The sequence below is a fragment of the Pseudomonas plecoglossicida NBRC 103162 = DSM 15088 genome (assembly GCF_000730665.1).
In the GTDB taxonomy this organism is placed as follows: Bacteria; Pseudomonadota; Gammaproteobacteria; order Pseudomonadales; family Pseudomonadaceae; genus Aquipseudomonas; species Aquipseudomonas plecoglossicida.
Genome location: NZ_BBIV01000048.1, coordinates 1 through 45194, shown reverse-complemented (window position 1 = coordinate 45194; position 45194 = coordinate 1). Strand labels below are relative to the sequence as shown.

The 45194-nt window shown below is 63.0% G+C and carries 51 protein-coding genes, 4 tRNA genes and 1 pseudogene; 16 read left to right on the top strand and 40 right to left on the bottom strand.

What is annotated here, in order from left to right; translation table 11 throughout:
• Positions 1 to 12: 12 nt before the first annotated feature.
• The 19 genes from PPL01S_RS21175 to PPL01S_RS21085 all read right to left on the bottom strand — a co-directional run bounded on the left by PPL01S_RS21175 (position 13) and on the right by PPL01S_RS21085 (position 11878).
• Positions 13 to 474 (bottom strand): hypothetical protein, encoded by a 462-nt coding sequence (locus PPL01S_RS21175; RefSeq protein WP_028626105.1) that lies wholly within the window; start codon positions 472 to 474, stop codon positions 13 to 15.
• Positions 471 to 1073 carry a tail assembly protein gene (locus PPL01S_RS21170; protein ID WP_028626106.1) on the bottom strand — a complete coding sequence of 201 codons (603 nt, stop codon included), beginning with the start codon at positions 1071 to 1073 and terminating at the stop codon, positions 471 to 473. The genes PPL01S_RS21175 and PPL01S_RS21170 overlap by 4 nt, the downstream gene beginning before the upstream one ends.
• Positions 1074 to 1144: 71 nt before the next feature.
• On the bottom strand, positions 1145 to 2089 hold the full coding sequence (locus PPL01S_RS21165) for a hypothetical protein (protein WP_042156630.1): 945 nt from the start codon (positions 2087 to 2089) through the stop codon (positions 1145 to 1147).
• A 3-nt stretch (positions 2090 to 2092) separates the two neighbouring features.
• Complete coding sequence (locus PPL01S_RS21160) at positions 2093 to 2692, bottom strand: hypothetical protein (RefSeq protein ID WP_028626108.1); 600 nt, start codon at positions 2690 to 2692, stop codon at positions 2093 to 2095.
• Entirely contained in the window at positions 2689 to 2991 is a 303-nt protein-coding gene (locus PPL01S_RS21155) for a hypothetical protein (protein WP_028626109.1), read from the bottom strand. Before PPL01S_RS21155 ends, PPL01S_RS21160 begins: the two co-directional genes overlap by 4 nt.
• A gap of 336 nt (positions 2992 to 3327) precedes the next feature.
• Positions 3328 to 5127, bottom strand: a complete 1800-nt coding sequence (locus PPL01S_RS21150; RefSeq protein WP_028626110.1) for a DUF927 domain-containing protein — start codon at positions 5125 to 5127, stop codon at positions 3328 to 3330.
• A complete protein-coding gene (locus PPL01S_RS21145) occupies positions 5114 to 6004 on the bottom strand; it encodes a toprim domain-containing protein (RefSeq protein WP_028626111.1) in 891 nt (296 codons plus the stop codon). Before PPL01S_RS21145 ends, PPL01S_RS21150 begins: the two co-directional genes overlap by 14 nt.
• Positions 6001 to 6228, bottom strand: coding sequence for a hypothetical protein (locus PPL01S_RS21140; RefSeq protein WP_028626112.1), 228 nt, complete (start codon positions 6226 to 6228; stop codon positions 6001 to 6003). The genes PPL01S_RS21145 and PPL01S_RS21140 overlap by 4 nt, the downstream gene beginning before the upstream one ends.
• Complete coding sequence (locus PPL01S_RS21135; protein ID WP_028626113.1) at positions 6221 to 6499, bottom strand: hypothetical protein; 279 nt, start codon at positions 6497 to 6499, stop codon at positions 6221 to 6223. The genes PPL01S_RS21140 and PPL01S_RS21135 overlap by 8 nt, the downstream gene beginning before the upstream one ends.
• Positions 6500 to 6502: 3 nt before the next feature.
• A complete protein-coding gene (locus tag PPL01S_RS21130) occupies positions 6503 to 6847 on the bottom strand; it encodes a hypothetical protein (RefSeq protein WP_143503512.1) in 345 nt (114 codons plus the stop codon).
• Positions 6844 to 7059 carry a hypothetical protein gene (locus tag PPL01S_RS21125; protein ID WP_028626115.1) on the bottom strand — a complete coding sequence of 72 codons (216 nt, stop codon included), beginning with the start codon at positions 7057 to 7059 and terminating at the stop codon, positions 6844 to 6846. Before PPL01S_RS21125 ends, PPL01S_RS21130 begins: the two co-directional genes overlap by 4 nt.
• A complete protein-coding gene (locus PPL01S_RS21120; RefSeq protein ID WP_028626116.1) occupies positions 7056 to 7349 on the bottom strand; it encodes a hypothetical protein in 294 nt (97 codons plus the stop codon). Before PPL01S_RS21120 ends, PPL01S_RS21125 begins: the two co-directional genes overlap by 4 nt.
• 145 nt (positions 7350 to 7494) lie before the next feature.
• Positions 7495 to 8049: a hypothetical protein gene (locus PPL01S_RS25515; protein ID WP_174435909.1), complete on the bottom strand. Its 555-nt coding sequence runs from the start codon at positions 8047 to 8049 to the stop codon at positions 7495 to 7497.
• Positions 8046 to 8300 (bottom strand): hypothetical protein, encoded by a 255-nt coding sequence (locus PPL01S_RS21110; protein ID WP_248694087.1) that lies wholly within the window; start codon positions 8298 to 8300, stop codon positions 8046 to 8048. Before PPL01S_RS21110 ends, PPL01S_RS25515 begins: the two co-directional genes overlap by 4 nt.
• Before the next feature lie 98 nt (positions 8301 to 8398).
• A complete protein-coding gene (locus PPL01S_RS21105) occupies positions 8399 to 8665 on the bottom strand; it encodes a helix-turn-helix transcriptional regulator (RefSeq protein ID WP_028626119.1) in 267 nt (88 codons plus the stop codon).
• A gap of 84 nt (positions 8666 to 8749) precedes the next feature.
• Entirely contained in the window at positions 8750 to 9688 is a 939-nt protein-coding gene (locus PPL01S_RS21100) for a hypothetical protein (protein ID WP_028626120.1), read from the bottom strand.
• A 158-nt stretch (positions 9689 to 9846) separates the two neighbouring features.
• Positions 9847 to 11160, bottom strand: a complete 1314-nt coding sequence (locus PPL01S_RS21095; protein ID WP_028626121.1) for a tyrosine-type recombinase/integrase — start codon at positions 11158 to 11160, stop codon at positions 9847 to 9849.
• Positions 11161 to 11321: 161 nt separating this feature from the next.
• Positions 11322 to 11397, bottom strand: a tRNA-Thr gene (locus PPL01S_RS21090).
• Between the two features lie 70 nt (positions 11398 to 11467).
• Positions 11468 to 11878, bottom strand: a complete 411-nt coding sequence (locus PPL01S_RS21085; protein WP_016392894.1) for a pilin — start codon at positions 11876 to 11878, stop codon at positions 11468 to 11470.
• 216 nt (positions 11879 to 12094) lie between these two features.
• On the opposite strand from PPL01S_RS21085, the gene PPL01S_RS21080 reads away from it, so the two are divergent.
• Genes PPL01S_RS21080 through yacG form a run of 4 tightly spaced genes read left to right on the top strand, consistent with a single transcriptional unit; the run spans position 12095 to position 14992 of the window.
• Complete coding sequence (locus PPL01S_RS21080) at positions 12095 to 13303, top strand: type II secretion system F family protein (RefSeq protein ID WP_028626122.1); 1209 nt, start codon at positions 12095 to 12097, stop codon at positions 13301 to 13303.
• Between the two features lie 2 nt (positions 13304 to 13305).
• On the top strand, positions 13306 to 14172 hold the full coding sequence (locus PPL01S_RS21075; protein ID WP_016392896.1) for a prepilin peptidase: 867 nt from the start codon (positions 13306 to 13308) through the stop codon (positions 14170 to 14172).
• A complete protein-coding gene (gene coaE / locus PPL01S_RS21070) occupies positions 14172 to 14795 on the top strand; it encodes a dephospho-CoA kinase (RefSeq protein ID WP_016392897.1) in 624 nt (207 codons plus the stop codon). The genes PPL01S_RS21075 and coaE overlap by 1 nt, the downstream gene beginning before the upstream one ends.
• Positions 14792 to 14992 carry a DNA gyrase inhibitor YacG gene (yacG, locus tag PPL01S_RS21065; RefSeq protein ID WP_008091956.1) on the top strand — a complete coding sequence of 67 codons (201 nt, stop codon included), beginning with the start codon at positions 14792 to 14794 and terminating at the stop codon, positions 14990 to 14992. The genes coaE and yacG overlap by 4 nt, the downstream gene beginning before the upstream one ends.
• 71 nt (positions 14993 to 15063) lie before the next feature.
• On the opposite strand, the gene PPL01S_RS21060 is transcribed toward yacG, so the two are convergent.
• Positions 15064 to 15810, bottom strand: coding sequence for an energy-coupling factor ABC transporter permease (locus tag PPL01S_RS21060; protein ID WP_042156621.1), 747 nt, complete (start codon positions 15808 to 15810; stop codon positions 15064 to 15066).
• Between the two features lie 34 nt (positions 15811 to 15844).
• Between PPL01S_RS21060 and PPL01S_RS21055 the strand changes: the two genes are divergently transcribed.
• The 3 genes from PPL01S_RS21055 (at position 15845) to PPL01S_RS21045 (ending at position 18161) form a co-directional block, all read left to right on the top strand.
• Positions 15845 to 16474: a DUF1780 domain-containing protein gene (locus PPL01S_RS21055; protein ID WP_008091953.1), complete on the top strand. Its 630-nt coding sequence runs from the start codon at positions 15845 to 15847 to the stop codon at positions 16472 to 16474.
• A gap of 133 nt (positions 16475 to 16607) precedes the next feature.
• On the top strand, positions 16608 to 16781 hold the full coding sequence (locus PPL01S_RS21050) for a DUF3094 domain-containing protein (RefSeq protein ID WP_008091951.1): 174 nt from the start codon (positions 16608 to 16610) through the stop codon (positions 16779 to 16781).
• 84 nt (positions 16782 to 16865) lie between these two features.
• Positions 16866 to 18161 (top strand): NAD(P)/FAD-dependent oxidoreductase, encoded by a 1296-nt coding sequence (locus PPL01S_RS21045; RefSeq protein WP_028626123.1) that lies wholly within the window; start codon positions 16866 to 16868, stop codon positions 18159 to 18161.
• Positions 18162 to 18324: 163 nt separating this feature from the next.
• Here PPL01S_RS21045 and PPL01S_RS21040 read toward each other — a convergent pair.
• From PPL01S_RS21040 to rluD, 6 genes are all read right to left on the bottom strand, one after another.
• Positions 18325 to 18400, bottom strand: a tRNA-Lys gene (locus PPL01S_RS21040).
• 6 nt (positions 18401 to 18406) lie between these two features.
• Positions 18407 to 18483, bottom strand: a tRNA-Pro gene (locus PPL01S_RS21035).
• Between the two features lie 4 nt (positions 18484 to 18487).
• Positions 18488 to 18563: transfer RNA gene (locus PPL01S_RS21030), tRNA-Asn, on the bottom strand.
• A gap of 424 nt (positions 18564 to 18987) precedes the next feature.
• Positions 18988 to 21552 (bottom strand): ATP-dependent chaperone ClpB, encoded by a 2565-nt coding sequence (gene clpB / locus PPL01S_RS21025; protein ID WP_016392900.1) that lies wholly within the window; start codon positions 21550 to 21552, stop codon positions 18988 to 18990.
• A 236-nt stretch (positions 21553 to 21788) separates the two neighbouring features.
• Positions 21789 to 22529, bottom strand: a complete 741-nt coding sequence (gene pgeF, locus PPL01S_RS21020; RefSeq protein ID WP_016392901.1) for a peptidoglycan editing factor PgeF — start codon at positions 22527 to 22529, stop codon at positions 21789 to 21791.
• Positions 22526 to 23488 (bottom strand): 23S rRNA pseudouridine(1911/1915/1917) synthase RluD, encoded by a 963-nt coding sequence (rluD, locus tag PPL01S_RS21015; protein WP_016392902.1) that lies wholly within the window; start codon positions 23486 to 23488, stop codon positions 22526 to 22528. The genes pgeF and rluD overlap by 4 nt, the downstream gene beginning before the upstream one ends.
• Positions 23489 to 23635: 147 nt before the next feature.
• On the opposite strand from rluD, the gene PPL01S_RS21010 reads away from it, so the two are divergent.
• From PPL01S_RS21010 to PPL01S_RS20980, 7 genes and pseudogenes are all read left to right on the top strand, one after another.
• The gene (locus PPL01S_RS21010; RefSeq protein WP_016392903.1) at positions 23636 to 24655 is read left to right on the top strand and encodes an outer membrane protein assembly factor BamD; all 1020 of its coding nucleotides are present in this window, start codon (positions 23636 to 23638) and stop codon (positions 24653 to 24655) included.
• Between the two features lie 93 nt (positions 24656 to 24748).
• Positions 24749 to 24979 carry a PP0621 family protein gene (locus tag PPL01S_RS21005; protein WP_016392904.1) on the top strand — a complete coding sequence of 77 codons (231 nt, stop codon included), beginning with the start codon at positions 24749 to 24751 and terminating at the stop codon, positions 24977 to 24979.
• A gap of 224 nt (positions 24980 to 25203) precedes the next feature.
• On the top strand, positions 25204 to 25968 hold the full coding sequence (locus tag PPL01S_RS21000) for a FadR/GntR family transcriptional regulator (RefSeq protein ID WP_016392905.1): 765 nt from the start codon (positions 25204 to 25206) through the stop codon (positions 25966 to 25968).
• Between the two features lie 122 nt (positions 25969 to 26090).
• Positions 26091 to 26645, top strand: a pseudogene (locus PPL01S_RS20995) (ABC transporter ATP-binding protein); the annotation flags it as partial.
• The gene (locus PPL01S_RS20990) at positions 26645 to 27340 is read left to right on the top strand and encodes an ABC transporter ATP-binding protein (RefSeq protein ID WP_028626124.1); all 696 of its coding nucleotides are present in this window, start codon (positions 26645 to 26647) and stop codon (positions 27338 to 27340) included. The pseudogene PPL01S_RS20995 and the gene PPL01S_RS20990, both read left to right, overlap by 1 nt.
• Positions 27341 to 27355: 15 nt before the next feature.
• Positions 27356 to 28600, top strand: coding sequence for a Zn-dependent hydrolase (locus tag PPL01S_RS20985; protein ID WP_028626125.1), 1245 nt, complete (start codon positions 27356 to 27358; stop codon positions 28598 to 28600).
• A 1-nt stretch (position 28601) separates the two neighbouring features.
• A complete protein-coding gene (locus PPL01S_RS20980; protein ID WP_016392909.1) occupies positions 28602 to 30011 on the top strand; it encodes an amidase in 1410 nt (469 codons plus the stop codon).
• A 124-nt stretch (positions 30012 to 30135) separates the two neighbouring features.
• Here PPL01S_RS20980 and thiO read toward each other — a convergent pair whose 3' ends face one another.
• Genes thiO through PPL01S_RS20955 form a run of 5 tightly spaced genes read right to left on the bottom strand, consistent with a single transcriptional unit; the run spans position 30136 to position 32974 of the window.
• A complete protein-coding gene (gene thiO, locus PPL01S_RS20975; protein WP_016392910.1) occupies positions 30136 to 31233 on the bottom strand; it encodes a glycine oxidase ThiO in 1098 nt (365 codons plus the stop codon).
• Positions 31234 to 31286: 53 nt separating this feature from the next.
• Positions 31287 to 31676: a type IV pilin protein gene (locus tag PPL01S_RS20970; RefSeq protein WP_016392911.1), complete on the bottom strand. Its 390-nt coding sequence runs from the start codon at positions 31674 to 31676 to the stop codon at positions 31287 to 31289.
• A 1-nt stretch (position 31677) separates the two neighbouring features.
• Positions 31678 to 32151, bottom strand: coding sequence for a hypothetical protein (locus PPL01S_RS20965; RefSeq protein WP_016392912.1), 474 nt, complete (start codon positions 32149 to 32151; stop codon positions 31678 to 31680).
• Positions 32148 to 32795 carry a PilW family protein gene (locus PPL01S_RS20960; protein WP_016392913.1) on the bottom strand — a complete coding sequence of 216 codons (648 nt, stop codon included), beginning with the start codon at positions 32793 to 32795 and terminating at the stop codon, positions 32148 to 32150. The genes PPL01S_RS20965 and PPL01S_RS20960 overlap by 4 nt, the downstream gene beginning before the upstream one ends.
• Positions 32792 to 32974 carry a type IV pilus modification PilV family protein gene (locus tag PPL01S_RS20955; protein WP_016392914.1) on the bottom strand — a complete coding sequence of 61 codons (183 nt, stop codon included), beginning with the start codon at positions 32972 to 32974 and terminating at the stop codon, positions 32792 to 32794. Before PPL01S_RS20955 ends, PPL01S_RS20960 begins: the two co-directional genes overlap by 4 nt.
• A 108-nt stretch (positions 32975 to 33082) precedes the next feature.
• Here PPL01S_RS20955 and PPL01S_RS20950 point away from each other — a divergent pair, with 108 nt between their 5' ends.
• Complete coding sequence (locus PPL01S_RS20950) at positions 33083 to 33574, top strand: GspH/FimT family pseudopilin (protein WP_028626126.1); 492 nt, start codon at positions 33083 to 33085, stop codon at positions 33572 to 33574.
• Here PPL01S_RS20950 and ispH read toward each other — a convergent pair whose 3' ends face one another.
• From ispH to murJ, 6 genes are all read right to left on the bottom strand, one after another.
• Complete coding sequence (gene ispH, locus PPL01S_RS20945; RefSeq protein ID WP_016392916.1) at positions 33575 to 34522, bottom strand: 4-hydroxy-3-methylbut-2-enyl diphosphate reductase; 948 nt, start codon at positions 34520 to 34522, stop codon at positions 33575 to 33577. It lies immediately after the preceding gene.
• Positions 34523 to 34536: 14 nt separating this feature from the next.
• Positions 34537 to 34974, bottom strand: a complete 438-nt coding sequence (fkpB, locus tag PPL01S_RS20940; RefSeq protein WP_028626127.1) for an FKBP-type peptidyl-prolyl cis-trans isomerase — start codon at positions 34972 to 34974, stop codon at positions 34537 to 34539.
• The gene (lspA, locus tag PPL01S_RS20935) at positions 34967 to 35482 is read right to left on the bottom strand and encodes a signal peptidase II (protein ID WP_016392918.1); all 516 of its coding nucleotides are present in this window, start codon (positions 35480 to 35482) and stop codon (positions 34967 to 34969) included. The genes fkpB and lspA overlap by 8 nt, the downstream gene beginning before the upstream one ends.
• Positions 35475 to 38306, bottom strand: a complete 2832-nt coding sequence (gene ileS, locus PPL01S_RS20930) for an isoleucine--tRNA ligase (protein ID WP_028626128.1) — start codon at positions 38304 to 38306, stop codon at positions 35475 to 35477. The genes lspA and ileS overlap by 8 nt, the downstream gene beginning before the upstream one ends.
• Positions 38303 to 39253, bottom strand: coding sequence for a bifunctional riboflavin kinase/FAD synthetase (ribF, locus tag PPL01S_RS20925; RefSeq protein WP_016392920.1), 951 nt, complete (start codon positions 39251 to 39253; stop codon positions 38303 to 38305). Before ribF ends, ileS begins: the two co-directional genes overlap by 4 nt.
• Positions 39254 to 39371: 118 nt before the next feature.
• The gene (murJ, locus tag PPL01S_RS20920; protein ID WP_016392921.1) at positions 39372 to 40910 is read right to left on the bottom strand and encodes a murein biosynthesis integral membrane protein MurJ; all 1539 of its coding nucleotides are present in this window, start codon (positions 40908 to 40910) and stop codon (positions 39372 to 39374) included.
• Between the two features lie 250 nt (positions 40911 to 41160).
• On the opposite strand from murJ, the gene rpsT reads away from it, so the two are divergent.
• The gene (gene rpsT / locus PPL01S_RS20915) at positions 41161 to 41439 is read left to right on the top strand and encodes a 30S ribosomal protein S20 (protein WP_003247625.1); all 279 of its coding nucleotides are present in this window, start codon (positions 41161 to 41163) and stop codon (positions 41437 to 41439) included.
• Positions 41440 to 41538: 99 nt separating this feature from the next.
• Here the strand turns inward: rpsT and PPL01S_RS20910 are convergent, their stop codons facing one another.
• From PPL01S_RS20910 to PPL01S_RS20900, 3 genes are read right to left on the bottom strand one after another with little or no spacing between them, the layout of a single operon-like run.
• Positions 41539 to 43839: a PqiB family protein gene (locus PPL01S_RS20910; protein ID WP_016392922.1), complete on the bottom strand. Its 2301-nt coding sequence runs from the start codon at positions 43837 to 43839 to the stop codon at positions 41539 to 41541.
• On the bottom strand, positions 43832 to 44455 hold the full coding sequence (locus PPL01S_RS20905; RefSeq protein ID WP_016392923.1) for a paraquat-inducible protein A: 624 nt from the start codon (positions 44453 to 44455) through the stop codon (positions 43832 to 43834). Before PPL01S_RS20905 ends, PPL01S_RS20910 begins: the two co-directional genes overlap by 8 nt.
• On the bottom strand, positions 44442 to 45092 hold the full coding sequence (locus PPL01S_RS20900; protein ID WP_016392924.1) for a paraquat-inducible protein A: 651 nt from the start codon (positions 45090 to 45092) through the stop codon (positions 44442 to 44444). The genes PPL01S_RS20905 and PPL01S_RS20900 overlap by 14 nt, the downstream gene beginning before the upstream one ends.
• Between the last annotated feature and the right edge of the window lie 102 nt (positions 45093 to 45194).

The window sequence follows — 45194 nt, the reverse complement described above, 5'->3', positions numbered from 1 at the left end:
AGTAAAGCCCAATCAGTGGCGTCGTTCGCCTAGCACCTCTCCATTGGCCGCTATGGCGAACGCTTGCCGCCAGTATTCCACCAAGTCTCCTTTTGGTTTTGGAGTCATACCGGTCAGATAGGCCACGGCAGGATGATGGCCACCCATGGTTCCGAGCAGGTCGTCTGCACACACATTGAAATCATCGCAGAATTCCGCAAAGCCTTGATTCGCCGCGGCCACCTGGTCAAGGCAATCCGTGATCCCTCCAGCGTCATTCCCCGTAGCGGTACTTGCGAAGTTCAGGGCTAGCCCGCGCATTTCGCATTCGAACAGCTGGGCTACACGACACAGCATCCTTGTCGTATTGAGAAACTCCAGGCTCGCAACCTCCACATGCTCAGTGGGGCAGCTGTCTACCAATTGGCGGACCTGGGCGTAATCTTTCTGGGCGATGGCCTTGATTGTGAGACTGATCCTTTCTCGCACCTTCACACCTTATCCTCCGCAACAATTGAGGCGGAAATGATCGCTCCGCCCCAACGTCGATGGCCGATGCAGATTGGCACGGGGTTTCCACTCGCCACAGTATTCTTGGCGCCGCCGAACGCGTAACTAGGAAGGTTCTCCGGCGCCCCGCTCTGTGAGAGGCCACCAGCCTGCGGGCTAAGCATCTGAATTACGCCTCCAGCGGTATTTGCAATGCCGGCTCCCATAACTGCCGTTGCGGCTGCCCCCGCAGTCATGAACGAAGCTACGACGATCAACGCTACGCCTATCACTGTCTGAAGAAGACCTGCGCGCTTGCTCCCATGGACCACAGGCACGAACCGCAGCTCTCGAGCGCCTCCCATGCCAAGTTCCTCCTCCCCGATGTTTTTGCCATTTTTGAAAACCGCGAAACGTAGCCCTCTGCTTTCAGCATCGGCAACATCCTGAGCAAAGCCTGGATAGTTCACATCGATCGCTTTGACCGCCTCCCTAGGGTCGCCCCTGTCCAGCAGGAAGCTCTGTACCTTGAAGTATTTTTTACGAAGGAAGCCGCCGAGGCGTACCTTCGTCCGTGGGGTGTAATGTGCTGCTGTAGCTGCCATGGATTTACTCCTTGATGCGCCGTTGGCGCTTTGTGTGGGCTGGTGCCCGATGGTGTGATTGATCGGGCCGGTCACCCAATCAGGTTGCAAAGAATTGCATCTGACTCGGCCATGTCGTCGCGTTGGCTGGCGATCAAATAGCGGAATACGGCCAGGGCCTCGGCCTTGTCGCGGGGCCGGATCTGCGCCAGCAGGCCGAACACGAACCACTCCCGCGCCGTCGCCTCGGCCGGTCCGTCGCTGGCGTCTCGGTCCACGGCGTTGCGCAGCCGGTAAAGCTGGTCCCAGTAGCCCAGCTCGTATAAGCAGTCCGCCAGGGTGTGCGGTAGCAATTCGGGGCGGGCGTTGAACCGGTCGGCTACTTCCGCCTTGTCGAAGTCGAGCAGGGGGCCGCTTCGCTCCAAGCCTCTCAGCACCTCGATACAGAACGATTCCGCCTCGGTGTCGGCCAGCAGGGCATCACCAAAGCGAGCGGTGCCCTCCAGCCTCAGTCGATGCTGCTCGATGGCCCGAGTGGCCAGCGCATCCAGGTCAGCGAAGCCGAACGACGACATAGCAGCGAACAGATGGCCGGGGTTGGTGGCCACCAGGTGATCCCGGTACCGCTTTTCCAGCACATCGAGCGGTGTCCTGATCTTCTTGGCGCCTTCCAAGGCGCGGTCGATCAACACGGCCTGGCCGGTGCTGATGATCGAGCGCAACCAGAGCACCGCATCCACCTCCTTGTCGCCGGTGACCACTTCCTGCGGCGGCAGCTCGGGCACGCTCGGCAGGGTCTCGGTGCTGGCGCTGATCGGCGGCAGGGTGAACAGGACGCGGTGCTGCTCGTTGTCGCGGAACGCCCCGGATCGTGAAACCAGGGTCTTCACCGTTCCCAGCGGCAGGCCGGTGATCTCGGCCACCTCACGGAGCGAGTGACGGCGGCGCAGGTCCAGCACCAAACGACGCTGATCGTCTGAAACCCGCTTTTTCGCCTTCACGGATGAATCAGGCTGTTTCGCTTCTAGTTTGGTCATGGCTTACACCACGCTCAGCTTGGGTGGCAGCTTCGGCCGGAATGGCGCCCCAGGTGCGAAGGGGTCAGGCAACACACCACCCGGGCAATCCCTGATGAAGTCCGCCATGGCCGTGTGGCAAGCGTTGAACAGCGGCGCGTCATTCCACTCCTGCCCTCGGCGCTCTGCGCTGTCCTCCAGCGCATGGGTGAACACCAGGGATTCCAAGCTGGTGGAGCCATCCCGCCTGGCTTGTTCGCGCTCCACGTTGTTCACGCTCAGCAGGTCGCACATTCGGTCGAACCCCAGGGCGCTGGCCAGGCCGTCACGGTCGAACAACAGCGATTGACCGAAGCCCGAAAGCGCCACCAGCGCCTGGGCGCGCTCAACCGATCGGTGCGTCTGCGCCTGGTCCTCCAGATCGGAAATGGCCTGTCGGGTGAACGGCAAGAACGCTTTCAGCTTGCCCGCCTGACGGCGCATGGCACGTCGCTCGGCGTGGATCGAATCGAGGTTGCTGCTGATGTTGCGGCAGATGCGCCGGGTGGTGATGAGTTGCGTGCTGGCGCTGATACCCGGTTTTGAGGCGATATCGCACAGGCGCATGGTCGGTGTGAGCGTCATGGGTGGGCCTCCATAAGCGTGTTGTCGTAGGTAGCGCGCAGCTCGGTACCGACCAGGCAATGACGGCCGGCAGGCGCATAGCAGCCCCGGCAGGTCATCACATGGCTGATGTACTGGTCGCGGGCTTGGCGCCATTCAGGCGTGGCATTGGCGGCGTTGGCGTAGGGACCGGATGGCAATTGCACAGGCTCGACCAGTACCAGGCGCGGACGATCCGGGGCGCGTTTCGCCATGGATGGTTTGCCAGCGCCAGTCACGTTTGGCGGCATGTGATTGAGCAGGTCGGCAAGGAGGCTCATGGCGTCACCTCACCCGGATTTCCATAACGCCCAAATGTGTCTGTGAAAAAAAATCGGGGGAACGGGGGAACGCGGGGAAGACCCAGAGTTTCCGGGGCCTCCAGCGGGGGTACGTGTTCCCCGCCCGAAAAACTGGGGAACAGTGATAACCAGGCAGCAGGGAATGCACAGGCGCTTATATTCAAAAACATGCTTGTGTTCCCCCTGTTCCCCAACACTTCAATAAGGGGGAACGGCTACAAGCCGCGTATTTACTGGCTGTTCCCCCGTTCCCCCTGTTCCCCACGTTTTTAGATTCCTGTGGATTGGGGCATTGGCGCTTGGTGGTGATGGTGGTCATAGGCCACCGCCTTCACTGTCCATGGCTTCGGGGTCGATCACATACAGGCGGGCAGATCCCCCAGCAGGCAGGCGGTACTTCTTCGTCTTGCGGCTATCCCGGTCGGTATCGTGCTTGGCAAGAGCGCCAGCGCCTTCCAGCGCCTTTACGACACGCGCCAAACCATGCCCATGGGCGGCCTCGGTTAGTGCGGACTTGTTGAACAGGTACAGTCGCTTGGCGCCGACCACCTCCCAGTACCCAGCGCGGTTGAACACCTTGGTATCCGGCGTCTGGTCTTCCACGTCCGAAAACCGGCTGCTGCCGTGCTTGTCGATGAAATCGAGGATGCCGGCCAGGATCTGGCGGTCCTCGGCGTTGCCACCGCCCACGCGGCTCAGCCATTCGCCGTACAGCAACTGGCAGTCGGCCAGAGCGGTGCCCGGCGCCCAAGGCAGTAGGCCGTAGGCAATGGCCATCTCGCCCGCCAGCGCGATCACTGCGAAGCGATCGGCCACCCGCCCGGCTTGGGCGTTGTCCTCGGCGAACTGGGCACGGATACCGGCGAAGTCCTCGAGCAGGCCGGGGCGATCGTCGCTGGTCAACAGCTTCTCCACGAATGCCGGCCCGATGTGCCCGTGGTTCGCTCCCACGGCCACTGTGAGCTGGCGGTGGAAGTCGGCGCCCTCCAGGCCGTGCAACTCATCGAAGGCGCGGTGGGTGCGGGTACCGGCGTTCACGTCGACCATGCGCAGCTCTGCGCCAGCGTGGGCGGCGTTACCGCTGATGGCCGCGTGCTCGGACAGGGAGCGCTCTCCGCTGGAAAGCGCCAGCAGGCGCCAGCTCAGTTTCCCGCGGGCCTCCCGGTCGCGGGTCATGGTGCCTTTGCCCTGGCCGTTGGCCAGCGAGTAGGCCATTTCCTGTACGCGCTTGGGGTCGGCCCGCTTGATCTCGTCCAGGGGTAGCATGGTGTCGTTGCGGCTCGATGCCTCGATCTCCAAGCCGCCCTTGGTCATGTCCCACGATGCGGCGAAGATGCCCGGATCGCCCCACACAGACGAACCGATCAGTTGCGCCAGCGACTTGCCGCTGGAGCTGTCGCCCACCAGGTGAACACCGCCACCCAGCACGCCCACCAAACTCAGCAGCGATCCAGCGAGGGCGCAGCCGATGGCCAGGGTGAGCACCGGGTTGCCCTCGGACTTGGCCGCTACCTCGGCCTTCCAGCCGTCCAGGTTTCCCCGCACGCTGAACAGGTTCTGCCCTTTGGCGCTGGCCTGATAGCGCACCTTGTCGCTGCCGATGGTGCGCCCAGGCAGCACAAAGGCGCCCGACTCATGCCAGCCAGGGCGGCAGGTGGTGGCAAACACCTCTGCAGGGCGCTGGTCCAGCAGGTACTCCATGAACTGGCCGCGCTTCTTCAAGGCGATGATGACGCCCATGCCGAACAGCGTCCGCCTGGCGTCCTCGCCGCTCCCGCCGAACACCTCCATGGGAATGATCCATTCCTTGGGGCCGCTGTCGGTGAGCAGGCGCAGAAACCGGCCTTCGCTGCCGTCATCGCTGTTGGTGGTGCGAGCGGCGACGGTCACGGGCGTGGCGATCCACTCGTCAGTGATCGGGCGGTCGGCCTTGTCGTCGTCGCTCTCATCATCGCCGGCGCTGCGCTTGAAGCCGTGCCAGTACACGCCGGGCTTGAGCCTGCGGCCCTTCTCATTGGTTACCCAGTGCTCGTACACGCCCCAGCACGGGCGATCAGGCTCGACCTTGGGCGCTTCGGGGCGCAGGTTGATGACGTTGGTATCAGGCGGGCGCATGGCGGCACCTCCAGGCGGCGAGGTCGTTGAAGTCGGAAAGGGTCAGCGGTGCGTCGGCTGGCCACTCAGGGAAGGTCACCAGGCCGCCACATGCGGCTGCGGCGTCATGAGCGGCTGTGCGCCCCGGGTTGCCCTTGCCTGCGGCCTCAGTTTCGCGGTCGTCGTCGCCGGCGATGATGATTTCGGTGCCGGGGTGGTCGGCCCGTAGCGCCAGCGCCACCGGTTTCAAGTTCCCGGCATTCATCGCGCAGGCGACCGTGTAGCCGCTTTCGTGAAGCGTTGCGCCCGTCGCCCAGCCTTCGCAGATACACAGCGGCCTGCCCGGCGTAATGCGCCCCAGTGGCGAATAGGCGCCTTTGATCCGGCCGCCATACAGAAAGCGCTTGGCGCCGTCCGGGGCGATCCGTTGCAGGTTCACCAGCACACCACCGGCATACAGTGGGATCAGCAGGTCTTCACCACGCTGGCGCAAGCCGTGGGCACGAATGCCCTTGGCGACCAGGTAGGGGTGGGCCGGGTCAGCACGGCGAGCGTCACGCCACCAGCGTTGTGCCAGGGACGCCGCTTTGAGCTGGCGCCGCTGCCGTTCGGCATCCCGCTGGCGCCGGGCCTGCTCGATGCGCTGGCGCACCTGCTCGGCTTCGCGGGCGTCCACCGGCTCACGGCTACACCAGGTGCTGGTGCCGCCCGTCTTCCAGCTCCCGAACGCGCCCGAGGCAATGCCATCGGTAAACAGGCAGTACCAACCGTTGAGCGTGCCGGGCTTGTCGCCGGCGACGTGGAAGCGGTGGATATCGCCATCGTCTAGGGGCAGCCAGTCGAGCGGCCCATAGGCCAACTGGAGCACATCACGGAACAAGATCACAGGATCAGTCATGTGGCCCCCTGTGGTGGTGTGAAACGCTTGGCCAGCCGCTCGAGTTGATCGGTCAGACGCTCCAGCTCGGGACGGTGACGGCCTGCGTCACCCTCGGCAATGCGCAGTTCCAGGAAGCCCACTAGCGTTTCCACCAGCAGCGCATAGCTGGCGCTGTGGATGTGGGCGCCAGCAGTCGGCGGGCCACCGGTACCCTTGCGGCGAATCGGCATGACCTTACCCATGGCTCACCCCCTCGGCGCCAGCGAAGGCCCGGCAGACCTGGCCGTTGTTCACCGCGTGCCAGTTCAGCTCGTCCAGTGAGTCGACGAGACAAGCCGTCACCACGGCCTCAGCACTACGCAAAACTACGCGCCCGCATTCGGCGTCGGCCTGGCTCAGGAACGGCCCCAACAAGGCCCGATCGGCCTTCGGATGGCTCACGTAAAACAGCTCGGTGGCTTTCTTTGGGCAAGCCGATCCCGTCAGCGCTTGCGCACTGTTTTGATTTTGCATGGGTTACTCCCCGTCGAAGTCGATAGGCGCGAAGCGCTCGGTGCCGCTGCGCATTGCTCGCAGGCCTAGGGCGGCGGCCTTGGCCACGGCGTCTGCAAAGCCCAGCTCTAGATTGGTGGTACGACCGCCCATGTCGGTGATGGCGAACCTGATGGCCTCATACGCCGCGGTTTCATCATTGGCCGACAGTTCGGCAATCTCACTATCGAAAAAGGCGATGCCCTTTCCCCAGTCAGCCGCCACGCCAGGGTTATTGCGTGGCCAGTTGACCATCCGCCCACAATCGTCGCGGCTAGTGAAAGTGAGATCGTCCCGGCAAGTAATGGGCGCTTTGTTTACGGCACTCATAGCTCACCCCCTTGCTCAGCAATCACGCCGTCCAGCATTTCAGCCCAGGCCATAGCTGTGTGCTGCGCGATCACGGCGGTGACGCGGGCGACGATGAGGGGCGTGGTCGGTGCGGCGATCACCGCCAGGGCCATGCTCAGAAGCACCAGCACGCTTTGTACGTCGCGCAGATCGTCTTGGGTGTCGTCAGGCATACGGATGATGGACGTCATACGATCACCTCGTCATCCATGCCTGCGCGCTCGCCTACAACGCCATACGAGGCTCCCAGGTGGCGATGAGCCCAGCAGAAATTACGGCTGAAAATTCGGACCTGCTCTAGATGCCGTGCAATGTCGCACATCGGCCCTTCCGTATGGCTCGAACACATGGGGTAGAGCAGTTCGTAAAGCTTGTTGAATTCATCCCTGGCAAAGTTCATCGAGCACATGGCGCGGGCGTCGAGTACCGCGTCAGACAGTACCTCGCCTTCAAGGGTCGCAACGCTTGGGAAGTTGTTCATTGGACACCGCCTTGCACTTCTAGGGCGCGGGCATTCGCCATAGCGGCGTTGTAGCGCTTGAGGCGCGTGGCAAGGCTGGAGTCAGCGCGAAGTGCGGCCAGAGCCATGCGCCGGTGGGCATATGCGCGAAGGCTGAAGTTCTTCATCACTGGGCACCACCCTTCAGCCAGAAGCTGCGGTAGACCTCATAGCTCGCATCATTGAGGCCAGGGACGAAGCGAGTCGCCAAGGTCTTCGCCACCTCCCCTTCCAGGTTGGCGGTGATGCGGGAAAGCTCAGATGGAGTGGAGTAGCGCAGAAGTGTCTTCAACAGTTTCGAGCAGTATGCGTTCTGGTGCTCGCGGGATATTTCGGACGGATTGAGGGCGTGCATGGGTCGAGCTCCTTGGGTATTGGAGCTGCCACGAACCGTCGCCAAACGATTATGGGTGGCAGCTGTACGCAGGTTGGCGAACCGGTACCCAAGGAAACCGGCAGACACGAAGGTCTCCCACGCACAGCCGCCATAACACGAGGCTGCGGGCATAAAAAAAGCGCCTGCAATCGTAATGGGGGCGCTGTTGCGCCTTAGGTAGTTCGAGTCGCCAAACCCGACCACGGGATTTACCGTGGATTTGGGCGAACCATACCGAGCATCACGATTGCCTGCAACCAAAAATATCGACCGCTCATCGCGGTTCTTGAGCGCCAAGCCGATCATGCCGCCACCCGCTGGCGCTGGTTCAGGGGCGAGCACAGCATTTCCAAAACCTCGCTGCCGCGGCCGTGCTCACTGGCAGGGAGGGTGTACCTGGTCACGGTGCAAGGCTCGCCCCAATGGTTAGGTACGCGCTCAAGCTGGCGCTGAAATTTCAAGCCGTAGCCATTGGCCAGGCTGCTGATGGTGGAGTGCAAGCAGTGGTCGCCCAAGCGCTCGGCCTCGAAGCGTTGCAAGCTGCCGTCATTCAGCATGTAGGCCAGTACCCGGGCGATCTTGCTCGGCGCCTTGCTGGTGGTAACATTGCCTTGCGACGGGCTGGCCTGCTTACTTTGGGGCTGGCTTTTTTCATTTAAGCCACCTCGCGCAATGCGATGCGCTGGCGCACCCAGGCCTGGATCTCAGCCAGAACGAACCCCACAGGCGAGCCACGCGATTTGCTGTTGCTCAGCGATACGGGCCTGGGGAAAGTCGGGTCATCCTTGAGGCGCTTGTATACGGTGGCACGGGCCAGACCGGTGATGGCCTCGACCTCGGGAAAGCGGATGATAGTTATCGAGGCGTCAAACTGCTGGATAGACGCAGTGGAAAGCGGCGCATGAGCCGATGTGTTTTGCATGTCCTGTGTCCCGTGATAGTTGTAGATAACGGGATATAGGTTCGCAATCGATCGGCTCGCTGAGTACGACGAAACGCAGTTGTTTCAAGCGCCGTTCTGTCCCCTGAACGTCAGACTCTTGTCTGCCTTTAGTGTCGTCAGAACATACTCGAAATCGAGGCCTCTTTTGTCGGCAATGCGTTTGGCCGCCTCCTCTCGATAGGCGTCCATTTCGCTTTTTGCCAAGCGCTCGATGGTGCGCATCTCCAGTGGGCGACTCACGAAAGACAGGCCCATCAGATGGAATACTGTTTTTTTGTGAAACGACTGAAATACCCTTTGGTTGACTCGGAGCAGGTCAATCGCGAACAGCCGTGCGGGCAGGTCGATATCGTTTCTGCGGGTTGGTGTTGGGATTCCCTCATCATGCTCATAAAGGTCACGAAGGGCTGCTTTTGTTCGAATGCTGTAGCCCAGGCTACGTCGCAGATCATCTGGCAGCCATTCCGCGCTGAGGATCTCTTCGACCTCAAGAACTAGATCTTTCAAACGGCGGATAGCACTGGGACCCTCTATTACAGCTCGGTGCCCGATCCCGCTGACGTATCGATACGATGCTTCCGCAACCATGGACATGTAATTGAGATAATGACAGGGAATGCGGGCAATCCTCTGCGCAATGAGCCCCTGATGAGATGACTTGCCTACTCGAAAGCCAGCTACCCAGCGCTCCAGCTCTATCTGAATTCTCGGCTCCCAGTGATCATCATCTACTTTCCGGTAGGACAGCGATTTGATTGCCATGGCAAATGCGGGCTCAGACTCGAACCACTGTATCGTTCGTGAGCACTGGGCGGTTACAACGCTGGTGTATGTTTCGTCTAGCAATTGCGCGCACACAGAGGCCGTCTCAGTGAGATCACAGTCCAGCGCGGCTGGTACCTTGTCCAGCTCGAAAACTATTGCATCGGCCGCTTGCTTCACGAATACATCAGCCACCTTCGATAATTCGTAAAAGCTATCCGACGTAGGGATCTCAGCCATATGCCCTCCAGTAAATCTGTGCAGGGCAACCGGCTAGCGGCATCACGCGCCCCATAAAAGCTAAGCTAGGAAACAACCTTGCGCGCTCTAGCACTGGTTATCCAAACAGTAATAGCATTGAGTCTATATCTGTCTAAGTGGACAATGGAAGGCCCGCATCAGGCCCTCTTGATCGGCACCACATTGGCGTTCTGCTCAGTACGATGCGCGTAGTCGTATGGGGTGACGTGCTTCTCGCGATTCGCCTCGAGGTAGTCCGCCCACCACTGAACCATCAGCCGGCGCTCCTCGATGTACTCGGCCTTGTGGATGTACGCCGCCCGCACGCTGTTACGTTCCTGGTGGCTCATCTGCCGCTCTACCGCGTCCTTGCTCCAGAGCCCCGACTCGACGAGGGCTGAACAAGCCATAGCCCTGAAACCGTGCCCGCAAACCTCGGTTTTGGTGTCGTAGCCCATGCGCCGAAGTGCCTTGTTCACGGTGTTCTCGCTCATGGGCTTCCAATGGTTGCTGTCGCCGGCAAACACCAGGTCGAAGCGCCCGGTGAGCTGACGCACCTGCTCAAGCGTGGCCAGGGCCTGGCGACTCAGTGGCACCAGGTGGGGCGTGCTCATCTTGGAGCCGCGGTGCGAGTTCTTCACGCCCTCGATCTGTTGGCGCTCGCCGGGGATTTCCCACATGGAGCGGCCGGCGTCTATCTCTGGCCAGCGAGCAAACCGCAGCTCACTGGACCGGATGAATACCAGCAGCGTGAGCTGGGTGGCCAGCCGGGTCAGGGGCCTACCCGTGTCGCTCTCGATCCTTTGCATCAGCTCAGGCAGGCGGTCCAGCGCCAGCGCAGGCCGGTGGACTGTCTTGCGCGTGGCAGTGGCACCCTGTAGGTCCACCGCTGGGTTGGTTTCGATGTGCCCGTGCTGGACAGCCATACGCATGATCCCAGTCATGTACTGCCGTAGCCGGCCGGCAGTATCCAGGACTTCCCGCTTCTCCACAGCCTTGAGCGGTGCCAGCAGATCGCGGGTCTTTAGGCCGGCCACCGGGCGCTGGCCCAAGGCAGGGAGCAGGTAAGTTTCGATCCGCCGCCACACCGTCGCCGCATGACCTGGTGACCATTTCTTGGAACAGGCCTCATGCCAATCCTTGGCCAGTACGCCGAAGGTATTAGCCCTCGCATTCGCCGCTTCGACCTTCCCCTGCCTGGCGCTCTCGATCGGATCTTTACCATGCGCCAGCAACCCCAGCGCTTCGGCCCGGCGCTCACGGGCGGCTTTGAGCGTCAATGCGGGGTAGTTGCCGAAGGTGGCCAGCCCCTCCCTGCCATCCGGCCGCTTGAACTTCATGCGCCAGATCTTGCTGCCGTTCTTCTTGACCAGCAGAAACAGGCCCTGGCCGTCGAACAGGGTGTAGTCCTTGTCCCGCGGCTTAGCGGCTTCGCATTTGGGGTCTGAGAGGGGCGTAACGGTACGTGCCATAGGTATACGTTTTCTCGTCGAACCGGCGTATACCCTAACGTATACCTAAAATCGGTATATGCCTAGAGACAGAGCGAGACAGGTAGAAACAAGAAAGCCCGAACTTGGCGGGCTTTTCAGGGGGTTCCGTGTACAAGGAGAGACGTATCGGAACAGCTGGATGGTGCCGGAGACAGGAATCGAACCTGCGACCTTCGCGTTACGAGTGCGCTGCTCTACCGACTGAGCTACACCGGCGTGTAGCGCAACGTACCACTGCCGCAGCCGTTACGCAAACCCCTGTTTCCCCTGGCTAATTACCCTGCCTTCAAGCCCCCTTGCAGCCGTTCGGCGCCAAGTCTTCCTCGATGTTGGTGGCGCAGCTCCACCCCGTGGCCGAGCGGGTCAACGTCAAGGTCTTGCCCAGGACAACGGCCGGTGCGTCCGCCAGGGTACATTCGAGAGTGGCGCTGCCAGTGGCAGCAGTGCCGCGTGCGGTGATGGCGCAGTGGGAGGTGGCGGCCTGGCCGCCCAGGGCGGCGACGTCGACCACGTCCTTGCCTTCGTTCAGGCGCAGGTCCATGGCAGTCTTCAGTGCGGAGATTTCCAGCAAGCCGGCGGACGCCTTGGCGCGGGCCTGGTGGTTGGTATACATCGGGATGGCGATGGTCGCCAGAATGCCGATGATCGCCACGACGATCATCAGTTCGATCAGGGTGATACCGCGTTGCCCTTTCATGAACGTTTTTCCTTTTTGATTCGCTTACACATTGAGGTCAGGCTCGACCCCAGCTGGCAGCGGCGCAGTAGGCCTGATCAGACACCTTTTGTCACCCCTGCCCGCTTGGGCGTCGTCGTCGCTGAACTACTCTAGTGAGCATCAGGGAAGTGCGCCCCTCCAAGGACTCGGCAAGCTGTTTCCAGGCTTGTCGCCCGGGCAGAAAAGGACCTTTGCATGAAGCATTCGACGCAGCACTACGCCTGGCATGGCACCGATGCCAGTGGCGCAACCGTCAGTGGCCAGATGAGCGGGCGCAGCCCGGCGTATGTGCGCGCCGGTCTGCAGCGCCAGGGCATTCGCGTGGCGGGCTTGCGGCCGGTCGGTGGGCTGACCTGGCGCTGGCCGAAGGCGCGGGAGAAACGCGCCCCGGCAGGCTTCAGTCGGCAGTTGGCGACCTTGCTCAAGGCGGGTGTGCCATTGCTGCAGGCATTCGAGGTCATGGGCCGCAGCGGTTGCGATGGCGGGCAAGCGGCGTTGCTGCACTGCCTGCAAAAGGATGTAGGCGCGGGGCTGGGGCTGGCGGATGCACTGCAGCGTCATCCGGGGTGGTTCGACGGCTTGTACTGCAACCTGGTGCGGGTGGGTGAGCAGTCCGGCACGCTGGACCGGCAGCTGGAACAGCTGGCGGGCATGCTGGAGCAGCGTCAGGCGCTGTACAGGAAGGTGCGCAAGGCGATGCTCTATCCCTTGCTGCTGTTGCTCACGGGCGTGGGGGTATCGGCGATCTTGTTGCTGGAAGTGATTCCGCGTTTCCAGAGCTTGTTCGCCGGCTTCGATACGGCGCTGCCAGCGTTTACCCAATGGGTCATCGACTTGTCCACAGGGCTGGGGCGCTGGGCGCCGCTGTTGGTGGTCACTGCCGTGGCGCTGTGCCTGGGCGTGCGCACGCTGTACCGCCAGCATGCGCCCGCGCGGCTGTGGATATCTCGACAGGTGCTTCGTCTGCCGGTGTTCGGCAGGTTGCTCGGGCACGCCGCGCTGGCACGTTTCGCGCGCAGCCTGGCGACGGCGTACGGCGCTGGCGTGCCGCTGCTGGATGCGCTCGGTACCGTGGCCGGAGCCTGTGGGGGCGACCTGCAGCAACAGGCCGTGCTGCGGCTGCGCCAGGACATGGCCAATGGGCAGGCGCTGCACCAGGCGATGACGGCCGAGCCGATGTTTCCACCCTTGCTGATACAGCTCACGGCCATCGGCGAGTCCAGCGGCACGCTGGACCAGATGCTGGACAAAGCCGCCAGCCATTACGAGGAACAGGTCAGCCAGGCGCTGGACCAGTTGACCAGCCTGCTCGAGCCGGCCATCGTGGCGATCCTGGGCGTGCTGGTGGGCGGCCTGGTGGTGGCGATGTACTTGCCGATCTTCCAGTTGGGTAGTTTGATTTGAACATGACCTTATCGACTTTCCTGGCTGAGCAGCCAACCTGTTTCCTCACCCTGGCAACCTTGCTCGGCCTGCTGGTGGGCAGCTTCATCAACGTGCTGGTATATCGCCTGCCGATCATGCTGGAACGTCAGTGGCAGCGTGAGGCCCAGGAGGTGCTGGGGCTGGCTCCCAATGAACACGAGCGCTTCGACCTGTGCTTGCCCGCTTCCCACTGCCCGCACTGTGGGCACCGCATTCGCGCGTGGGAAAACATCCCGGTGTTGAGTTACCTGCTGCTGCGCGGTCGTTGCGCGGCGTGCAAAGGCGCAATCAGCCCGCGTTATCCGCTGGTGGAAGCCGCCTGCGCAGTGTTGTCGCTGGTAGTGGCCTGGCATTTCGGTGCCACGCTCGAGGCCTTGCTGGCGCTGCCCTTGACCTGGTGCCTGCTGGCCCTGAGCCTGATCGATGCCGATCACGGCCTGTTGCCAGATGTGCTGGTGCTGCCGACGCTGTGGCTGGGGCTGATGGTCAATGCCTTCGGCGTCTTCGTGCCGCTGACTGACGCCCTGTGGGGCGCGGTGGCTGGCTACCTCTGCCTGTGGACGGTCTTCTGGCTGTTCAAGCTGGTCACCGGCAAGGAAGGCATGGGCTATGGCGACTTCAAGCTGCTGGCGCTGATCGGTGCCTGGGCGGGCTGGCAGATACTGCCCTTGACCCTGCTGCTGTCGTCGCTGCTGGGCGCGGTGATTGGACTGTGCCTGCTGCGTTGGCGCCGCCGCCCGGTGAGCCTGGCGATACCCTTTGGGCCCTATCTGGCCATTGCGGGGTGGATTGCCGTGCTCTGGGGTGATGAAATATACGCTTCCTACCTTCAATTGCTTGGATTCTGATGACCACTGCGGCCTTCACCCCCTGGATTCTCGGCCTTACCGGCGGCATTGGCAGCGGCAAGAGTGCTGCCGCTGAACGCTTCGTCGAGCTGGGCGTGCACCTGGTCGATGCCGACCAGGCTGCGCGCTGGGTCGTCGAACCTGGCCGTCCGGCCCTGGCCAGCATCGTCGAACGCTTCGGCCCCGGCGTGCTGCTGGAAGATGGCCAGCTTGACCGTGCGGCCCTGCGCCAACTGATCTTCGCCGACCCGGCCCAGCGCAAATGGCTGGAACAGCTGCTGCATCCGTTGATCGGCCAGGAGATCTTCAGCTACCTGGCCAAGGCCGAATCGCCTTACGCGGTGTATGTGTCGCCGCTGCTGATCGAGTCTGGCCAGCATTCGAAGACCCAGCGCGTGCTGGTGATCGATGCGCCGCAGGCGCTGCAGGTGTCGCGCACCTTGCAGCGCGACAACACCAGTGCCGAGCAGGTGCAGGCGATTCTCAAGGCCCAGCTGGCCCGCGAGGAACGCCTGCGCCATGCCGATGATGTGGTGGTCAACGACAGCGACCTGGCCGCGTTGCATGGGCAGATCGACCGGTTGCACCACTTTTACCTGACTTTACGAGGAGGCCAGCCATGAGCAAGCCATTGACCGTCGATTGCCCGACCTGTGGCGCACCTGTGGAGTGGAACGAGAAGAACGCGTTCCGGCCGTTCTGTTCCGATCGTTGCAAGTTGATCGATCTGGGGGCCTGGGCGGCCGAGGAGCACAAGATTCCGGGGGCGGAAGAGTCCGAGGATGAGCTGTATTCGGGGGATCTGGAGCCTAGGCATTGAGTTGAGTGGCTCAGGGGCCTGCTTTGCAGGCCTTCGCCGGCAAGCCGGCTCCCACAGGTACCTCACACAGATCACCGCTCATCATCCTTCCACGGCGCCTGCAGATAGCGCGTGCGATTGAACGTTTCCAGCCATTCCGGGCAAAACACCACCAGCGCACTGATCACCATGCCGTTGATGAACGCCTCCGGGAACATCATCAACCACAGGTAGCCCACGAAGTCGCTGAGCCACTCCGGCATGGCGAAGCGCCCGTCCAACCACAACAAGCCCAGTGCCGCCAGCAGGCAGACCAGCACCGTCAGTGCAGCCGGAAAGAACCCCGAACAGAAGATGTAGACGAACAGGTTACGCGGCTGCACGCGCTCGACCAGGATCGCGCACACCTCGGTGATCAGCACCGGCAGGCCCACCAGCAACAAACCGTTGACGCCCAGCGCCGCCAGGTCTTGTCGCCCGAGCGCCAGCAACCCGAGCTGGGCGAAGAAGCCCCCCAGGATCGCCAGCGGCCAATCCAGCAGCAAGGTCACCGCCGTCATGCCAATGAAGTGGTACGACACGCCGGTATCGAAGTCGCGCCGCACCAGCCAAAGGGCGAACAGGCAGAACACCGTGCCGAACAGCAGATGCTGCCGACGCCTGTCGGCGAACAGTTCCACCCAACGGGTGCGGCTGGCTGCCCACAGCAACAACGGCACGTAACCGAGCCAGCCAACACTGAGGCTGGTGTCGGACAACACCTGCGCACTGATCACCTGGCGTATACCCCTTGTGCTGCTGTGGATAAGCCTGAGTCTACACCCATTGGAAAACAGCATCTTATCGTCATGGTTTAGCGACTAAGCTTGTGGCATGGATGACTCAGACTACCTGCGCCTGCTCACCATCCAGGCCGAACAAGCCAATGCCTTCCTCTCCAATGCACGCAAGTGGGAGCGGGAACGTTGGGTATGCCAGCGCCTGCTGCAGGGGCTGAACATCCCCTATCGCAGCGAGGACTTCACCCCGGCCGGCCAGGAACCGCCGGATGTGCTGTTCCGCGACGCGGCGTTCGAGGTGTTTTTCGTACTGGATGAAGGCCGTCGCCTCAATGACGAATGGCGCGAGGAACTGCAGCGTCGGCGCAGTGCCTTCTCCCTGGCCCAGCTGGTGCGCCGCGAAGCGCGGCCCCGGCGCATCGCCGCCAGCGAACTGCTGGCGCGCCTGGCGCCGACCTTGCGCAAGAAGGCGCACAACTACCGCGAACGCGGGCTCGACCTGAACGAGCTGGACATCATTGCCTTTGCCAGCCTCAAGCGTGAAGTGCTCGACCTCAACACCCACTTTCCGCCGCCCACCGAATACCTGCGCCAGGGCTGGCGCTCGCTGTCGCTGGTGGGGCCGACCTTCGCCCGGGTGCTGTTCGCCCACCCTGACGCGCCAGACTTCCTGCGTGGCAACCTGGGGCGCAGCATCGTGTTCGACGTGGGCATCAGTCTTTGATCCAGTGCCGAGAGTCTTTGCGATGGCGTACACTCGGCGCCAGGGATAGAAAGCATTATCATTCTTTTCAAGTGCTTGCATGAACGCTGTAGCGTGCATGCAGTCTCAAACGTCTACCTGACGAGGCCCTGCCATGACCAGCCGACTGAATCCCGAAGATCAGCGTCGTGTCGATGAGTACCTGCGAGCCCCCCAGCACCAAGTCGAGCGCAGGCCTTTCCGGCCGTGGTTGCTCCTTGTGCTGGTGCTGGCGGTGACCATCGGGTTGGGCCTTATCAGCCGCCTGCTGAGTGGACTGGTGCTATGAGCTGCCTTGCGCTCGCCCTCCCCTCGTGCAGTTTGCGGCCGGCCGGCATGGCCACGAATTCCGTAAACCTTATGAGATATCCCCATGACTCATCGCATCGTGATTGTCGGCGGCGGCGCCGGCGGCCTGGAACTGGCGACCCGCCTGGGTAAAAGCCTGGGCAAGCGCAAGCAGGCCGAGATCACCCTGGTCGACGCCAACCTCACGCACATCTGGAAGCCGCTGCTGCACGAAGTGGCCGCCGGCTCGCTCAACTCCTCGGAAGATGAACTGAACTACGTGGCCCAGGCCAAGTGGAATCACTTCAATTTCCAGCTGGGGCGCATGAGAGGCCTGGACCGTGAAGGCAAGCAGATCCAGCTGGCCGCTACCCTCGACGAAGAGGGCCGCGAGCTGCTGCCTGCGCGCACCCTGGCCTACGACACCCTGGTCATCGCGGTGGGCAGCAACACCAACGACTTCGGCACCCTGGGCGCGGCACAGCACTGCCTGTTCCTGGATACCCGCAAGCAGGCCGAGCGCTTCCACCAGCAGCTGCTCAACCACTACCTGCGCGCCCACGCCGGCGATGTGGCCAGCGAGAAGATCAGCGTGGCCATCGTCGGCGCCGGCGCCACCGGTGTGGAACTGGCGGCCGAACTGCACCACGCCGCCCACGAACTGGCAGCCTACGGCCTGGATCGCATCCAGCCCAAGGACATGCACATCACCCTGATCGAGGCCGGGCCGCGGGTACTGCCTGCCCTGCCCGAGCGCATCAGCGTGCCGGTGCACAAGACCCTGGAAAAACTCGGGGTGAAGGTGATGACCAATGCCGCAGTCAGCGAAGTGACCGAGGACGGCCTGAAGACCAAGGATGGTGAAGTGATCCAGGCCAGCCTGAAAGTCTGGGCGGCAGGTATCCGTGCGCCGGGCTTCCTCAAGGACATCGATGGCCTGGAAACCAACCGCATCAACCAGCTGGTCGTGCGCCCTACCCTGCAGACCACCCGCGACGACGATATCTTCGCCTTCGGGGACTGCGCCGCCTGTCCGCAACCGGGTAGCGACCGCAACGTGCCACCACGGGCCCAGGCGGCGCACCAGCAGGCTTCGATGCTGGCGCAGAGCCTGAAGGCGCGGTTGGAGAACAAGGCGCTGCCGACTTATGAGTACAAGGACTACGGTTCGCTGGTGTCACTGTCGCGCTTCTCGGCGGTAGGCAACCTGATGGGTAACCTGATGGGCAGCGTGAAGCTGGAGGGCTGGCTGGCGCGGATGTTCTATGTGTCGCTGTACCGGATGCACCAGATGGCGCTTTATGGGTTCTTCCGTACAGCGCTGATGATGCTGGGGAGCAAGATTGGCCGAGGCACCGAGCCGCGGTTGAAGCTGCACTGATTTTGTAAGTGGCTTGGCTTGAGGTCAGGGTGTCTGCACTGGCCTCATCGCCGGCAAGCCGGCGATAGGGCCAGAAGATCTGCACCGAAAGGTGCTTTTTTCTGCCCGGCATAAATTCGAGGCAAAAGAAAAAGGGCATCTCTTTCGAGACACCCTCTTTACATGGTGGGTCGTGTAGGATTCGAACCTACGACCAATTGGTTAAAAGCCAACTGCTCTACCAACTGAGCTAACGACCCGGAAAATGGTCGGGGTGAGGGGATTCGAACTCCTGACATCCTGCTCCCAAAGCAGGCGCGCTACCGGACTGCGCTACACCCCGAGATTGGCTCCGCGACCTGGACTCGAACCAGGGACCCAATGATTAACAGTCATTTGCTCTACCGACTGAGCTATCGCGGAACTGAACTTCGGTACAACTCCGAAGACTGTGTTCGCTTCGGACTCTTTGGCTTCTCCGCTTTCGCGTTGTCGCTGCTGAGGCCGGCTATTCTACATTCTTCGTTTTGCTTGTCAACCCCTTTTTTTCATTCAACTTACTGATTTGTAAGTTGTTTTGCGGTCACCGTTGTTGCTGGTGATTCGCTTAGTGGCTGACAACGCGGCGTATATTAGGGGCACTCGAATTTTGATGCAAGCAAAAATTTCAAAATTTTCAGCAAGTTATCAAAAAAGCTTGGGAGGGCCTGATTTTGCGGGGTTTGCGCGGGCCCTATCGCCGGCAAGCCGGCTCCCACACCGGTCCCTGCCCGCTTGCCGGCGATGGGGCCAGCGCGGTTTCAGGCAAAAAAAGCCCCGCAGTGCGGGGCTTCTTTTATTGCAGCGATCAGGCAAAGACGATTTCGTCGCCTTCCACCGTGGCAGTGATCGCCGAACCTGGCAGGAACTTGCCGCCCAGGATCAGTTGCGCCAGCGGGTTCTCGATCCAGCGCTGGATCGCCCGCTTCAGCGGCCGGGCGCCATACACCGGGTCGTAACCGACCGCGATCAGCTTGTCCAACGCCTCCGGGCTCAGGCTCAGCGACAGTTCGCGTTCCAGCAGGCGGCTGCGCAGACGGCCCAGCTGGATCTCGGTGATACCGGCGATCTGCTCGCGGCCCAGTGGCTCGAACACTACCACTTCGTCGATCCGGTTGATGAACTCCGGACGGAAGTGCGAACCCACTGCATCCATCACCGCCGCACGTTGTGCCTCGCGATCACCCACCAGCTCCTGGATCTGCGCCGAGCCCAGGTTGGAGGTCATCACGATCACGGTGTTGCGAAAGTCCACGGTGCGTCCGTGGCTGTCGGTCAGGCGGCCGTCTTCCAGCACCTGCAACAGCACGTTGAACACATCCGGGTGGGCCTTCTCCACCTCGTCCAGCAGCACCACCGAGTAAGGCTTGCGCCGTACCGCTTCGGTCAGGTAACCGCCCTCTTCATAACCTACATACCCTGGTGGAGCGCCGATCAGGCGAGCAACGGAGTGTTTCTCCATGAACTCGGACATGTCGATGCGCACCATGGCCTCTTCGGTGTCGAACAGGAACTCGGCCAGCGCCTTGCACAGCTCGGTCTTGCCCACACCGGTCGGGCCGAGGAACAGGAACGAACCACTCGGCCGGTTCGGGTCCGACAGGCCGGCACGCGAACGGCGCACGGCGTTGGCCACGGCAGTCACCGCTTCGCCCTGGCCGATCACCCGCTGGTGCAGCAGCTCTTCCATCTTCAGCAGCTTCTCGCGCTCGCCTTCGAGCATCTTGGCTACCGGAATGCCGGTCCACTTGGACACCACTTCGGCAATTTCCTCCTCGGTGACCTTGTTGCGCAGCAGCTGGTTCTCGGTCTTGCCGTGCTGGTCGACCATCTGCAGGCTGCGCTCCAGGTCCGGGATCACCCCGTACTGCAGCTCGGCCATGCGGTTGAGGTCGCCTTTGCGTCGGGCTGCTTCCAGCTCCTGGCGGGCCTGCTCGATCTTTTGCTGGATCTGCGCCGAACCCTGCACTTCTGCTTTTTCCGAGGCCCAGATTTCTTCCAGGTCGGAATATTCACGTTCCAGCCGCTCGATTTCCTCGGTCAGCTTCTCCAGGCGCTTCTTCGCCGCTTCGTCTTCTTCCTTCTTCAGCGCCTGGGACTCGACCTTCAGCTGGATCAGTCGACGGTCGAGACGGTCGAGCACTTCCGGCTTGGAGTCGATCTCCATGCGAATGCGGCTGGCCGCTTCGTCGATCAGGTCGATGGCCTTGTCCGGCAGCTGGCGGTCGGTGATGTAGCGGTGGCTGAGCTTGGCCGCGGCGATGATCGCGCCGTCGGTGATGGCCACCTTGTGATGCACTTCATAGCGCTCTTTCAGGCCGCGCAGGATGGCGATGGTGTCTTCCTCGCTCGGTTCTTCCACCAATACCTTCTGGAAGCGCCGCTCCAGCGCCGCGTCCTTCTCGATGAACTGGCGGTATTCGTTGAGCGTGGTGGCACCAACGCAGTGCAGTTCGCCACGGGCCAGGGCCGGCTTGAGCATGTTGCCAGCATCCATGGCGCCTTCGCCTTTGCCAGCGCCAACCATGGTGTGCAGCTCGTCGATGAACAGGATGATCTGGCCTTCCTGCTTGGACAGCTCGTTGAGCAGGCCTTTGAGGCGCTCTTCGAACTCGCCGCGGTACTTGGCACCGGCGATCAGCGCACCCATATCCAGCGCCAGCAGGCGCTTGCCTTTGAGGCCGTCGGGCACTTCGCCGTTGATGATGCGCTGGGCCAGGCCCTCGGCGATGGCAGTCTTGCCCACGCCAGGCTCACCGATCAGCACCGGGTTGTTCTTGGTACGGCGTTGCAGCACCTGCACGGTGCGGCGGATTTCGTCGTCACGGCCAATCACCGGGTCCAGCTTGCCTTCTTCGGCACGCTTGGTCAGGTCGACGGTGTACTTGTCCAGCGCCTGACGCGATTCTTCGGCATTGGCGTCGTTCACTGCCGCGCCGCCACGCAAGTTGTTGATGGCGTTTTCCAGGGCCTTCTTGCTCACGCCCTGGCTCAGCAGCAGTTTGCCAAGCTTGCTGTTTTCGTCCATGGCAGCGAGCAGCACCAGCTCGCTGGAAATGAACTGGTCGCCCTTCTGCTGGGCCAGGCGGTCGGCCTGGTTGAGCAGGCGCGCCAGGTCCTGCGACATGTTCACGTCGCCGGTGGGGTTCTGGATTTTCGGCAGTTGATCGAGTTCCTTGACCAACGCCTGGCGCAGGCTGTTGATGTCGAAACCGACCTGCATCAGCAGCGGCTTGATGGAGCCGCCCTGTTGCTCGATCAGCGCCTGCAGCAGGTGCACGGGCTCGATGGCAGGGTGGTCCATGCCAACGGCGAGGGATTGGGCATCGGATATTGCAAGTTGCAGCTTGCTGGTCAAACGGTCTATTCGCATGGGGATACCTTCCTGTAAGGGCAGGTCGGAGCGATGGACAGCGCCTTTGATGAAGAAACCTGCCTGAGATGCCTTTATAGATAAGGCTGATTCTGGAAGATTCAAGCGTAGCGGGGTTGACCGGGGTCAGTCTGACGGATTAGTGGGGGCCTCATCGCCGGCAAGCCGGCTCCCACAGGAAGCGCGTATGTGGGATATCTGTGGGCGCCGGCTTGCCGGCGATGAGGCGCTACTGACTAGCGAGGATCCAGCCAGACGAGTGAGGCGAAGCGCCCCCCCTGCGGGGTACGGCGATAGGAGAAGAAGCGCGCATCACCAACCGTGCAGTAACCGCCACCATGAACGGCAGTCACCCCACGCGCCGCCAGGCGAATGCGCGCCAGCTCATAGATGTCGGCCATCAGCTTGCCCGGCCGCTCGCCATCGACAAACGCCCTGGCCGCTTCGGGGTGCACCGCCGTGAAGGCATCACGCACTTCCAGCCCCACTTCGAACGCCTGCGGGCCGATGGCCGGCCCCAGCCACACCAGCACCTCTTCAGGCGGCAGCGCCAGGCGGTCGAGGGTGGCTTCCAGCACACCACCGGCCAACCCGCGCCAGCCGGCATGGGCGGCCGCCACGCGAGTACCGGCGCGGTCGCAGAACAGCGCGGGCAGGCAATCGGCGGTCATCACGGTGCAGGCGATGCCGGGCTGGTCGGTCCAGCTGGCATCGGCTTCGGCCACCACGGCCGGGTCGGCATCGGCCACCACCAACCCATGCACCTGCTTGAGCCAGGCGGGCTGGATGGCGAACTCATCGCTCAGGCGGCGACGGTTCTCGGCGACTGCGGCCGGGTCATCGCCAACGTGGTCACCGAGGTTGAAAGTCTCGTAGGGCGGCAAGCTGATACCGCCCTGGCGAGTGGTGACACAGGCGCGCACCGAGGCCGGGGCCGGCCAGTCGGGAAGCAGCAGCGACTGCGTCGGGCCACTCATCCGATAAAGGCCTCGCGGTCCTGGTTCAGCAGCGACAACAGCCAGGTGAAGTCGTCCGGCAGCGGCGAAGCCCATTCCATCCGTTCACCGGTGGTCGGGTGATCCAGTGCCAGGAAGCGGGCGTGCAACGCCTGGCGCGGGAAGTTCTTGACCGCCTCGACCATGGCCACGCTGGCCGCTGGCGGAATGCGGAAACGCACACCGTACGTCTGGTCGCCGACCAGCGGATAACCCACATGCGCCATGTGCACACGAATCTGGTGGGTACGGCCGGTTTCCAGCTTCACCCGCACATGGGTGTGCGAACGGAAGCGCTTGAGCACCCGGTAGTGGCTGACCGCAGGCTTGCCGCCTTCAGTCACCGCCATGCGCTGGCGCACGCCGCCGTGACGGCCGATCGGGGCGTCGATCTTGCCCCCGGCGATCACCACACCCACAACGATGCACTCGTAGATTCGGCTGACCGTGCGGCTCTGCAGCTGCTCGACCAGCTTGGTCTGCGCTTGCAGGGTCTTGGCGACGACCATCAGACCGGTGGTGTCTTTGTCCAGGCGGTGGACGATGCCAGCACGCGGCACGTTGATGATATCCGGCACATGGTGCAGCAAAGCATTCAGCAGGGTGCCGCTGGCATGCCCGGCAGCCGGGTGCACGACCAGACCGGCCGGCTTGTTGATCACCAGGATCTGGTCGTCTTCATAGACGATGTCCAGCTCGATGTCTTCGGCCACCCACTCGCCCTGGGCCTCTTGCTCGGCCTCCAGGACAAGCAGCGAGCCACCATGGACGGTATCTCGAGGGCGCACGACCGCGCCGTCGACCGTCAGGCGGCCCTCTTTGATCCACGAAGTTAGCCGCGAACGCGAGTACTCGGCGAACAATTGGGCGGCGACCTGGTCGAGGCGTTGACCGCCCAGTTCGGACGGTACCTCTGCGCTAAGTTGAATGATCTCGGACATGCTCGATTCGGCGGGCGCACAGCCTTTGGTTTCAACTGCGCGCTTGTGGTTAAATACGGCTTCTTTTGTCCCGGGGTTGGCCGGGGCGCTCATCATAACAGGACGGCTCCGCCCAAGACAGCGGCCGTCAAAGGGACGCAAGCCGCCATGCAAGTGAAACACCTGCTGCTGATCGCCATCCTCGGGCTCACCGCGGCCTGTTCCTCCAATAAGGAAGTCATCGACGAGAACCTGAGCGAGGCCGAGCTGTACCAGCAGGCCCAGGCTGATCTGGACAACTCCAGCTACACCAGCGCGGTGAACAAGCTCAAGGCCCTGGAGTCGCGCTATCCGTTCGGCCGCTACGCCGACCAGGCGCAGCTCGAGCTGATCTACGCCAACTACAAGAATGCCGAGCCCGAGGCTGCCAAGTCGGCTGCCGAGCGCTTCATCCGCCTGCACCCGCAGCACCCGAACGTCGATTACGCCTACTACCTCAAGGGCCTGACCTCGTTCGACCAGGACCGTGGCCTGCTGGCGCGCTTCCTGCCGCTGGACATGACCAAGCGCGACCCGGGTGCCGCCCGCGACTCGTACAACGAGTTCGCCCAGCTGACCAGCCGCTTCCCCAACAGCCGCTACTCGCCCGATGCCAAGCAGCGCATGATCTACCTGCGCAACCTGCTGGCCTCCTACGAGATCCACGTGGCCGACTACTACCTGAGCCGTCAGGCGTATGTCGCCGCCGCCAACCGCGGCCGCTACGTGGTGGAGAACTTCCAGGAAACGCCGTCGGTCGGCGATGGCCTGGCGGTAATGGTCGAGTCCTACCAGAAGATGCACCTGGACGACCTGGCTGCCACCAGCCTGGAAACCCTCAAGCTCAACTACCCTGACCACCCGAGCCTGGTCGATGGCCAGTTCCAGCCCAAGCAGACCGAGTCCGATGGCCGTGGCTGGCTGTCCAAGGCGACCCTGGGCCTGATCGAGACCGACGCCCCGCTGCCGCCGGGTGAAACCCGCGCCAACCAGGACGTGGTCCGCCAGTTCCAGGACGCCCGCGCCGAAATGCCGGAAGAGCTGCTGCCCAAGGACGAGAACGGCGACGCGATCCTGCCGGAAGGTCCGAAGGAAGCCGAGAAAGAGCGTTCGTGGTTCAGCTACATGACCTTCGGTCTGTTCGACTGATTCACGCGCTAATAGAAAGGGAGGCCCAGGGCCTCCCTTTTTCATTGGCGGCGTCCTAGACTGTCGCCTTCATCATTCGACAAGCTGGACACCATGGTTCGTCTACTTTTCTGGATCGCCCTGATCGCTGCCGCGTACTGGCTGTGGCGCAAATTCAAGATCAGCCAGCAATCGCCTTCCGAGCCGAAACTCGACGCCCCGTTGAAGATGGTGCGCTGCGCCCACTGCGGCGTTCACCTGCCCAACGACCGGGCGCTGCACCGGGGTAACGAGTGGTATTGCAGCCCCGCGCACCTGGAGCAGGGGCCTGGTCGCAAGGGCTGACCGCCGAAACCTCACTGACCCTATCGCTGGCAAGCCAGCGCCTACAGGGACCGCACAGGTCTCAAGGTATGTAAGGCCAGCGATAGGGCCAGCTGAATCAACATCACATATCCCTCCCCGACCCTTTCGCACCATTTACGACCCCTCCCCCGCCTCCACCATTGACCCAACCCGGCAAAATTCGCTAAATCCTATTTATCCGCATAAATATGAAAAATAGCAAAATGCTCAAACCCAAACGCAAGCGCCAGAAGCTGTCCGACATGATCGTCGAATCGGTCAAGCGCTCGATCGTCACCGAAGCGCTGCACCCCGGCGATCGCCTGCCCACCGAGCGCGAGCTGATGGAGCACTTCGAATGCTCCAAGGGCACCGCCCGCGAGGCGCTCAAGGCGCTGGAAGTCGAGGGCCTGGTCAGCACCCGCACCGGCCCCAGTGGCGGCGCCTACCTCAATGAAGTCGGCACTGAACCGGCCAGCCGTGCGCTGCGCAACTACCTGCACTTCCAGCACCTGGACGGCGAGCAGGTGTACCAGCTGCGCAAGGTCATCGAGGTCGAGCTGGCAGTGTCGGTCATGGGTCAGTTGAGCGAGGCGGACTACGCCGCCCTGCAGGCCAACATCGATTTCTGCAGTGCCCCGGAAGACAGCGAACAGGGCCAACGCGAGCAGCGCCTGGCGGAGCTCGAGTTCCATACCCTGCTGGCGCACCGCTGCCCCAACCCGCTGCTGCGCTTCATGGCGGTGTTCCTCAACGACCTGCTGCGCGATCTGGTGGTGCTGAAAAAGGCCTACCTGCCCAAGCGCCAGCAGTTCGCCGCAGCCAATATCGACTACCACAAACAGCTGATGCTGGCCCTGCGTGCCAGCGACGAGCCCGCTGTACGCCGGCTGATGCACGAACATATGTGCGATGCCGAGCACCACATGACCGCCCTTGAAGGCGAGGTCGCCCGCCACTTCCTCCTGGAGTTCGAACACAACCACTGATCCGCCTGTACAGAGGCCAGCACACAGGCCCGCGACGAGGACGACCTGGCTGAAGTCATCAGCTCGGGCCGCTCGTTCATCGAGGTCGACCACACCGGTTGCGCCCTGGCCTGAAGCCGCGGCAGAACATCATCCGCAAGCCGTCCCACGGCCGGGTGGCGCTGGGCATGGCCCGTTCGTTCCAGCTCACCAGCCTGTTCCAGAACCTCTCGGTGCGCGAGAACCTGCGCCTGGCCGCCCAAGGCCGCGACGGCCTGGGGGCGTTGAACTTCTGGCGTAGCGTGGAGCACAAGCGCAGCCACTGGAACACCGCCGACCAGGTGCTGGAACGCCTCAAGCTGACCGCCCGCGCCGACACCCTGGCCGGCGAGCTGTCCCACGGCCAGCAACGGGTGCTGGAAGTGGGCATGTCGATCTGCGCCAAGCCCACCTTGCTGATGCTCGACGAGCCCACTTCGGGCATGGGCATCGACGACATTCCGGTGATGACCGAGCTGATCAGCGACCTGGGGCGCGACCACACCGTGCTGCTGATCGAGCACAACATGAGCATCGTCATGTCGATCAGCCAGCGCATCACTGTCATGAGCCACGGCCAGATCCTGGTCGAGGGTACCCCGGAACAGGTGCGCAACGACGAGCGCGTGCGCACCGCCTACCTTGGAGAGGCCGCCTGATGCTCAACGTCGAATCGATCCACTCCTACTACGACAAGAGCCATGTGCTCGAAGGCGTCGCGCTGCAGGTCGGGGACGGCGAACTGGTCACCCTGCTGGGGCGCAACGGCGCCGGCAAGACCACCACGTTGCGCAGCATCCTCGGCATCGTCCGGCCGCGCCAGGGGCAGATCAGCTTCAACGGCCAGCAGCTGGTTGGCCGCGAGATCTTCGACATCGCCCGCCAGGGCATCGCGCTGGTGCCGGAGCATCGCGGCATCTTCCGCCAGCTCAGCGTCGAGGAGAACCTGAAGATCGCCGTGCGCAAGGACAGCCGCTGGCAGCTGGAGGATGTGTACACCCTGTTCCCGCGCCTCAAAGAGCGCCGGCGTAACGGCGGCTTCGCGCTCTCCGGCGGCGAGCAGCAGATGCTGGCCATTGCCCGCGCCCTGCTCAACGACCCCAAGCTGCTGATCCTCGACGAGCCCACCGAAGGCCTTGCCCCGGTGATCATCGACGAGCTGGTGAAGATTCTGCGGCAGATCAAGGGCGAAGGCCTGTCGATCTTGCTGGTGGAACAGAACCTGATGGTCTGCGACGCCCTTGCCGACCGGCATTACGTGCTCGAACAAGGACGCGTGGCCTACCAGGGCAGCGCTGCCCAGTTCCGTGAAGACCCGCGCATCAAGAACCGATACCTGGCCCTGAGTGCCTGACCTTGTGGTGTCGGTATCGGCCAGGGCGCCCTGGTCAACCGTGAGCGCCTCTGGCAGTCGCTGATGGACCTGGCCCGGCTCGGCGCCACCGCCAAGGGTGGCGTGTGCCGCCTGGCGCTGACCGACCTCGATCGCCAGGCCCGCGACCTGTTCGTACGCTGGTGCACCGAAGCCGGTTGCACGGTCAGCATCGACGCCATCGGCAACATCTTCGCCCGCCGCCCGGGACGCAACCCGGCCTTGCCACCGGTGATGACCGGCAGCCATATCGACACCCAGCCCACCGGCGGCAAGTTCGATGGCTGCTACGGGGTGATGGCCGGCCTTGAGGTGATGCGCACCCTCAACGACCTGCAACTGACCACCGAGGCACCGCTGGAAGTGGTGGTGTGGACGAACGAGGAAGGCTCGCGCTTCCCGCCATGCATGATGGGTTCGGGGGTGTTCGCCGGCAAGTTCGGCCTGCAGGAAACCCTGGACAAGGTCGATGACCAGGGACTGTCGGTCGGCGCCGAGCTTTCGCGTATCGGCTATGCCGGCCCGCGCGTGCCGACCGGCCACCCGCTGGGGGCCTACTTCGAGGCGCACATCGAACAGGGCCCGGTGCTGGAAGACCAGCGCACCACCATTGGCGTGGTCCAGGGGTGCCTGGGGCAGAAGTGGTTCGACCTGGTGCTCACCGGTGTCGAGGCCCACGCGGGCCCTACGCCGATGCACCTGCGCAAGGACGCCCTGGTCGGCGCCGCCGAAGTGGTGGCGGCGGTCAACCGCGTGGCCCATGCCCACCAGCCGCATGCCTGTGGCACGGTCGGTTGCCTGAGCCTGCACCCGGGTTCGCGCAACGTCATCCCCGGCCAGGTGAACATGACCATCGACCTGCGCCACCTCGACCCCGGCCATCTGCAAGCCATGGTCGACGAGGTGCGCGCGGCCATCGAAAGCAGCGCGGCCAAGCATGGCCTGCAGTTCGAGCTGACGCCCACTGCCGACTTCCCGCCGCTGTACTTTGCCGAACAGTGCGTCGATGCCGTGCGCCAGGGCGCGCGCGAGCTGGGCCTGAGCCACATGGAGATCGTCAGCGGCGCCGGCCACGACGCCATCTTCCTCGCCGAACTGGGCCCGGCCGGGATGATCTTCGTGCCGTGCGAGGGCGGCATCAGCCACAACGAAATCGAAAACGCCGCGCCGCAGGATCTGGCCGATGGCTGTGATGTGCTGCTGCGTGCCATGCTCCAGGCCGCCAACCAGGGAGCCCATTGAGATGCCCAGCAAGACTGCCATTGGAGAATTCACCGCCGTCGAACTGCTCGACCTCTATCAGCGCCGGCAACTGTCGCCGGTCGAGGTGGTCGACGATGTACTGGCGCGTATCGGCCAGCACAACCCGGCGGTAAACGCCTACTGCCATGTGGACCCCGAAGGTGCCCGCGCCGCCGCCCGCGCCAGCGAGCAACGTTGGCAGCGCGGTGAGCCCTGTGGCCGGCTGGATGGCGTACCGGCCTCGATCAAGGACCTGACCCTGACCCGCGGCATGCCCACGCGCAAGGGGTCACGCACCACTTCGGCTGCCGGCCCGTGGGACGTGGATGCGCCATTCAGTGCATTCATACGTGAAGCGGGTGCGGTGCTGGTGGGCAAGACCACCACGCCAGAGTTCGGCTGGAAAGGCGTGACCGACAACCCGCTGTACGGTATTACCCGCAACCCCTGGGACACGCGCCTGACGGCCGGTGGGTCGTCCGGTGGCGCTGCCGCTGCTGCCGCGCTGAACCTCGGCGTGCTGCACCAGGGCAGTGATGCCGGCGGCTCGATTCGCATCCCCTGTGCTTTTACCGGTACTTTCGGCATCAAGCCCACCTTTGGCTATGTGCCGCAATGGCCGACCAGCGCCATGACCGTGCTTTCGCACCTGGGGCCGATGACCCGCACCGTCGAGGACTCGGTATTGATGCTCGACTGCGTGGCTCGCCCAGATGCCCGCGACGGACTCGCCGGGGCGCCCAGGCAGACTCCTTGGCTGGGCCAGGAGCAGGACCTGAGCGGCCTGCGCATCGCCTACAGTGCCGACTTCGGCTACGTCCAGGTCGACCCGCAGATCCAGGCGCTGGTGGCGCAGGCGGTACAGCGCCTGGCGCGGCTCGGCGCGCAGGTGGAAGAAGTCGATCCCGGCTTCAACGACCCGCTGGAGGTCTTCAATACCTTGTGGTTCGCGGGTGCGGCGCGGCTGGCCAGTGGTTTTACCGAGCAACAACGGGCACAGCTCGACCCTGGGCTGCGCTGGATTGCCGAGCAGGGCGCGCGCATCAGCCTGGGCGAATACACCCTGGCACTGGAGGCGCGGGCTGACCTGATCGCGAAAATGAATGCCTTCCACCAGCGTTACGACGTGCTGGTCTCACCGATGCTGCCGCTGGTGGCGTTCGAGGCAGGGCATAACGTGCCCCCGGGGTCGGGGATGGCGCAGTGGATGGAGTGGACGCCGTTCAGCTACCCGTTCAACTTGACCCAGCAGCCGGCGGCTTCGGTGCCGTGCGGGTTTACCCGCGAGGGGTTGCCGGTGGGGTTGCAGGTGGTGGCGGGGCGTTTTGCCGATGAGCAGGTGCTGCGGGTGTGCAAGGTGTACGAGCAGCATTATCCGAGCCGGCATTTGCAGGCACCGATTACTGGCTGAAGGCTTTGTCGGCTTCATCGCCGGCAAGCCGGCTCCCACAGGTACAGCGCAGGTTTCGAGTTCCGTGCGGTACCTGTAGGAGCCGGCTTGCCAGCGATTGGCCAGCAAAGCGGGCCCGAGGATCTCAGCCCAGACGCCCTTGCGGTGCATACGGCGCCGGATCGATGATCGGCTCAGCTCCGGTCAGCAGGTCAGTGAACAATTGACACGAAGCCGGCGCCAGCACCAGCCCATTGCGGTAGTGGCCGCAGTTCAGCCACAACCCCTCATGCCCAGGCACCGGCCCGATATAGGGAATACCTTCAGGCGAGCCAGGCCGCAGTCCGGCCCAGTGCCCCACCACCTCGGCTCCCTCGAGCTGGGGCAGCAATTCAACCGCCGAAGCCTTCAGGCTGGCCAACGCCTCCTCGGTCGGGGTCTTGTCGTACCCGGCATGCTCCAGCGTACTGCCCACCAGAACATGCCCATCACGCCGCGGGATCGCATAGCGCCCCTTGGCCAGCACCATGCTCGGCAGGAAATCCTCGGCGCACTTGAACAGGATCATCTGGCCCTTCACCGGCTCGACCGGCAATTCAAGGCCAAGCGTGCGCAGCAGGTCGCCGCTCCAGGCGCCAGCGCTGAGCACCACATCATCGGCCTGCAGCACGCCCTCTTCGGTCTGCACGCCGGTAACGCGCCCGGCCTCCTGGACGAAGCCGGTGATCTGGCAGTGTTCGCGCAAGGTCACATTGGGCATCGCCTGCAGCGCGGCCTTGAGCGACTTGACCAGCCGCGGATTGCGCACGTTGGCCACGCCGGCCATGAAGATGGCGTGCTTGAAACCCGGACCCAGCACAGGCACTGCATCGTAGACTGCCGAGATATCCACTGCGCTCAGTGGCCGCCCCTCGCGTTCGGCCCAGGCCAGGGCCTCGGCCTCGTCTTCCAGGTCGAGCCAGTACAGGCCCGTTGTGTGAACTTCCGGATCGAGGCCGGTGCTGCTGAACAGGCGCTCGCCCAGCTGTGGATAAAAGTCCTGCGACCAGTGCGCCAGGGCGGTCACGGCCGGGCTGTAGCGCCAGGGATACAGCGGCGAGACGATACCGCCACCGGCCCAGGACGACTCGCGACCGACCTCGCCCTGGTCACACACCACCACCTGCCCGACCTTCGCCGCCAGGTTGAATGCCGTCAGCAGGCCGATCACCCCGCCGCCGACCACCACTACTTGCTTGCTCATCTGTCGATCCAACACCTGAAGTAAAACCGCGATGCACGGGCATCATTCAACCCTCAGCTTCCCCAGCAGCGCTCGCTGGCCTCGACGCCGCCCGGATTGCTGCGCACCAGTGCCTGGTCGAGCTGGAAGTCGCCGCAGCGATCATCGGCCATCAGACCGCGCGGCAAGCGCCGGGCGAGCAGCGTGAAGGTGTCGCTGCCACGAATGGCCTGCAGGCTGTAATGGCGGTTGGCGACAGGCAGTCGAAGGTCGCCCTCGGCGTACTGGCCGGTGCGCACGCGGTGGTGTTCCAGGCGCAGCGCGGCGTCGTGCAGCAGACCGACCACTTCGCTGCGTGCGGCTCGCCTGAGCGGGTCGCTGTAACTGGGGTAGGCAATGGCTGCCAGAATGCCGATGACGGCCACGACAATCAACAACTCGATCAGGCTCATGCCTTGCTGCATGTCAGTCTTCCCTCAGTCTTTGTCGCCAGAGGATGCGCTGTGGCTCCTGGGCTTGAGCGGTTGGCACGGCGTAGACGGCCTCCAGCACCTGCCTGGCTGCCAGCTGCTTGCTGACGGCCGTCACTCGGTACAAGGTGACCTGCTCGCCTTCCGGCATATGCACGGCGCGGGTGGTCAGGCCGAGATTCTGCAGCTGGAAGTAACCATTTACGCTGCTCTGCCACTGGCCTTGCAGGTCATGCGGGCGCGTTGGTGGGGAACATCCGGTGCAGTTTGCCGGTGGGGCTCGTTGCAGTTCATCGACGCCGTCGAGCAGTACGGCCTCCGCTTGTTCGAATGCCTGGAGGCCATCGCGCATGGCGGCGGTCATTCGCGTTTCGATCAACGCATCGCGCAGGGCCGAGGCAGCCAGAGTGCCCAAGAGCAGGCAGAGCACCAGCGCCAGCAACAGGACCAGACCCTGTTGGCGTTTCATGAGCCAGATACCGGATTGCGCAGCGCCACGCTCAACGCGTGGCGTTGTTCGAGTTGCAAGGACGGTTCATGCAATGTCAGTTGCAGGTCGATCCGCTCTCCTTGCGCTGCTTGCACGCGCGTCACACGCAGTTCGCGAACATGGTCGACCAGAGGTTGGGCCCCATCGCGCCGGACGAACATCAGCCTTGCACCGTTGAGCTCGTAGCGATGCCGACTGACAGGAATCGATATGAGCTTTTCAGGATTAGGGTGGCGCAGTTCATGGACCTGCACCTTGTCCGTGCAGTTGGTCAACAGCGTCCAGTCGGGCGCCCCGGCATGTCCTGGCAGTTCGGCGACAACCAGGCTCAGACTGGACGGACCGATTGCCAGCGGCCGGTCGAAGACCTGCTTTGCCACTGGGGTTGGAAAATTGCCCGGTTCCAGACGCAGGCAACCGAACATCCCTGCCATGCGGATATCCTGGGCCATGCGCAGCAAGGCCAGGCGGGCGTCATCCTGCAACCTCAAGGCCGCACCTTGCAGGCGCCAGCTGTGGTGGGCAGATGCGAACAGCTGACCAGCCGCCGCCAGTACCATCAGCCCGATGGCCAGCGCCAGTGTCACTTCGAGCAAACCGAAACCGCTCTGGTCACGTCTCATGGCTGGCCCTGCTCATGCTCGCTGTGCGCCGCCAGCACAGCCTGCCCTTCGCGGCGAGCACTGTCGGTGGCCTGCAGTGCTTTCAATTGCAAAGCTGCTGCGGCGAACAACCCCACGGCCACCACCAGCATCGCCAACAGTACTTCCAGAAACGTCATGCCCCGTTGATCGTTGTGCATCCCTGCGCCTCCCGCGACTTTTCCCGCAACTGCCTGAAACGTGGCCGACTGGACCTCCTGCCCAGCCGGCGTGAAGCTAAGCGAAGCACTTCCAGGGAGAAATGCACGGTGAAGCAACAGGGAGTAACACTGATACAAATGATGTTCGCCTTGGGCATGGCCGCATTGCTGACGCAACTGGGTATGCCTGCCTACGCCCGTTTGAGCGATGACCTGCACAGAGCGGCGGCAGCCCGGGACCTGGCACAGGCACTGCGAAGCGCACGCAGCCACGCGCTGCTGCAAGGCCAGCCAGTGCTGGTGCAGCCTTTGGAAAATGATTGGGGGAAAGGTTGGCGGGTGCTGCTTGAACGCAATCAGCAGGTGCTGCGCGAACAGCGCCTTTCACGGTCATTGAAAATTGTGGGCAACACTAGAGGTGACGTGAAGTTCAGCGCATTGGGGGTTCCGCTGAGAACGGGAAACCAGTGGACAAGCGCAACGCTGAAGATTTGTGAACCCACTTCAGCTACCAGTCAGATTCAAGTCGTCCTGGCGAGCAGTGGCAGAGTCGACCTGCGCACAGAGAAGAAGAAAGACCCTCTGTGCGCAGGCCCCTGATCAGATCAGCGAGCGAACCCGCAGCTCTTTAGGCATGGAGAAGGTGATGTTCTCCGGACGCCCATCGAGCTCTTCGGCGCCAGTGGCGCCCCAGGCCTTGAGCTGGTCGATCACCCCACGCACCAGCACTTCGGGGGCCGAAGCACCGGCAGTGATGCCGATCCGCGCAGCATTGTCGAACCAGTCGCGCTGCATGTCCTCGGCACCATCGATCAGGTAAGCCGGGGTGCCCATGCGTTCCGCCAGCTCGCGCAAGCGGTTGGAGTTGGAGCTGTTGGGGCTGCCCACCACCAGTACCACATCGCACTCGTCGGCCAACTGCTTGACCGCGTCCTGGCGGTTCTGGGTGGCATAGCAGATGTCGTCCTTGCGCGGGCCGCCGATGTTCGGGAAGCGTGCGCGCAAGGCGTCGATGACTCGGCTGGTGTCATCCATCGACAGCGTGGTCTGGGTAACGAAGGCCAGGTGATCCGGATTTTTCACCTGCAGCCTGGCGACATCATCTTCGTCTTCGACGAGGTAGATGGCGCCACCATTGCTGGCGTCGTACTGGCCCATGGTGCCTTCGACTTCCGGGTGCCCTTCATGGCCGATCAGGATGGTTTCGCGACCATCACGGCTGTACTTGGCCACCTCGATATGCACCTTGGTGACCAGCGGGCAGGTCGCATCGAACACCTTCAGGCCACGGCCGGCAGCTTCCTGGCGCACAGCCTGGGACACACCATGGGCACTGAAGATGACGATGACGTCATCCGGCACCTGGTCCAGTTCTTCGACGAAGATGGCCCCACGGTTGCGCAGGTCTTCCACCACGAACTTGTTGTGCACCACTTCATGGCGCACGTAGATCGGCGGGCCGAAGACTTCCAGCGCACGGTTGACGATCTCGATTGCCCGGTCGACCCCCGCGCAAAAGCCGCGCGGGTTGGCGAGTTTGATTTGCATGCTCGGCTCCAGGCTTACAGGGCCTTCACCCCGAGGATCTCCACCTCGAAGGTCAGGGTCTTGCCAGCCAGTGGGTGATTGAAGTCGATGGTCACCTGGTCGTCATCGAACGCTTTGACCACACCCGGCAGCTCGGTGTTGGCGGCGTCGTTGAAGATGATCAGCAGCCCTTCGGACAACGCCATGCCTTCGAAGTTGGACCGCGGCATGACCTGCACGTTCTGCGGGTTGGGCTGGCCGAAGGCATTCTCCGGGGCCACCACCAAGGTGCGTTTGTCACCGGCCTTGAAGCCGAACAGCGCGGTCTCGAAGCCGGGCAGCAGGTTGCCATCGCCGACCTTGAAGGTGGCCGGGGCCTTTTCGAAAGTGCTGTCGACGGTGTCGCCGTTTTCCAGGTGCAGCGCGAAGTGCAGGGTGACTTCGGTGTTCTGGCCGATACGGGTGTCAGTCATGGACCGGATCCTCGGACTTCTTGCTCTTGAACATATCCAGCGCCAGCATCACCGCACCAACGGTGATGGCGCTGTCGGCCAGGTTGAAGGCCGGGAAGTAGTGGGTATTCTTCCAGTGCACCAGGATGAAGTCGACCACGTGGCCCAGCACGATGCGGTCGTACAGGTTACCCAGCGCACCGCCCAGCACCAGCGCCAGCGCAACCGCCAGCCAGGTCTCATTCCGCCCGAGGCGCTTGAGCCAGACCACCAGCACACCACTGACCACCACGGCGATCAGGGCGAACAGCCAGCGCTGCCAGCCCGAGCTGTCGGCCAGGAAACTGAACGCCGCACCGGTGTTGTAGGCCAGGGTCCAGCTGAAGTAGTCAGGGATGACCACGATCTGCTGGTACATGCTCAAGGCATTGTTGAAATACAGCTTGGTGGCCTGGTCGAGGACCAGGACCAGCAGGCTGAGCCAGAGCCAGGCAAGGCGCCCGAAGCGCCCCGCTGCAGGGTTAGGCATAGTGGCGCACCTCGCCCGAACCGCTCAGGTTGTCGACGCAACGGCTGCAGATTTCCGGGTGCTCCGGGTGGCTGCCGACGTCGGCGCGGAAGTGCCAGCAACGGCCGCACTTGGCGTGGCCGGACTTGACCACCTTCAGCTTGAGGCCTTCGACTTCGGTAGCCACGGCATCGGCCGGGGCCTGGGCGAACGGCACCACGCTGGCAGCGGAGGTGATCAGCACGAAGCGCAACTCGTCGCCCAGCTTGCCCAGGTCGGCGCTCAGGCCTTCGTCGGCGAACAGGGTGACTTCGGCCTGCAGGTTGCCGCCGATGACCTTGGCGGTACGCTGGTTTTCCAGCTCCTTGTTGACCGCAGCCTTCACGGCCATCACGCGGTCCCAGTAGGCGCGGTCCAGCTCGGTGCCTTGCGGCAGCTCGGTCAGGCCCTGGTACCAGCCGTTGAGCATCACCGACTCGTTGCGCTCGCCCGGCAGGTACTGCCAGATCTCGTCGGCGGTGAAGGCCAGGATCGGCGCGATCCAGCGCACCAGCGCCTCGCTGATGTGGTACAGCGCGGTCTGGCAGGAACGGCGGGCGACACTGTTGGCGCCGGTGGTGTACTGGCGGTCCTTGATGATGTCGAGGTAGAAGCCGCCCAGCTCCTGCACGCAGAAGTTGTGGATCTTCGAGTAGACGTTCCAGAAACGGTATTCGCCGTAGTGCTCTTCCAGCTCGCGTTGCAGCAGCAGGGTACGGTCCACGGCCCAGCGGTCCAGCGCCAGCATGTCCTCTGGGGCCAGCAGGTCGCGGGCCGGGTCGAAGCCGGACAGGTTGGAGAGCAGGAAGCGCGCGGTGTTGCGGATACGCCGGTAGGCGTCGGCGCTACGCTGCAGGATCTGCTCGGAAACGGCCATTTCACCGGAGTAGTCGGTGGCCGAGACCCACAGGCGCAGAATGTCGGCACCCAAGGTGTTATTGACCTTCTCCGGCTCGATGGTGTTGCCCAGCGACTTGGACATCTTGCGGCCGCTTTCGTCCACGGTGAAGCCGTGGGTCAGCAGCTCGCGGTACGGCGCGTGGCCGTCGATCGCGCAACCGGTCAGCAAGGAGGAGTGGAACCATCCGCGGTGCTGGTCGGAGCCTTCCAGGTACAGGTCGGCGCGCGGGCCGGTGGCGTGGCCGATATCGTGCGAGCCGCGCAGTACGTGCCAGTGGGTGGTACCGGAGTCGAACCAGACGTCCAGGGTGTCGGTGATCTTGTCGTACTGGCCGGCTTCGTCACCGAGCAGTTCGGCGGCGTCCAGCTTGAACCAGGCTTCGATGCCTTGCAGTTCGACGCGCTTGGCCACTTGCTCCATCAGTTCGACGGTGCGCGGGTGCAGCTCGCCCGTCTGCTTGTGCAGGAAGAACGGGATAGGCACGCCCCAGTTGCGCTGACGCGAGATGCACCAGTCCGGGCGGTTGGCGATCATCGAGTGCAGGCGCGCCTGGCCCCAGGCCGGCACGAACTGGGTGTCTTCGATGGCCTTGAGTGCGCGCTCGCGCAGCGGCTCGCCAGTGCTCGGCTGCTTGTCCATGCCGACGAACCACTGCGCGGTGGCGCGGTAGATCAGCGGGGTCTTGTGGCGCCAGCAGTGCATGTAGCTGTGGCTGATGGTTTCGGTGTGCATCAGCGCACCGACTTCGCTCAGCTTCTCGACGATGGCCGGATTGGCCTTCCAGATGAACTGGCCGCCAAAGAACGGCAGCGACTCCGCGTACACGCCGTTGCTCTGCACCGGGGTGAGGATGTCGTCGTTGACCATGCCGTAGCGCTTGCAGGTGACGAAGTCGTCTTCACCGTAGGCCGGCGCGGAGTGCACGACGCCGGTACCTGCGCCCAGTTCGACGTAATCGGCCAGGTAGATCGGCGACAGGCGGTCATAGAACGGGTGGCGGTAGTTGACCAGCTCCAGGGCCGAACCCTGGGCGGTGGCGATGACCGAGCCTTCGAGGTCGTAGCGCTTGAGGCACGACTCGACCAGCTCTTCGGCCAGCACCAGCAGGCGCTCGCCGGTGTCGACCAGGGCGTACTTGAACTCGGGGTGGATGTTCAGCGCCTGGTTGGCCGGGATGGTCCACGGGGTGGTGGTCCAGATCACGATGGCAGCGGGCTTGGCCAGGGCAGGCAGGCCGAAGGCGGCAGCCAGCTTGGCGTCATCGGCAACCGGGAAGGCCACGTCGATGGTCTGGGATTTCTTGTCGGCGTACTCGACCTCGGCCTCGGCCAGGGCCGAACCGCAGTCGAAGCACCAGTTCACGGGCTTGAGGCCCTTGAACACGAAGCCTTGCTTGACCATCTCGGCCAGGGCGCGGATTTCACCGGCCTCGTTGGCGAAGTCCATGGTCTTGTACGGGTTGTCCCAGTCGCCCAGTACACCCAGGCGGATGAACTCGGTCTTCTGCCCTTCGATCTGCTCGGCGGCGTACTCGCGGCACAGCTCGCGGGTACGGTCGGCAGTCAGGTGCTTGCCATGGGTGACTTCGACCTTGTGCTCGATCGGCAGGCCGTGGCAGTCCCAGCCCGGCACGTAGGGTGCGTCGAAGCCCGACAGGGTCTTGGAGCGGACGATCATGTCCTTGAGAATCTTGTTCAGCGCATGACCGATGTGAATCTTGCCGTTGGCATAGGGCGGGCCGTCGTGCAGGACGAACTTGGGACGATCCTTGCCAATTTCGCGCAGCTTCCGGTACAGGCCAATGCTGTCCCAGCGCTGCAGGATCTGCGGTTCGCGCTGAGGCAGGCCGGCCTTCATGGGGAAGGCGGTGTCCGGAAGGTTAAGCGTGGCTTTGTAGTCGGTCATTTCAGGCTCTTCGTTAGCGGTTGAGCGTGCCAATGTGCACGTGCGGCGGCGATATCCGCATCGATCGCCGACTTCAGCGCCTCCAGGGAGGCGAATCGCTGCTCTTCACGCAGCTTGTGGTGGAACTCCACCGTCAGGCGCCGGCCATACAGATCGCCGGCATAATCCAGTAGATGTATCTCGAGGTGCGGGCGGCCGTCACCGGACACGGTGGGGCGCACCCCGATGTTGCCGACACCCGGCCAGGCCTTGCCGTCGATCTCGATGCTGGCCAGGTAGACCCCGGACAGCGGTACGCGGCGGCGCTTGAGCTGGATGTTGGCGGTAGGCGTGCCCAACTGGCGGGCCAGCTTCTGCCCGTGCAATACGCGCCCGCTGATGCGGTACGGGCGGCCCAGCAGGTGCTCGGCCAGCTCGAAGTTGCCTTCGGCCAAGGCCTTGCGCACTTCGGTGCTGCTGACCCGCAGGCCATCCTGGATCACCGTGTTGGCGGCCTCGACGGTGAACCCGTAGTGCTTGCCGGCATCGACCAGGAAGGCGAAATCGCCGGCACGGTCGCAACCGAAGCGGAAGTCATCACCCACTTCAAGGTGGCGCACGCCCAGGCCGTCGACCAGGATCGCCTTGACGAATTCATCGGCGCTGAGCTTGCTCAGGCGCTGGTTGAAGGCCAGGCACAAGACCCGGTCGATACCCTCGGCGGCCAGCAGCTCGACCTTGTCGCGCAGGCGAGCCAGGCGCGCCGGTGCCGTATCGGGGGCGAAGTACTCTCGCGGCTGCGGCTCGAAGATCACCACGCAGGTCGGCAGGCCCAAGGCCTGGCCGCGCTCGCGCAGGCGCGCCAGGATAGCCTGGTGGCCACGGTGAACCCCGTCGAAGTTGCCAATGGTGGCGACACAGCCCCGGTGCTCGGGACGCAGGTTGTGAAGACCTCGAACCAGCTGCATAACGCGCTTCTTGCTCATAAAGTGGCCGATTATAACCACACCCGGGCGCTGGTGACAGGCAGCAGCGCCCGGGGGCAGTGTGGAATACGAAAAACCGACGTCTGACCCGCCGCGTGCCTCAGTGCAGCGCCTTGCGGGCGAAATGCCGGGGCCTGAAGCCACACAGGTAGAGGCAACCGAAATAGGTCACCACGCCTGCCCCGATCAACGCACCCAGGCGCACGAAGCGCTCGAACATGTTGCCCTGTTCCCAGGCTGGCAGATAGTGCATGCCCAGCAGCAGCACCGCAGACATCAGCGTCACCGCCAGCACCAGCTTGAGCAGGAACATCGCCCAGCCCGGTTGCGGCTGGAACAACTGCTGGCTGCGCAGCTTCCAGAACAGCAGGCTGGCGTTCAGGCAGGCACCGAGGCTGATTGCCAGGGCCAGGCCTGCGTGCTTGAGCGGGCCGATCAGTGCCAGGTTGAACAGCTGGGTGCAGACCAGGGTGAAGATCGCGATCTTCACCGGCGTGCGGATATTCTGCTGCGCATAGAAGCCCGGTGCCAGTACCTTGACCAGAATGATCGCCAGCAAACCGACCGAATAGGCGATCAGCGCGCGCTGGGTCATGGCCGCATCGTAGGCGCTGAACTTGCCGTACTGGAACAATGCCACGGTCAGCGGCTCGGCGAGGATGCCCAGGGCCAGGGTGCAGGGCAACACCAGCAGGAAGCACAGGCGCAGGCCCCAGTCCATGATCCGCGAGTATTCCTCGCGGTCCTTGTTGGCGTAGGTCTTGGCCAGGGTGGGCAGGAGGATGGTGCCCAGCGCCACGCCGAGCACGCCCGAGGGCAATTCCATCAAGCGGTCGGCGTAGTACATCCACGATACCGAGCCGGCCACCAGGAAGGAGGCGAAGATGGTGTTGATGATCAGCGAGATCTGGCTGACCGACACCCCGAGAATCGCCGGCAGCATCTGCTTGAGCACCCGCCATACGCCCGTGTCGCGCAGGTTCAGGCGTGGCAGCACGAGCATGCCGATCTTCTTCAGCGCCGGCAGCTGGTACAGCAGCTGGGCCAGGCCGCCGGCCAGCACACCCCAGGCCAAGGCCATGATCGGCGGGTTGAAATAGGGTGTGAGCAGCACGGCAAACGCGATCATCGCCACGTTCAGCAAGGTCGGCGTGAAGGCCGGCACCGAGAAGCGGTTCCAGGTATTGAGGATGGCGCCGGCCAGGGACGACAGCGAGATCAGCAATATATAAGGAAATGTCACCCGCAGCAGGGCGGTGGTCAGTTCGTATTTCTCGGCGCTGTCGACGAAACCAGGAGCGGTGGCCCAGACCACCCAGGGCGCCGCGAGGATGCCGACGGCAGTGACCAAGGCCAGGACCAGCGTCAGCAGGCCGCTGACATAGGCAATGAAGGTGCGCGTCGCCTCCTCGCCCTGTTGCGTCTTGTATTCGGCAAGAATGGGCACGAAGGCCTGGGAGAAAGCCCCTTCGGCGAAGATCCGTCGCAGCAGGTTGGGCAGCTTGAAGGCGATGAAGAACGCGTCGGTGGCGATGCCGGCCCCGAATACACGGGCCAGGATGGTATCGCGCACGAAGCCCAGCACCCGGGAAATCATGGTGATGGAGCTGACTGCAGCCAGGGATTTGAGCAGATTCATCGAAAAGATTCACGCCAAGGACAGAGGACGCTGCCAGATAGCGTCCGAATGTGCGATACTCCCGCGCCTTCGCTAGGGAGCCAAAAATTCCCGAGTTTACAGGTCGTGCAGCAGAAAGGAACATTTCCCTCCTGTTGGCACACCGCTCGGCGGAACCCTGCAGGTGGCCTTGACATCCGTTCGACTGATCGGCATGATTCGCGGCCTATTTTGTTTGCTATTTACCTAAAGTCTTTCGAGGAGCTCGACGGTGGCCAACACACCTTCCGCCAAGAAACGTGCAAAACAGGCTGAGAAGCGTCGCAGCCACAACGCCAGCCTGCGTTCCATGGTCCGCACCTACATCAAGAATGTAGTCAAAGCCATCGACGCAAAAGACGCCGAAAAAGCGCAAGCCGCTTACGTTCTGGCTGTGCCTGTAATCGACCGTATGGCCGACAAAGGCATCATCCACAAGAACAAAGCTGCTCGCCACAAAGGCCGTCTGAATGGCCACATCAAGGCGCTGAAAGAAGCTGCAGCTGCCTAAGCGACGTTCTTGTCGAAAAACCGACCCTAGGGTCGGTTTTTTATTGCCTGCGATTTGTGATTTTGCCTATACCGGCCCAAATCGCGGCCCTCTCTCGTACTACTTGGCGATCTGAATCTTCGGCGCCCACTGCAGCCATTCATCCTCCGCCTGGTCGAACAGGGCGAAAGTCTGCTGCGGCCGGGCCGGGTTGCCCATCTGTTCGCCATCAGGCGTGGCAAAGGCAATACCGCCGTCTATGAGCGTTTCCAGCGACTCGGTACGCACCGTGGCCCCTTTGAGCAGCCCCCAGTCGAAGCCAAACCCGCTGCTGTTCCAGAATCGGCTGCCACTGCGTACCAGGGCGGCATAGCGCGGCTCGATCAGGATATGGATCAACACCCGGTCGGCACTCTGGCCCAACTCGAATCCGGTAACCTTGCCCACGGCGACCTCGCGATAGGTCACTGGCACTCCAGGCTTGATCGAGCCACGGCGAGGCGCACTCAGGGTAAGTGGCAGCCCGACTTCCTGGCCCACTATCTCGGGCGCTTCGGCCAATGCGATGAAATCGCGCTGCGGGCCCTTGTCCTTGGCCGCAGGCTGCACTTCCAGGTACTGCCCGCCAATCAAGGTATCCAGGTTCTCGGTACGCACCAGGCCAAGCGCCGGCTTCACCACCCAGAACTGCGTACCCGCACGAGCGATACGCTCCGCCGCTTCGGTGATGCGCGCACGCAGCAGCACTGCCTGCAGGTCCTTGGTCAGGTCGACGCTCTCGACACTCCCCACATCCAGGCCGCGGAAACGAATTGGCGTACCCGGCTTGAGGCCGTCCGCGCGATCGACACGAACAGTGATCAAGGTGCCACTGCGATTGACCGCCTCCTGGCTTTCCATCAGACGGAAACGTGGAATGCGGCGCTTGAGCGCAACATTCGGGGTCGGTGTGTCGAAGGCGATACCGCCGGCCATCAGCGTCTGTAGCGACTCGCTCTTGATCTTGATGCCCGACAGGCTGCCGGTGAGGGTAATGCCGCTGACGTTCCAGAAGCGCGACGAGCCGTTGACCAGACTTTCGTACTCTTTCTCGATATGCACGCCGATCAAGATGCGCTTGCTGTTGCGCGCAAACTGGTAGCTCTGCACGCTGCCGACCTTGACCTGGCGATACATCACCGGGCTGCCGACTTCCAGCGAGCCCAGGGTGTCGGCAAACAGCACCATGTGCAGGCCTGGCGCCTTGAGGTCGAGCGGCGGCGCCTTGGGCCTGGCTTCGAACTCGCGCTGCGGCATTGCGCCCTTCTCACCCGGGCGGATGGCGATGTAGTTACCTTTGACCAAGGCTTCCAGGCCGGTGATACCCGCCAACGAGATGGACGGCTTGACCACCCAGAACTGCGTGCCGTCGACCAGGTAGTCTTCGGTGAGTGGGTCCAGGGTCAGCTCGGCCATGGCAGTGGACAGGTTGTCCTCCATTTTCAGCGCTTTCAGCGAACCGACCTGAATACCCTTGTACAACACCGGCGTGCGACCGGCTTGCAGGCCTTCATAGTCGTTCAACTTGACCTTGACCCGAATCCCCGCCTGGGCCGCATCGAAGTCTTCATACAGACGGAATGGCAGGCTTGGATCGGTAGGCGGGCTGTCCTTGCGGTATTCGGGCGTGGCAAAGGCGATACCCCCGGCGACGATGCTGGACAACGACTCGCTGCGCACCTTCACACCGGACAGATCGGCATCGATGCTGATGCCGCTGGCGTTCCAGAAGCGCGTGTGCTTGCGCACCAGGCCAGCATAGGCCGGCTCGATGAAGACTTTGACCTCGACCGTGCTCTGGTCATCGGAAAGGCGGTAGCTCTTTACCCGACCGACCTGGATCTGCTTGTAGAACACCGGACTCTCGCGATTGAGCGATCCCAGCCGATCGGCCTTGAGCGTCAGGTGCAGGCCTGGTTCGCTGTCCGATAGCGGCGGCGCCACCTTCAATGCGGTGAAGCGCTTGGTGCGCTCCCCCTCCCCCGGACTCACTGCAATGTAGTTGCCGGACACCAATGTCTCGAGGCCGGAGATGCCCGCCAGACTGACACTGGGTTTGACCAGCCAGAAACGCGTACCTTTGGTCAGGTGCGGCTCTGCAGCCTTGTTCATCTCAATGGTGGCAATGACGCCCTGCTTCTCACCCTTGGCATCGAGCACCAGGCTCTTCACCTTGCCGACCGGCATCCCCTTGTAGATGACTTCGGTCTTGTTGGCGACGATTCCCTCGCCACTCTCGAAACGTACTTCGATATCCACGCCGGCATCGCGGTAAGCCTGCCAGGCCAGCCAACCGCCGATCATCAGCGCGATCAGCGGCAGAATCCAGATTGCCGACCAATTGGAGGCGGGGCGGGTTTTGGCCGTAGGCAAGTCACTCATGGTCGTCATCCGACTCCGTGTTATCCCAGATCAGTCGGGGATCGAAAGTTAAAGCGGCAAGCATCGTGAGAATCACCACAGTTGCAAAGGCGACAGCGCCCAGGTTGGCTTCGACACTGGCGATGCGGCCGAAATTCACCACCGCCACTAGAATGGCGATAACGAAGATGTCCAGCATTGACCAGCGCCCTATGAACTCGATGAAGCGGTACATCAGGATCCGTTGCCGCGCAGACAGCGGTTGGCGGCGCTGCACGGAATACAGCAGCAGGCCGATACCGATCAGCTTGAAGGTCGGCACCAGGATGCTGGCGATGAACACCACCGCAGCAATTGGCACCATGCCGTGCTTGAGGAGGGTAATCACGCCGGACATGATGGTGTCCGGGCTGCCCTGCCCCAAAGCACTGATGGTCATGATCGGCAGGACGTTGGCAGGAATGTACAGAATCATTGCCGCTATCAGCAGCGCCCAGGTCCGCACGATGCTGTTGGGACGGCGCGCGTGCACGATAGCCCCGCATCGCGTACAGGTCTGCGAACCGTGCTCGTCCTCCTGGCGGTTGAGCTCATGGCACTCATTGCAGACAAGGATGCCCGCATCAATCGCCCGCATGGAGATCCTCCCCTGACAGTGCACTCCAGATCTGGTGCGGTGACATCACCACTTCGAGCCAGACCTGGACCAGCAGCAAGCTGATGAAGCAGAACAGCCCCAGGCCTACGCTCAGCTCGGCCAGGTCGACCAGTTTGACGATCGCGACCAGCACACCCATGAAGTAGACCTCGAGCATGCCCCAGTCACGCAGGTGGTGATAGACGCGGTAGCACAGCAGGCCATAGCTGCGCCCGATGTCCAGGCGAATGCTCAGCAACACCATCAACTGGCACAACAGCTTCAGCAGCGGAATGGCCATGCTGCAGAGGAACACCACGATGGCCACGCCGCGCATCTCGGAGTTGTACAGGCCAACCACACCACTCCAGACCGTATCGTCGGAAGTCTGGCCTAGCAGGTGCAGCTGCATGATCGGCAGGAAGTTCGCGGGCACGAAAAGCAGCAGCGCAGTCAGCACAAGGGCCAGGCTTCGATTGACCACATTGTGACGGTGGGCGTACAGCTCGTAGCCACAACGAGGGCATTGAGCCTTCTCGTCATGCTGCAGGGCAGGTTTGCGCATCAACAGGTCGCACTCGTGACAGGCGACCAGCTCATCCAGCGGCAACTGCTCTAGGTCTTCGGTTTCAGGCATCTCGGAATTCTGAATAGGGACGTCGGGCTATTCTAGTGGCCCCGCTCGAAATGTGGGAGACGACCAAGGCCCGAGTTCTGCAGATAGCATGTTTTTCATGCG

Bases quoted from the DNA above. Each gene is read 5' to 3' on its own strand.
- ileS (WP_028626128.1), bottom strand. From the start codon at position 38,306: ATGACCGACTACAAAGCCACGCTTAACCTTCCGGACACCGCCTTCCCC.
- PPL01S_RS20905 (WP_016392923.1), bottom strand. From the start codon at position 44,455: ATGCGGGCGATTGATGCGGGCATCCTTGTCTGCAATGAGTGCCATGAG.
- PPL01S_RS21125 (WP_028626115.1), bottom strand. From the start codon at position 7,059: ATGACGTCCATCATCCGTATGCCTGACGACACCCAAGACGATCTGCGC.
- PPL01S_RS21110 (WP_248694087.1), bottom strand. From the start codon at position 8,300: ATGCTGAATGACGGCAGCTTGCAACGCTTCGAGGCCGAGCGCTTGGGC.
- PPL01S_RS20910 (WP_016392922.1), bottom strand. From the start codon at position 43,839: ATGAGTGACTTGCCTACGGCCAAAACCCGCCCCGCCTCCAATTGGTCG.
- PPL01S_RS21010 (WP_016392903.1), top strand. From the start codon at position 23,636: ATGCAAGTGAAACACCTGCTGCTGATCGCCATCCTCGGGCTCACCGCG.
- PPL01S_RS21150 (WP_028626110.1), bottom strand. From the start codon at position 5,127: ATGCGCCCGCCTGATACCAACGTCATCAACCTGCGCCCCGAAGCGCCC.
- rluD (WP_016392902.1), bottom strand. From the start codon at position 23,488: ATGTCCGAGATCATTCAACTTAGCGCAGAGGTACCGTCCGAACTGGGC.
- PPL01S_RS20955 (WP_016392914.1), bottom strand. From the start codon at position 32,974: ATGCACAACGATCAACGGGGCATGACGTTTCTGGAAGTACTGTTGGCG.
- PPL01S_RS21085 (WP_016392894.1), bottom strand. From the start codon at position 11,878: ATGAAAGGGCAACGCGGTATCACCCTGATCGAACTGATGATCGTCGTG.
- PPL01S_RS21130 (WP_143503512.1), bottom strand. From the start codon at position 6,847: ATGAGTGCCGTAAACAAAGCGCCCATTACTTGCCGGGACGATCTCACT.
- PPL01S_RS20960 (WP_016392913.1), bottom strand. From the start codon at position 32,795: ATGAGACGTGACCAGAGCGGTTTCGGTTTGCTCGAAGTGACACTGGCG.
- PPL01S_RS21075 (WP_016392896.1), top strand. From the start codon at position 13,306: ATGACCTTATCGACTTTCCTGGCTGAGCAGCCAACCTGTTTCCTCACC.
- PPL01S_RS21140 (WP_028626112.1), bottom strand. From the start codon at position 6,228: ATGGGTAAGGTCATGCCGATTCGCCGCAAGGGTACCGGTGGCCCGCCG.
- PPL01S_RS21005 (WP_016392904.1), top strand. From the start codon at position 24,749: ATGGTTCGTCTACTTTTCTGGATCGCCCTGATCGCTGCCGCGTACTGG.
- PPL01S_RS21155 (WP_028626109.1), bottom strand. From the start codon at position 2,991: ATGAGCCTCCTTGCCGACCTGCTCAATCACATGCCGCCAAACGTGACT.
- PPL01S_RS21080 (WP_028626122.1), top strand. From the start codon at position 12,095: ATGAAGCATTCGACGCAGCACTACGCCTGGCATGGCACCGATGCCAGT.
- pgeF (WP_016392901.1), bottom strand. From the start codon at position 22,529: ATGAGTGGCCCGACGCAGTCGCTGCTGCTTCCCGACTGGCCGGCCCCG.
- clpB (WP_016392900.1), bottom strand. From the start codon at position 21,552: ATGCGAATAGACCGTTTGACCAGCAAGCTGCAACTTGCAATATCCGAT.
- thiO (WP_016392910.1), bottom strand. From the start codon at position 31,233: ATGAGCAAGCAAGTAGTGGTGGTCGGCGGCGGGGTGATCGGCCTGCTG.
- PPL01S_RS21165 (WP_042156630.1), bottom strand. From the start codon at position 2,089: ATGACCAAACTAGAAGCGAAACAGCCTGATTCATCCGTGAAGGCGAAA.
- lspA (WP_016392918.1), bottom strand. From the start codon at position 35,482: ATGCCTAACCCTGCAGCGGGGCGCTTCGGGCGCCTTGCCTGGCTCTGG.
- PPL01S_RS21095 (WP_028626121.1), bottom strand. From the start codon at position 11,160: ATGGCACGTACCGTTACGCCCCTCTCAGACCCCAAATGCGAAGCCGCT.
- coaE (WP_016392897.1), top strand. From the start codon at position 14,172: ATGACCACTGCGGCCTTCACCCCCTGGATTCTCGGCCTTACCGGCGGC.
- PPL01S_RS21145 (WP_028626111.1), bottom strand. From the start codon at position 6,004: ATGACTGATCCTGTGATCTTGTTCCGTGATGTGCTCCAGTTGGCCTAT.
- PPL01S_RS21045 (WP_028626123.1), top strand. From the start codon at position 16,866: ATGACTCATCGCATCGTGATTGTCGGCGGCGGCGCCGGCGGCCTGGAA.
- PPL01S_RS25515 (WP_174435909.1), bottom strand. From the start codon at position 8,049: ATGATCGGCTTGGCGCTCAAGAACCGCGATGAGCGGTCGATATTTTTG.
- murJ (WP_016392921.1), bottom strand. From the start codon at position 40,910: ATGAATCTGCTCAAATCCCTGGCTGCAGTCAGCTCCATCACCATGATT.
- PPL01S_RS20990 (WP_028626124.1), top strand. From the start codon at position 26,645: ATGCTCAACGTCGAATCGATCCACTCCTACTACGACAAGAGCCATGTG.
- yacG (WP_008091956.1), top strand. From the start codon at position 14,792: ATGAGCAAGCCATTGACCGTCGATTGCCCGACCTGTGGCGCACCTGTG.
- PPL01S_RS20900 (WP_016392924.1), bottom strand. From the start codon at position 45,092: ATGCCTGAAACCGAAGACCTAGAGCAGTTGCCGCTGGATGAGCTGGTC.
- PPL01S_RS20965 (WP_016392912.1), bottom strand. From the start codon at position 32,151: ATGAAACGCCAACAGGGTCTGGTCCTGTTGCTGGCGCTGGTGCTCTGC.
- PPL01S_RS21170 (WP_028626106.1), bottom strand. From the start codon at position 1,073: ATGGCAGCTACAGCAGCACATTACACCCCACGGACGAAGGTACGCCTC.
- PPL01S_RS21055 (WP_008091953.1), top strand. From the start codon at position 15,845: ATGGATGACTCAGACTACCTGCGCCTGCTCACCATCCAGGCCGAACAA.
- PPL01S_RS20970 (WP_016392911.1), bottom strand. From the start codon at position 31,676: ATGCAGCAAGGCATGAGCCTGATCGAGTTGTTGATTGTCGTGGCCGTC.
- ispH (WP_016392916.1), bottom strand. From the start codon at position 34,522: ATGCAAATCAAACTCGCCAACCCGCGCGGCTTTTGCGCGGGGGTCGAC.
- PPL01S_RS21050 (WP_008091951.1), top strand. From the start codon at position 16,608: ATGACCAGCCGACTGAATCCCGAAGATCAGCGTCGTGTCGATGAGTAC.
- PPL01S_RS21105 (WP_028626119.1), bottom strand. From the start codon at position 8,665: ATGCAAAACACATCGGCTCATGCGCCGCTTTCCACTGCGTCTATCCAG.
- fkpB (WP_028626127.1), bottom strand. From the start codon at position 34,974: ATGACTGACACCCGTATCGGCCAGAACACCGAAGTCACCCTGCACTTC.
- PPL01S_RS21120 (WP_028626116.1), bottom strand. From the start codon at position 7,349: ATGAACAACTTCCCAAGCGTTGCGACCCTTGAAGGCGAGGTACTGTCT.
- PPL01S_RS21060 (WP_042156621.1), bottom strand. From the start codon at position 15,810: ATGCTGTTTTCCAATGGGTGTAGACTCAGGCTTATCCACAGCAGCACA.
- PPL01S_RS21135 (WP_028626113.1), bottom strand. From the start codon at position 6,499: ATGCAAAATCAAAACAGTGCGCAAGCGCTGACGGGATCGGCTTGCCCA.
- PPL01S_RS21160 (WP_028626108.1), bottom strand. From the start codon at position 2,692: ATGACGCTCACACCGACCATGCGCCTGTGCGATATCGCCTCAAAACCG.
- PPL01S_RS21000 (WP_016392905.1), top strand. From the start codon at position 25,204: ATGCTCAAACCCAAACGCAAGCGCCAGAAGCTGTCCGACATGATCGTC.
- PPL01S_RS21100 (WP_028626120.1), bottom strand. From the start codon at position 9,688: ATGGCTGAGATCCCTACGTCGGATAGCTTTTACGAATTATCGAAGGTG.
- PPL01S_RS20980 (WP_016392909.1), top strand. From the start codon at position 28,602: ATGCCCAGCAAGACTGCCATTGGAGAATTCACCGCCGTCGAACTGCTC.
- ribF (WP_016392920.1), bottom strand. From the start codon at position 39,253: ATGCAGCTGGTTCGAGGTCTTCACAACCTGCGTCCCGAGCACCGGGGC.